The 57,330-nt window shown below is 71.7% G+C and carries 47 protein-coding genes and 2 pseudogenes (2 of these 49 cut by a window edge); 19 read left to right on the top strand and 30 right to left on the bottom strand.

All coding sequences use genetic code 11. The features are described from left to right. The 8 genes from ACZ42A_RS26760 to ACZ42A_RS26725 all read right to left on the bottom strand — a co-directional run. Window positions 1-998, bottom strand: partial view of a sarcosine oxidase subunit alpha family protein gene (locus tag ACZ42A_RS26760; RefSeq protein WP_468529800.1) — the 5' portion only. The gene continues 2,221 nt to the left of window position 1, outside the view; only the first 998 of its 3,219 coding nucleotides appear in the window; the start codon lies at window positions 996-998; its stop codon lies beyond the left edge, outside the window. A 12-nt stretch (window positions 999-1,010) separates the two neighbouring features. After that, window positions 1,011-2,243: a sarcosine oxidase subunit beta family protein gene (locus ACZ42A_RS26755; RefSeq protein ID WP_468529799.1), complete on the bottom strand. Its 1,233-nt coding sequence runs from the start codon at window positions 2,241-2,243 to the stop codon at window positions 1,011-1,013. Between the two features lie 31 nt (window positions 2,244-2,274). Next, complete coding sequence (locus ACZ42A_RS26750) at window positions 2,275-3,135, bottom strand: bifunctional methylenetetrahydrofolate dehydrogenase/methenyltetrahydrofolate cyclohydrolase (protein WP_468529798.1); 861 nt, start codon at window positions 3,133-3,135, stop codon at window positions 2,275-2,277. 13 nt (window positions 3,136-3,148) lie between these two features. Continuing rightward, window positions 3,149-5,587, bottom strand: a complete 2,439-nt coding sequence (locus ACZ42A_RS26745; RefSeq protein ID WP_468529797.1) for a GcvT family protein — start codon at window positions 5,585-5,587, stop codon at window positions 3,149-3,151. 181 nt (window positions 5,588-5,768) lie between these two features. Beyond that, window positions 5,769-6,746, bottom strand: a complete 978-nt coding sequence (locus ACZ42A_RS26740; RefSeq protein WP_468529796.1) for an ABC transporter substrate-binding protein — start codon at window positions 6,744-6,746, stop codon at window positions 5,769-5,771. 12 nt (window positions 6,747-6,758) lie between these two features. Then, a complete protein-coding gene (locus ACZ42A_RS26735; protein ID WP_468529795.1) occupies window positions 6,759-8,759 on the bottom strand; it encodes an ABC transporter permease in 2,001 nt (666 codons plus the stop codon). Beyond that, on the bottom strand, window positions 8,759-9,844 hold the full coding sequence (locus ACZ42A_RS26730; RefSeq protein WP_468529794.1) for a quaternary amine ABC transporter ATP-binding protein: 1,086 nt from the start codon (window positions 9,842-9,844) through the stop codon (window positions 8,759-8,761). Before ACZ42A_RS26730 ends, ACZ42A_RS26735 begins: the two co-directional genes overlap by 1 nt. Window positions 9,845-9,864: 20 nt before the next feature. Then, the gene (locus ACZ42A_RS26725) at window positions 9,865-11,334 is read right to left on the bottom strand and encodes an aldehyde dehydrogenase family protein (protein ID WP_468529793.1); all 1,470 of its coding nucleotides are present in this window, start codon (window positions 11,332-11,334) and stop codon (window positions 9,865-9,867) included. Window positions 11,335-11,550: 216 nt separating this feature from the next. Between ACZ42A_RS26725 and ACZ42A_RS26720 the strand changes: the two are divergent. Then, window positions 11,551-12,231: pseudogene (locus ACZ42A_RS26720) on the top strand (formyltetrahydrofolate deformylase). Between the two features lie 76 nt (window positions 12,232-12,307). Here the strand turns inward: ACZ42A_RS26720 and ACZ42A_RS26715 are convergent. From ACZ42A_RS26715 to betA, 3 genes and pseudogenes are all read right to left on the bottom strand, one after another. After that, a pseudogene (locus tag ACZ42A_RS26715) lies at window positions 12,308-12,817 on the bottom strand (alpha/beta fold hydrolase). 55 nt (window positions 12,818-12,872) lie between these two features. Beyond that, a complete protein-coding gene (locus tag ACZ42A_RS26710) occupies window positions 12,873-13,709 on the bottom strand; it encodes a methylenetetrahydrofolate reductase (protein WP_468529792.1) in 837 nt (278 codons plus the stop codon). 3 nt (window positions 13,710-13,712) lie between these two features. Next, a complete protein-coding gene (gene betA, locus ACZ42A_RS26705; protein WP_468529791.1) occupies window positions 13,713-15,383 on the bottom strand; it encodes a choline dehydrogenase in 1,671 nt (556 codons plus the stop codon). Window positions 15,384-15,585: 202 nt separating this feature from the next. Between betA and ACZ42A_RS26700 the strand changes: the two genes are divergently transcribed. Further along, window positions 15,586-16,332: an IclR family transcriptional regulator gene (locus ACZ42A_RS26700; protein ID WP_468529890.1), complete on the top strand. Its 747-nt coding sequence runs from the start codon at window positions 15,586-15,588 to the stop codon at window positions 16,330-16,332. A 12-nt stretch (window positions 16,333-16,344) separates the two neighbouring features. Here the strand turns inward: ACZ42A_RS26700 and ACZ42A_RS26695 are convergent, their stop codons facing one another. The 8 genes from ACZ42A_RS26695 to ACZ42A_RS26660 all read right to left on the bottom strand — a co-directional run bounded on the left by ACZ42A_RS26695 (window position 16,345) and on the right by ACZ42A_RS26660 (window position 26,823). Further along, window positions 16,345-17,475: an aromatic ring-hydroxylating oxygenase subunit alpha gene (locus tag ACZ42A_RS26695; RefSeq protein WP_468529790.1), complete on the bottom strand. Its 1,131-nt coding sequence runs from the start codon at window positions 17,473-17,475 to the stop codon at window positions 16,345-16,347. Window positions 17,476-17,624: 149 nt separating this feature from the next. Beyond that, window positions 17,625-18,788: an NAD(P)/FAD-dependent oxidoreductase gene (locus ACZ42A_RS26690; protein ID WP_468529789.1), complete on the bottom strand. Its 1,164-nt coding sequence runs from the start codon at window positions 18,786-18,788 to the stop codon at window positions 17,625-17,627. Continuing rightward, entirely contained in the window at window positions 18,785-19,147 is a 363-nt protein-coding gene (locus ACZ42A_RS26685; RefSeq protein WP_141315472.1) for a bifunctional 3-phenylpropionate/cinnamic acid dioxygenase ferredoxin subunit, read from the bottom strand. Before ACZ42A_RS26685 ends, ACZ42A_RS26690 begins: the two co-directional genes overlap by 4 nt. A gap of 216 nt (window positions 19,148-19,363) precedes the next feature. Beyond that, window positions 19,364-19,993, bottom strand: coding sequence for an MBL fold metallo-hydrolase (locus tag ACZ42A_RS26680; RefSeq protein ID WP_468529788.1), 630 nt, complete (start codon window positions 19,991-19,993; stop codon window positions 19,364-19,366). Beyond that, window positions 19,993-21,078, bottom strand: coding sequence for an S-(hydroxymethyl)mycothiol dehydrogenase (locus ACZ42A_RS26675; protein WP_468529787.1), 1,086 nt, complete (start codon window positions 21,076-21,078; stop codon window positions 19,993-19,995). Before ACZ42A_RS26675 ends, ACZ42A_RS26680 begins: the two co-directional genes overlap by 1 nt. A 222-nt stretch (window positions 21,079-21,300) precedes the next feature. Beyond that, complete coding sequence (locus ACZ42A_RS26670; RefSeq protein WP_468529786.1) at window positions 21,301-23,070, bottom strand: BCCT family transporter; 1,770 nt, start codon at window positions 23,068-23,070, stop codon at window positions 21,301-21,303. 296 nt (window positions 23,071-23,366) lie between these two features. After that, window positions 23,367-24,449 (bottom strand): chorismate-binding protein, encoded by a 1,083-nt coding sequence (locus ACZ42A_RS26665; RefSeq protein ID WP_468529785.1) that lies wholly within the window; start codon window positions 24,447-24,449, stop codon window positions 23,367-23,369. Between the two features lie 70 nt (window positions 24,450-24,519). Beyond that, on the bottom strand, window positions 24,520-26,823 hold the full coding sequence (locus tag ACZ42A_RS26660) for an FdhF/YdeP family oxidoreductase (RefSeq protein ID WP_468529784.1): 2,304 nt from the start codon (window positions 26,821-26,823) through the stop codon (window positions 24,520-24,522). Window positions 26,824-27,485: 662 nt separating this feature from the next. Between ACZ42A_RS26660 and ACZ42A_RS26655 the strand changes: the two genes are divergently transcribed. Beyond that, a complete protein-coding gene (locus tag ACZ42A_RS26655) occupies window positions 27,486-28,871 on the top strand; it encodes an MFS transporter (RefSeq protein WP_468529783.1) in 1,386 nt (461 codons plus the stop codon). 59 nt (window positions 28,872-28,930) lie between these two features. On the opposite strand, the gene ACZ42A_RS26650 is transcribed toward ACZ42A_RS26655, so the two are convergent. The 4 genes from ACZ42A_RS26650 to lnt all read right to left on the bottom strand — a co-directional run bounded on the left by ACZ42A_RS26650 (window position 28,931) and on the right by lnt (window position 33,994). Then, complete coding sequence (locus ACZ42A_RS26650) at window positions 28,931-30,901, bottom strand: helix-turn-helix domain-containing protein (RefSeq protein ID WP_468529782.1); 1,971 nt, start codon at window positions 30,899-30,901, stop codon at window positions 28,931-28,933. A gap of 70 nt (window positions 30,902-30,971) precedes the next feature. Continuing rightward, complete coding sequence (locus ACZ42A_RS26645) at window positions 30,972-31,781, bottom strand: 3-hydroxybutyrate dehydrogenase (protein ID WP_468529781.1); 810 nt, start codon at window positions 31,779-31,781, stop codon at window positions 30,972-30,974. A gap of 54 nt (window positions 31,782-31,835) precedes the next feature. Continuing rightward, entirely contained in the window at window positions 31,836-32,315 is a 480-nt protein-coding gene (locus ACZ42A_RS26640; RefSeq protein WP_468529780.1) for an NUDIX hydrolase, read from the bottom strand. A gap of 68 nt (window positions 32,316-32,383) precedes the next feature. After that, the gene (lnt, locus tag ACZ42A_RS26635) at window positions 32,384-33,994 is read right to left on the bottom strand and encodes an apolipoprotein N-acyltransferase (RefSeq protein ID WP_468529779.1); all 1,611 of its coding nucleotides are present in this window, start codon (window positions 33,992-33,994) and stop codon (window positions 32,384-32,386) included. A 267-nt stretch (window positions 33,995-34,261) separates the two neighbouring features. Here lnt and ACZ42A_RS26630 point away from each other — a divergent pair, with 267 nt between their 5' ends. Then, a complete protein-coding gene (locus tag ACZ42A_RS26630) occupies window positions 34,262-35,290 on the top strand; it encodes an O-antigen ligase family protein (protein ID WP_468529778.1) in 1,029 nt (342 codons plus the stop codon). A gap of 24 nt (window positions 35,291-35,314) precedes the next feature. Here the strand turns inward: ACZ42A_RS26630 and ACZ42A_RS26625 are convergent, their stop codons facing one another. Together ACZ42A_RS26625 and ACZ42A_RS26620 are read right to left on the bottom strand one after the other, a co-directional pair. Beyond that, window positions 35,315-35,863 (bottom strand): hypothetical protein, encoded by a 549-nt coding sequence (locus ACZ42A_RS26625; RefSeq protein WP_468529777.1) that lies wholly within the window; start codon window positions 35,861-35,863, stop codon window positions 35,315-35,317. Window positions 35,864-35,966: 103 nt separating this feature from the next. Beyond that, window positions 35,967-36,767 (bottom strand): glutamate racemase, encoded by an 801-nt coding sequence (locus ACZ42A_RS26620; RefSeq protein ID WP_468529776.1) that lies wholly within the window; start codon window positions 36,765-36,767, stop codon window positions 35,967-35,969. Between the two features lie 57 nt (window positions 36,768-36,824). On the opposite strand from ACZ42A_RS26620, the gene ACZ42A_RS26615 reads away from it, so the two are divergent. Beyond that, window positions 36,825-38,000, top strand: coding sequence for a glycosyltransferase (locus ACZ42A_RS26615; RefSeq protein WP_468529775.1), 1,176 nt, complete (start codon window positions 36,825-36,827; stop codon window positions 37,998-38,000). A gap of 14 nt (window positions 38,001-38,014) precedes the next feature. Here the strand turns inward: ACZ42A_RS26615 and ACZ42A_RS26610 are convergent, their stop codons facing one another. Then, window positions 38,015-39,292, bottom strand: a complete 1,278-nt coding sequence (locus ACZ42A_RS26610; RefSeq protein ID WP_468529889.1) for a TerD family protein — start codon at window positions 39,290-39,292, stop codon at window positions 38,015-38,017. Window positions 39,293-39,609: 317 nt separating this feature from the next. On the opposite strand from ACZ42A_RS26610, the gene ACZ42A_RS26605 reads away from it, so the two are divergent. The 4 genes from ACZ42A_RS26605 (at window position 39,610) to ACZ42A_RS26590 (ending at window position 44,272) form a co-directional block, all read left to right on the top strand. Continuing rightward, window positions 39,610-40,050 carry a DUF6643 family protein gene (locus ACZ42A_RS26605; RefSeq protein WP_468529774.1) on the top strand — a complete coding sequence of 147 codons (441 nt, stop codon included), beginning with the start codon at window positions 39,610-39,612 and terminating at the stop codon, window positions 40,048-40,050. Between the two features lie 42 nt (window positions 40,051-40,092). Next, entirely contained in the window at window positions 40,093-40,917 is an 825-nt protein-coding gene (locus ACZ42A_RS26600; RefSeq protein ID WP_468529773.1) for an MOSC domain-containing protein, read from the top strand. 209 nt (window positions 40,918-41,126) lie between these two features. Then, window positions 41,127-41,729 carry an Rv1733c family protein gene (locus ACZ42A_RS26595; RefSeq protein ID WP_468529772.1) on the top strand — a complete coding sequence of 201 codons (603 nt, stop codon included), beginning with the start codon at window positions 41,127-41,129 and terminating at the stop codon, window positions 41,727-41,729. A 107-nt stretch (window positions 41,730-41,836) separates the two neighbouring features. Continuing rightward, window positions 41,837-44,272, top strand: coding sequence for a right-handed parallel beta-helix repeat-containing protein (locus ACZ42A_RS26590; protein ID WP_468529771.1), 2,436 nt, complete (start codon window positions 41,837-41,839; stop codon window positions 44,270-44,272). Between the two features lie 393 nt (window positions 44,273-44,665). On the opposite strand, the gene ACZ42A_RS26585 is transcribed toward ACZ42A_RS26590, so the two are convergent. Then, the gene (locus tag ACZ42A_RS26585; RefSeq protein WP_468529770.1) at window positions 44,666-46,993 is read right to left on the bottom strand and encodes a hypothetical protein; all 2,328 of its coding nucleotides are present in this window, start codon (window positions 46,991-46,993) and stop codon (window positions 44,666-44,668) included. 289 nt (window positions 46,994-47,282) lie between these two features. Between ACZ42A_RS26585 and ACZ42A_RS26580 the strand changes: the two genes are divergently transcribed. Beyond that, window positions 47,283-48,110 carry a DeoR/GlpR family DNA-binding transcription regulator gene (locus tag ACZ42A_RS26580; RefSeq protein WP_468529769.1) on the top strand — a complete coding sequence of 276 codons (828 nt, stop codon included), beginning with the start codon at window positions 47,283-47,285 and terminating at the stop codon, window positions 48,108-48,110. A 50-nt stretch (window positions 48,111-48,160) separates the two neighbouring features. Then, entirely contained in the window at window positions 48,161-48,625 is a 465-nt protein-coding gene (locus tag ACZ42A_RS26575; protein WP_468529768.1) for an SRPBCC family protein, read from the top strand. 34 nt (window positions 48,626-48,659) lie between these two features. Here ACZ42A_RS26575 and cds1 read toward each other — a convergent pair whose 3' ends face one another. Beyond that, window positions 48,660-49,799: an L-cysteine desulfhydrase Cds1 gene (gene cds1, locus ACZ42A_RS26570; protein ID WP_468529767.1), complete on the bottom strand. Its 1,140-nt coding sequence runs from the start codon at window positions 49,797-49,799 to the stop codon at window positions 48,660-48,662. 315 nt (window positions 49,800-50,114) lie between these two features. Between cds1 and ACZ42A_RS26565 the strand changes: the two genes are divergently transcribed. Both ACZ42A_RS26565 and ACZ42A_RS26560 read left to right on the top strand, forming a co-directional pair. Beyond that, the gene (locus ACZ42A_RS26565) at window positions 50,115-50,438 is read left to right on the top strand and encodes a hypothetical protein (protein ID WP_468529766.1); all 324 of its coding nucleotides are present in this window, start codon (window positions 50,115-50,117) and stop codon (window positions 50,436-50,438) included. Between the two features lie 183 nt (window positions 50,439-50,621). Beyond that, window positions 50,622-51,206: an ATP-binding protein gene (locus tag ACZ42A_RS26560; RefSeq protein WP_468529765.1), complete on the top strand. Its 585-nt coding sequence runs from the start codon at window positions 50,622-50,624 to the stop codon at window positions 51,204-51,206. A gap of 51 nt (window positions 51,207-51,257) precedes the next feature. Here the strand turns inward: ACZ42A_RS26560 and ACZ42A_RS26555 are convergent, their stop codons facing one another. After that, window positions 51,258-51,539 carry an SHOCT domain-containing protein gene (locus tag ACZ42A_RS26555; RefSeq protein WP_468529764.1) on the bottom strand — a complete coding sequence of 94 codons (282 nt, stop codon included), beginning with the start codon at window positions 51,537-51,539 and terminating at the stop codon, window positions 51,258-51,260. 297 nt (window positions 51,540-51,836) lie between these two features. On the opposite strand from ACZ42A_RS26555, the gene rox reads away from it, so the two are divergent. The 5 genes from rox (at window position 51,837) to ACZ42A_RS26530 (ending at window position 55,721) form a co-directional block, all read left to right on the top strand. Beyond that, window positions 51,837-53,264: a rifampin monooxygenase gene (rox, locus tag ACZ42A_RS26550; RefSeq protein ID WP_468529888.1), complete on the top strand. Its 1,428-nt coding sequence runs from the start codon at window positions 51,837-51,839 to the stop codon at window positions 53,262-53,264. A 60-nt stretch (window positions 53,265-53,324) separates the two neighbouring features. After that, a complete protein-coding gene (locus ACZ42A_RS26545; protein ID WP_468529763.1) occupies window positions 53,325-53,912 on the top strand; it encodes a TetR/AcrR family transcriptional regulator in 588 nt (195 codons plus the stop codon). Between the two features lie 11 nt (window positions 53,913-53,923). Then, window positions 53,924-54,508, top strand: coding sequence for a DUF4865 family protein (locus tag ACZ42A_RS26540; RefSeq protein WP_468529762.1), 585 nt, complete (start codon window positions 53,924-53,926; stop codon window positions 54,506-54,508). Further along, a complete protein-coding gene (locus tag ACZ42A_RS26535; RefSeq protein WP_468529761.1) occupies window positions 54,505-55,413 on the top strand; it encodes a phosphotriesterase family protein in 909 nt (302 codons plus the stop codon). The genes ACZ42A_RS26540 and ACZ42A_RS26535 overlap by 4 nt, the downstream gene beginning before the upstream one ends. Before the next feature lie 119 nt (window positions 55,414-55,532). Further along, window positions 55,533-55,721, top strand: a complete 189-nt coding sequence (locus ACZ42A_RS26530; protein ID WP_468529760.1) for a DUF1272 domain-containing protein — start codon at window positions 55,533-55,535, stop codon at window positions 55,719-55,721. Between the two features lie 528 nt (window positions 55,722-56,249). Here ACZ42A_RS26530 and ACZ42A_RS26525 read toward each other — a convergent pair. Continuing rightward, window positions 56,250-56,720 carry a nuclear transport factor 2 family protein gene (locus tag ACZ42A_RS26525; protein WP_468529759.1) on the bottom strand — a complete coding sequence of 157 codons (471 nt, stop codon included), beginning with the start codon at window positions 56,718-56,720 and terminating at the stop codon, window positions 56,250-56,252. 125 nt (window positions 56,721-56,845) lie between these two features. Here ACZ42A_RS26525 and ACZ42A_RS26520 point away from each other — a divergent pair, with 125 nt between their 5' ends. Next, window positions 56,846-57,330 carry the 5' portion of a TetR/AcrR family transcriptional regulator gene (locus tag ACZ42A_RS26520; RefSeq protein ID WP_468529758.1) on the top strand. The gene runs 52 nt beyond the window's last position, so only the first 485 of its 537 coding nucleotides appear in the window; the start codon lies at window positions 56,846-56,848; the stop codon falls past the right edge of the window.

The raw sequence follows: 57,330 nt of genomic DNA, 5'->3' as shown, positions 1-57,330 counted from the left end.
ACGGCGAGGAGGTGGTTGTCGTCGTAGTAGCCGAAGACGGTGGTGCGGGGCAGGACGCGGACCTCGGGGGCGGCGTCGAGCTGCTCGGTCACCTCCCGTACCCAGTCGAGGTGTTCGGCCGTGCCGAGGAGGCTGCCGCCGGGTTCCGGCTGGTCGTCGGCGAGGATGACGCGGGCGCCGCTGTTCGCTGCCGCGGCCGCTGCCGCGAGGCCGGCCGGGCCGGCGCCCACGATCAGCAGGTCGCAGTGGGCGTGTACGGCGTCGTAGCGGGCCGGGTCCGGCTCCGTGGCGAGGCGGCCCTGGCCGGGGAGGCTGGTCGCGACCAGGCCGTCGTACAGCTCGACGGTTGTCGCGGGGAGCATCGGCTCGGGGAAGGGTTCCTCGATCTGGATGACCGCGTTGGGTTCTTCGACGCCGGCGGAGAAGATGCCTCGGGGGCGGCCCAGCTTGATGCTGGTGCCGGCCTGCATGACGCCGTTGGCGAGGAGGGCGGAAGCGAGGGTGTCGCCTCGGAAGCCGAGGTATTCGGTGCCGTCGAAGGTGAAGGTGAGGGGGGTGTCGCGGTCGATTCGGCCGCGGGTCGCGTGGCGGAACGGCTGTGTCTCGCCCCCGCCGCCCCTACCCGTCCCATCCTGAAGGGGCTCCGCCCCTTCGACCGCGGCGGGGGCTTCGCCCTCTGGGGCTGCCGCCCCAGACCCCGCTGAAAACACCGGCCTCGGCTCAAGAGTCGCCGGGCGTTCGTCTCCCGTCCTGTACACCGCCAGGATCTGGTTCGTCGACGTGTCCCGTACCGCGTTGAACCAGCGGCGGCAGCCCGCCGCGTGGCTCCAGCGCTCGGCGAAGGGGCCCTTCGGGTTGTCGCGGAAGAACAGGTAGCGGGCCCACTCCTCGTCGGAGAGGGAGGCCGGGTCCTCCGGATACGGGACGTGGGCCTGGCCGCCGTAGTGGAACTCGGCCTCGTCGCGGGGCCCGCACCACGGGCAGGGGATGAGCAGCATGGGTTCGGCTCCCTAGTGGGCCACCGCGGCCGCGCCGTGCTCGTCGACGAGCGCGCCGGTGGTGAAACGGTCGAGCGAGAAGGGGGCGTTGAGGGCGTGCGGGGTGTCGTGGGCGATGGTGTGGGCGTAGACCCAGCCGACGCCGGGGGTGGCCTTGAAGCCGCCCGTTCCCCAGCCGCAGTTGAGGTAGAGGTTGTCGACGGGGCTGAGACCGATGATCGGTGAGGCGTCGGGGCTGACGTCGACGATGCCGCCCCAGGTGCGCAGCACATGGGCGCGGGCGAACACCGGGAACAGCTCCAGGGCCGCCGACATCTGCTCTTGGATGATGTGGAACGCGCCGCGCTGGGTGTACGAGTTGTACGCGTCGATGCCCGCGCCCATTACCAGCTCGCCCTTGTGGGCCTGGCTGACGTACACGTGGACGGCGTTGGACATGACGACCGTCGGGTGCACCGGCTCCAGCAGTTCCGAGACCAGGGCCTGCAACGGGTGGCTCTGGACGGGGAGTTCGATGCCCGCCATGGCGGCGAGGACCGAGGTGTGGCCCGCCGAGCAGAGTGCCACCTTGCCGGCCGCGATGGGGCCGAGGCTGGTCTGGACTCCGACGACGCGGTTGCCGACGACGTCGAGGCCGGTGACCTCGCAGTTCTGGATGATGTCGATGCCGGCGGCGTCCGCCGAGCGGGCCAGGCCCCAGGCGACGTAGTCGTGCTTGGCGATACCCGCGCGAGGCTGGTACGTGGCGCCCAGGACCGGGTAGCGCACGTCCTGCGAGATGTTGACGATCGGGCAGACTTCCTTGACACCCTCGGCGTCGAGCCACTCCGCGTCCACACCGTTGAGGCGGTTCGCCTCCACGCGGCGCACACTGTCGCGGACGTCCTGGAGGCTGTGGGCCAGGTTCAGCACGCCTCGCTGGGAGAACAGGATCGGGTAGTCCAGCTCCTCCGCCAGGCCTTCCCAGAGCTTGAGGGCGTGCTCGTAGATGCCGGCGCTCTCGTCCCACAGGTAGTTGGAGCGGATGATCGTGGTGTTGCGGGCCATGTTGCCGCCCGCGAGCCAGCCCTTCTCCAGGACCGCGACATTGGTGATGCCGTGGTTCTTCGCGAGGTAGTGGGCGGTGGCCAGGCCGTGTCCGCCGCCGCCGACGATCACTACGTCATACGATCGCTTGGGCTCGGGATTACGCCACAGGAAGTCGGGGTGGTCGGGGAGTTCGGCGCCGGGGGTGCGGGGGCTCATCGGACGTCTCCGTCGTGGGGCAGGGACAGGTTCATACGGTGGTCGCGTTCCTCTCGGCGGCCTCGACGACGTTGGCGAGCAACATCGCTCGGGTCATGGGGCCCACACCGCCGGGCATGGGCGCGATCCATCCGGCGACCTGGGCGGCGTCCGGGTGGATGTCGCCGACCAGGCCCTGGTCGGTGCGGGTGATGCCGACGTCCAGGACCACGGCGCCGGGGCGCAGCATGTCCTTGGTGACGAGTCCCGGCGAGCCGGCGGCGGCGATGACGATGTCCGCCTCGCGTACGTGCCAGGCCAGGCCCTTGGTACCGGTGTGGCACAGGGTCACGGTGGCGTTCTCGGAGCGGCGGGTGAGGAGGAGGCCGATCGGGCGGCCTACCGTGATGCCCCGGCCGATCACGCAGACGCGGGCTCCCGCGAGCGGTACGTCGTGGCGGCGGAGCAGTTCGACGATGCCGCGCGGGGTGCACGGCAGCGGTGCCTCGACGCCCAGGGTGAGCCGGCCGAGGTTGACGGGGTGCAGGCCGTCGGCGTCCTTGGCCGGGTCCATGCGTTCCAGTACGGCGCCCGCGTCCAGGTGGCGCGGGAGCGGGAGCTGGACGATGTAGCCGGTGCAGGCCGGGTCGGCGTTGAGCTCGTCGATCGTCTCCTCGACCTGCTGCTGCGACGCGTCGGCCGGCAGGTCCCGGCGGATGGAGGCGATGCCGACCTGGGCGCAGTCGCGGTGCTTGCCGGCGACGTAGGCATGGCTGCCCGGGTCGTCGCCGACCAGGACCGTGCCGAGGCCCGGCGGGCGGCCGTTGGTGGCCGTCAACTTGGCGACCCGCTCCGCGAGTTCGCGGCGGATGTCGGCGGCGGTCGCCTTGCCGTCGAGTGTCTGCGCAGTCATCGTCTTCCCTCGGTCAGCCACGGAGGCGGGACATGGTGGGGTCGAACAGGGGCTCCTCGGCGACGACGGCCTCGATGCGCTGGTCGAAGTAGCCGATCTGCAGGAGCGTGCCGGGGGTGGTCAGCTCGGCCGGGAGCCAGGCGTAGGCAATGCCCTTGTCGATGGTGTAGCCGTAGGCGGCGCTGGTGACGTAGCCGACCGCTCGGTCACCGTCGTACACCGGCTCCTTGCCCAGGACGACCGCATGCGGGTCGTCGATGGTGAGGCAGGTCAGCCTGCGCCGTACGTTCTCCTTGCGGCGCTCCAGTGCGGCCTTGCCGATGAAGTCGTCCTTGTCGAGCTTGACGGCGAAGCCGACGCCCGCCTCGTAGGGGTCGTGCTCGTAGGTCATGTCGGTGCCGAAGGAGCGGTACCCCTTCTCCAGGCGGAGGCTGTTGAAGGCGCCGCGGCCGGCGATGACGCCGCCGAGGGGCCCCGCCGCCTGCCACAGGGTGTCCCACAGCTTCTGGCCCTGGTCGGCGGTGGTGTACAGCTCCCAGCCGAGTTCACCGACGTACGACAGCCGCATCGCGGTCACCGGGACGCTGCCGATGTAGGCGCGCTTGGCGCGGAAGTACTTCAGGCCGTCGTTGGAGAAGTCCTCGTCCGTCAGGGGCTGCAGGACCTTGCGGGCCAGCGGGCCCCACAGGCCGATGCAGCAGGTGCCCGGCGTGATGTCGCGGATCTGGACCGTGCCGTCGGCGGGGAGGTGGCGGCTGAACCAGTCGAGGTCGAGGTTGCCGTTGGCGCCGACCTGGAAGAGGTCGCGGGCGAGGCGGGCGACGGTGATGTCGCTGCGGATGCCGCCGTCGTGGTCGAGGAGCAGGGTGTATGTCACCGAGCCGACGGACTTGGCGACCTTGCCGGTGCACAGCCGCTCCAGGAACTCGGCGGAGCCGGGGCCGCTCACCTCCAGGCGCTTGAGGGCCGTCATGTCGTACATCGCGACGGTCTCGCGGGTGGCCTGCGCCTCGGCGCCGACGATGGGCGACCAGAACTGGGCGGCCCAGTCGTTGGGGGTGGGGATGGAACGGCCCTCGACCAGCTTCGCGTTGGCCTCGTACCACTGCGGGCGCTCCCAGCCGTTCGCCTCCAGGAAGAAGGCGCCGTGCTCCTGCTGGCGGGCGTGGAAGGGGCTGGTGCGGATCGGGCGCGGGTCGCCGGACGGCTGGAGGGGGTGGAGGATGTCGTAGACCTCGACGAAGTTCTGGCAGTCGCGGGCCAGGACGTACTCCGGGGACAGCTGGTGCGGCTCGAAGCGGTTGACGTCGCACTCGTGCAGGTCGAAGGACGAGCAGTGGCCGTCGACCAGCCATTCGGCCATCGCCCGGCCGACGCCCGCGGAGTGGGTGACCCACACGGCCTCGGCGACCCAGAAGCCCTTGACGTCCGGGGACTCGCCCAGCAGGGGGAAGTTGTCGGTGGTGAAGGAGAACAGTCCGTTGATGCCCTCCTCGACCTTCGCCTCCTTGGTGGCGGGGAGGAGGGACTGGGTCTCGGTCCAGGCGTCCTCGAAGTCCTCCTCGGTGAACTTCAGGACCGAGGGCATCTCGTCGGCCTCGTCCACGGAGAGGATGTCGTCGGCGGAGATCGGCATCGGGCGGTGGCCGTAGTAGCCGATGCCCAGGCCGTCGAAGCGGTCGCGGTAGTAGAGGTCGGCGTCCTGGTGGCGCAGGATCGGGCGGACCGCCTCCTCGGTCTGGCCGGCGAGCGCCGGGATCGGGCCGGTCCAGGCGAGCTGGTGGGCGAGCGGCGTGAGCGGGAGGTTCATGCCGACCATGCGGGCGATCTTCGGGCCCCAGATGCCGGCGCAGCACACGACGATGTCGGCTTCCAGATCGCCCTGGTCGGTGCGGACACCCGTCACCTCGCCGTCGGCCTGCAGCACGTCGAGGACCTCGTGGCGGGCCAGGAAGCGCACGCCGCGCTCGGTGGCCCGGCGGATCTGGGCCTCGACGGCGAGGACGGCCTTGGCGAGGCCGTCGGTCGGGACGAGGAGGCCGCCGAGGACCTTGTCGCGGTCGACCAGCGGGTGCTGTTCCACGCACTCGTCGGCGGTCAGGATCCGGGACTCGATGCCCCAGGCGGTGATCCAGCCGTGGCGGCGGTGCAGTTCCGCGAGGCGCTCCGGCGTGGTCGCCACTTCGAGGCCGCCGACCTGGAGGAAGCAGGGCTTGCCGTCGACGTCGAGGGAGCAGAACTTCTCGACCGTGTAGCGGGCCAGCTCGGTCATGGTCTTCGAGGAGTTGGTCTGGAAGACCAGGCCGGGGGCGTGCGAGGTCGAACCCCCGGTGGCCGGGAGCGGCCCCTGGTCGACCACGGTCACCTCGGTCCAGCCCCGCGCCGAGATCTCGTCCGCGAGCGCCGCGCCGACGACTCCCGCTCCGATGATGACCACACGCGGTCCCGCCATCGCCGCACCTCCGATTGAGTTGCTTTGTGCGCAACGTGATTCAGGTTGCGCAACTCAATGTGCCTGCCGTGCAGGTGGGTGTCAAGAGGTCCGGTGACGTCGGAGAACGGCTCGGAAAACAGGAATGCCCGGTGGGCGGTGCGCGTCCGTACGCACCACCCACCGGGCATCCGTGAAGGGCCTACTTGATCCAGGCCTCCACCTTGTCGCGGTTGGCCTCGACCCACTTCTCGGCCGCCGCCTCGGGGGTCATCTTGTCCACCGCGATGTACTTGGCCACGATGTTCTGGTCGTCGTTGGTCCAGGTGAAGTTCTTCACCAGGTCATAGGCCGGGCTGCCCGACTCGGCGAACTTCTTGCTGACGATCTTGTCCAGCTTGTACACGGGGTAGTCGCAGTCGACCTTCTCCGCGTCGGCGTCGCAGCCCGCCTTGTACTCGGGGAGCTTGACCTTCTTCAGCGGCACCTCGGATATGAACCACTGCGGCTCGTAGAAGTAGCCGATCACCCATTCCTTGTTCTTCTCCGCCTTGCGGAAGGCCTGGATGAGGGCGGTCTCGCTGCCGGCGTACACCACCTTGTAGTTCAGCTTCAGGTTCTTGACCAAGGCCTCGTCGTTGGTGACGAACGACGGGTCGCCGTCGAGGAGTTGGCCCTTGCCGCCGGACTCGGAGGTCTTGAACTCGGCCGCGTACTTGTTGAGGTTGTTCCAGTCGAGGATGTCCGGGTGCTCCTTGGCCAGCCACGGCGGCACGTACCAGCCGATGAGGCCTTCGTTGCCGGTCGGGCCGGCGTCGACGGCGGTCTTCTGGTCGGTGATGTACTTCTTCTTCAGGTCGTCGTGGCCCCAGTTCTCGACGACGGCGTCGACCTCGCCCGTCCCGAAGCCCTGCCAGGCGATCTCTTCCTTGAGGTCCTTCTTGGTGACCTTGCAGCCGAGGTCGTGCTCCGCGACGTAGGCGATGACCGCCGCGTTGGCCTCGTACCCCACCCACGGGTTGACCGCGAGGTTGAAGGTGCCGCACGTGCCGGAGCTGCCCGAGCCGCCGGCGTCCGAGGAGCTGTCACCGACCTTCGCACCGCCGCAGGCGGTGAGGGTGAGGCCGAGGACCGCTATGCCGACCGCGCCGACTCTCCACTGTCTTGCTTGCCTTGCCATGGTCAGTGCTCCTTACGCGCTGGTACGGCGCGCCGCTGCCTGAGTGATCCGGTCGAACATGACTCCGAGAAGGACGATGGCCAGCCCCGCGGCGAGCCCCTTCCCGTACAGCTGTCCCTGCGAGAAACCGGCCACGACGTCGTAGCCGAGGGCGCCCGCGCCTACGAGGCCGCCCACCACAACCATCGACAGCACATAGATCAGGCCCTGGTTGGTGGCGAGAGTCAGGGCGCCGCGTGCCATCGGCAGTTGGACCTTGGTGATGATCTGCCAGGTGTTGCACCCGGCGGAGGTGGCCGCCTCCACGGTGGTGGCGGGCACGTTCCGTACGCCGTCCGCGATGATCTTCATGGCAACGGGGGCCGCGTAGACGACGGCGGCGACGATCGCCGTGAAGCGGGTCGCCCCGAACAACGCGAGGAACGGTACGAGGTAGACGAACGGCGGCATGACCTGGGCCGCGTCCAGGGAAGGGCGCAGGACCCGGTCCACGAGCGCGCTGCGTCCCATCCACACCCCGAAGACGATGCCGAGCAGCATCACCAGCACCGTGGCGACGACGGTCGACGCCAGCGTCGTCATGCTGTCCGACCACACCCCGGTGCCGACCAGCAGGCCCACGCACACGGCCGTGGTGAGACCGGCGCGCCGGCCGCCGAGGACGACGCCCAGCGCGATCAGGGCGGCGCCGACGAGCCACCACGGGGAGTCGGTGAGCAGGGTCTGGAACGGGTTGAGCAGACCGTTGGTGAGGGCGTCGCGGAAGGCGTTGGTGATGCCCGACAGGTTGTCCTGCGCCCAGGTGGTCACGGTGTCGGCGCTGCGCGAGATGGCACTGCCGGTGCCGCCCTCGCCGGGGAACTCCGCCGCCCATACATAGGTGTGGGACAGGTAGATCAGGACCGCCGTGACGGCCGCACCTGCGCCCAGCAGCGGACGCCGCCATGCCTGGAAACGGTTCTTCGAACGCCGGGCCGCCTCCTCGCGTCCGCTCGCCGCGGTGGTGACGCGGTCCAGCACGATGGCCATGACGACGATGGCCAGACCCGCGTTGAAGGCGGTGCCGACATCGAGGGACTGCAGCGCCTGGACGACCGTCTTGCCGAGGCCGGGCGCGTCGATGAGGGCGGCGATGGTCACCATGGCGAGGGCGGCCATGATGGTCTGGTTCACGCCCATCACCACGGTCCGCTTGGACATCGGCAGCAGCACCTTCGTCAGGGTCTGCCGTCGGGTGGCGCCCAGGGAGTCGGCCGCCTCGACCGTGGTCTTCGGTACGGAGCGGATGGCGTGCGCGGTGATGCGGATCGCGGGCGGTGCCGCGTAGATCAGCGTGGCGATGGTGGCGGAGGCCGGGCCGATGAGGAAGAACAGGGTCAGCGGGGCCAGATAGACGAAGGTCGGCATCGTCTGCATGAAGTCCAGGAAGGGCGTGACGATCCGGTTGAACCGGTCGGACAGCCCCGCCCACACGCCCAGCGGGATCGCGAACAGCAGTGCCACGAAGACGGCGGAGACGGTGAGCGCCAGGGTGTCCATGCTCTCCTGCCACAGGCCCTGCAGGCCCAGGAAGGTGAAGCCGGCCACCGCCAGCAGCGCGACCCGCCAGTTGCCCACGGCCCAGGAGACATAGCCGGCGATGCCGACGACACCGAGCCAGCCGATCTGCGGGACGGGGCGGTCGGCGGACGGCTGTGAGATCAGCTCCTGTACGAAGGTCACCAGGGTGTCGATGACCAGGCGGATCTCGTTGAAGAAGTACAGGAAGAGGGGGTTGGAGTTGCGGTTCGCGCCGATCGAGTCGTTGACGTCGTTGAACCACCGGTGCAGATCGGTGAGATCGGCCGCTGCCAGGGCGAGGGTCTGCTTGCCGCGCAGTACGGCGAACAGCACCAGCCAGACGACCAGGATGGCGCCGACCACCATGGACCGGCTGACCTTGCGCCTCTCTTTGACAGGAGCGGCCGGCTCGACTGTCCGCGTCTTCTCGGGTTTCTCGATGGCGACGGTCATCACGCGCCGCCTTCCTGCCCGGCGACCACCGCGAGGATCTCCTCGTCGCCGACGATGCCGAGGAGCTTGCCGTCCTCGACGACCTTGACCGGCCTGTCGGCCGCGAGCACCGCCCGGGTGGCCTCCTTCACCACGACGTCCGGGCCCAGCTCGGGACCGTCCAGAGCGTCGCCGTCCGCCGGCGGGCGCATGATCCACCGCAGCGTCAGTACGTCGCCGCGCGGCACGTCCTTGACGAACTCGCGTACGTAGTCGTCCGCCGGGGCGCCCACCAGCTCATCGCCGGTGCCGCACTGGACCATCTTGCCGTCGCGCATGATGAGGATGCGGTCGCCCAGCTTCAGGGCCTCGGAGAGGTCGTGGGTGATGAACACCATCGTCTTGCCGACCTCGTGGTGCAGACGGATGACCTCGTTCTGCATGTCACGGCGGATCAGCGGGTCGAGCGCCGAGAACGGCTCGTCGAAGAAGAGCACGTCGGGATCACCGGCCAGCGCACGGGCCAGGCCCACACGCTGCTGCATACCGCCGGACAGCTGGTCGGGGTAGGAGTTCTCGTAGCCCGCGAGGCCGACCAGCTCGACGACCTCCTGGGCCCGCCTGGTGCGCTCGGCCCTGCCCATGCCCCGGATCTCCAGACCGAACGCCACGTTGTCCACGACGCGGCGGTGGGGCAGCAGACCGAAGTGCTGGAAGACCATGGAGAACTTGCGGCGCCGCAGATCGCGCAGGCGCTTGTCGTCCGCCTGACGGATGTCCTCGCCCTCGAAGACGACCTCACCGGCGGTGGGTTCGATCAGCCGGGTCAGACATCGCACCAGCGTGGACTTGCCCGAACCGGACAGGCCCATCACGACGAAGACCTCGCCGGGCGAGACGTCGAAGTGGACGTCGCGTACGGCCGCGGTGCATCCGGTGCGATCCATGAGTTCGCGTCGGGTGAGCCCGCACAGCTCCTCGGAGTCCGGCACCTGGTCGGCCTTCGGCCCGAACACCTTCCACAGCCGGCGCACGGAGATGACCGGGGTGGAGCCCGAGTCCTGGGGCGTGCCGCGCCGCTGCGGCACCTCGGTCTGTGTGGTCACGTTCGACCTTCTTTCGGCGTTCAGCCGCGGAACCAGTGCTGCGGCCGGGGTTGGATGTTCTGCCAGATGTGTTTGGGCTCGCGGTACTCGTTCAGGCCGGTCGGTCCCAGCTCCCGGCCCACGCCCGAGTGTCCGAAGCCACCCCATTCCGCTTGCGGCACATAGGGGTGGTAGTCGTTGATCCACACCGTGCCGTGGCGCAACCGCCGGGCGACCCGCTGGGCCTTGCCGGCGTCCTGCGTCCACACGGCTCCGGCGAGTCCGTACGCGGTGTCGTTGGCGATGCGTACGGCGTCGTCCTCGTCGGTGAAGCGCTCGACCGTGAGGACGGGCCCGAAGGACTCCTCGTGCACGACGCGCATGTCCTGCCGGCACTCGTCGAGCACGGTCGGCGGGTAGTAGTGGCCGTTCGCCAGCGCGGGGTCGTCGGGCCGTGCGCCGCCGCAGCGCAGTACGGCGCCTTCGGCGAGGCCGGCCGCGACGTACGCCTCGACCTTCTCCAAGTGCTGTGCGGAGATCAGCGCTCCGGTCTCGGCCTCGGGGTCGAAGGGGCCGCCGAGGCGGATCCGCCGGGCCCGGCGGACGACCTCGTCGACGAAGCGGTCGTGCAGGGAGTCCTCGACGATCAGCCGGGCTCCGGCCGAGCAGACCTGCCCCGAGTGCAGGAAGACGGCCGTGAGGGCGAAGTCCACGGCCGTCTCGAAATCGGCGTCGGCGAAGACGACGTTGGGGTTCTTGCCGCCGAGCTCCAGCGCGACCTTCTTCACGGTCGCGGCGGCGGTGGCCATGATGCGCTTGCCTGTCTCCAGGCCGCCGGTGAAGGAGACCATGTCGACGGCCGGGTCCTCGGAGAGCGGTGCGCCCACCTCGGGTCCCGTGCCCAGGACGAGATTGGCGGCGCCGGCCGGGAGCCCTGCCTCCTCCAGTGCCTTCATCAGCAGGATCGAGGTGGAGGGGGTGAGTTCGCTGGGCTTGAGGACGATCGTGTTTCCGGCGAGGAGCGCCGGGGCTACCTTCCAACTGGCCTGCAACAGCGGGTAGTTCCAGGGGGTGATGAGCCCGCACACGCCGACCGGCTCGTACCCGACGCGGCTGACGGCGTCATCGCGGCCGGTGTCGATCACTCGGCCGGCGTCGGTGGCCGCGAGGCCGCCGTAGTAGCGGAAGCAGGAGACGGCATCGGCGATGTCGTACTCGCTCTCCACCAGCCGCTTGCCGGTGTCCAGGGACTCGGCGCGGGCGAACTCCTTGGCGTCGCGCTCGATGAGGTCGGCCGCGCGCAGCAGCAGCGCGCCGCGCTCCCGCTCGGAGGTGCTCGGCCAGGGCCCCTCGTCGAAGGCGCGGCGGGCCGCGGCGATCGCCGCCTCGGTGTCGGGGCGTGTCGCCTCCGAGACGGTCGCCGCGAGCGTGCCGTCTGCGGGACATCGGATCTCCCGGTGTCCACCGGCCACCGGGTCCCGCCATTCGCCATCCACGTACAGGTCTGCCACGCGCCGAGCCTTTCAACCGAAATTCGTTGCGCATCGTGCACCCGATTGCTTGTGGTGGAACACCCTGGCGAATGTCCAGACAGACGTCAAGAGGTTGGCCGATGACGATTTGACCATGCGATCACTTACCCGGCCGCCCTTGACCGCAAGCGACACCGCGCCGACCTTGTTGCGCATTGCCCACCATGTTGTGTATTACGCACCGACGGAGGCCGCATATGCCCCCGACCGCAACCTGGCCGTGAGTACGTCCTCCCTGGAAAGCCAGCAGTTCGACGACCGACTCCAGGGCCGCTTCTTCATGAGGGTCCATTTCGACGTTTCCGATCCGAACGCCGGTCTGGAACAACTGCGTTACCGGTTCGGTCCGGTGGCCCAGGCCTACGGCATCTCCTGGAGCCTGCGCGACGCCGCCACGCCGACCCGGACGCTGATCATGGTGTCCAAGTTCGGCCACTGCCTGAACGACCTGCTCTTCCGCCGGCGCACCGGCGCCCTCAACATCGAGATCCCCGCGATCGTCTCCAACCACCGGGACTTCGAAGGGCTCGCGGAGACGTACGGCATCCCCTTCCACCACGTCCCGGTGACCAGGGACACCACCATCAACATCCACCACTCTTCCTCCCGAGTTGCAAGGGCGCGCGCCCCTACGAGCAGGCCCGTCGGCGCGGAGTGAAGCTCGTCGGCGCGACGGCGCACTATGTGACGCCGGACCTGGACGAGGGCCAGATCATCGAGCAGGACGTGGTCAGGGTGGACCACTCCCTCGACCACCCCGGCGACCTGGTCACGGTCGGGCGGGACGTGGAGGCACAGGTGCTCGCGCACGCGGCGAAGTGGCACAGCGAGAGCCGCGTGATGGTGGACGGCAACCGCACGGTGGTCTTCCGCTGAGCAGCACGCACCAGGGACGGGACCAGGTTCCGGTCCCGCCCTTGTCGTATACGGCTACGGGCGCGCTGTGCCCCGGTCACGACTCCTGCCGGAGGAAGGCGATGAGCGCGGCCGTGAACTCCGCAGGAGCGTCCTCCTGGACGCGGTGGCCCGCGCCGGGGATCGGTTCGAACCAGGCGCCGGGGACGAGAGCGGCGAGCTCGCGTCCCTTCGCCACCGGGATCCAGATGTCGTCCTCGCCCCAGCAGGCAAGCGCGGGAATGCCGATGTCGCCGTATCGGCCCCGGATCTCGTCGGTATGGCGCTGGTCGGCCTGGGCGATCTGCCGGTGGAAGGCCACCTGGCCGGGTCCGTCCATCAGCCACGAAGGCGCCGCAGTCGTGGGCGACCACGAGCGGTTCCTCCAGTCCCCAGTGACTTGGAAGCTCGGTGAAGACGCGGCCCTGGGCGGCCAGGGACACATCCTGTCCCGCGGCCTTCCCGGAGGTTCCGTAGCCCGGCATGTCCCAGACGAACACCGATGGTGGCGGGTGAGCGAGCGGGCGACGGCACGCCAGACGTACGACGAGAAGGGCGTGCCGTGCAGCAGGACGACCGGCGGCAGGCCGCCAGTCGGTGTCCGCTGCCATCCTTCTCCCGGTTCAGCCGCCCAGCCGGTCCAGCAGCGCGCGGCGCCACCGCTCCGTTTCGGCGATCTGGTTGAACGTGAACAGATGCAGACCGGCCACCCCCGCCGAGGGTGCGGTGAGGGCCTCCTCCGTGCGGGACAGCAGCCGCTCGGGGGCATACCCCCCGGGGGCCGCGAAACGCACGAACCACGAAGCGTGCTTCGTCAGGAAGCGCGTCGACTCCCCCACCCCGATCTTCGTGGCCATCGCCAGCAGCTTCGCCCGCTGCACGGGCCCGGCGACACCGACGTACAGAGGCAGGGTGACGTCCCGGCGCCGTACACGCACGATCCATTCCCTCAGCACCCGTGGGTCGAAGCAGAGGTTGCTCACGAGGTACGTAGCGTGCTCGCGCTTGTCCCACATCGCCTGGATGGTGACGTCGTCGTGGATGAGGGGATGGCTCTCGGGGTAGCCGGTGACGCCGACGTGAGCGAAGGGCCTGCCCAGCTCGCTCAGCCGGCGTAGCACCGGCAGTGCTCCGTCGTAGGTGCCGGCCGGCGGGTCCGCGTCGCCCGCCGGCACGAAGACGTCGTCCACGCCGACCTCGCGGAGACGGTCGACGACCTCCTTCACATGCCCGTCGTCCCGCAGCAGCCGTGCCGGCACGTGCGGGACGACCCGGTAGCCGTGCGCGGCAAGCCGAGCGGCGAGGTCGAGGGTCGGTTCCAGGCCCTTGACCGGCGACGCGGTCACGGTGACGACGACGTCGCGCGGGACATGGGAGAGGACCTTGTCCTCGGTCGCCTTCGCGGGCAGTACCTCATAGCGGACGCTGTGCAGCAGCGCCCGGAGCCCTGCGGTGCCCAACGTCTACCCCGTCTGCTTCTGGGCGTCGCGGTGGCGGTAGTACGCAGCCTTCGACGGCTCCAGCGGCTGCTTGCCGAGGATCAGGTCGGCGGCCTTCTCGGCGATCATCATCACCGGGGCGTAGATGTTGCCGTTGGTGACGTAGGGCATCACCGACGCGTCCACCACCCGCAGGCCCTCCACGCCGTGCACCCGCATGCTCGTCGGGTCGACGACGGACATCTCGTCTGTGCCCATCTTGCAGGTGCAGGACGGGTGCAGGGCGGTCTCGCCCTCCTTCGCCACCCAGGCGAGGATCTCCTCGTCCGTCTCCACCGACGGTCCCGGTGAGACCTCTCCGCCGTTGTACGGGGCGAGTGCGGGCTGGTTGAGGAGCTTGCGGGCGACGCGGATCGCCTCGACCCACTCGCGGCGGTCCTGCTCGGTGGAGAGGTAGTTGAAGCGCAGGGCCGGGTGCTCGCGCGGGTCCTTGCTCTTGATCTTCACCGAGCCGATGGCGTCGGAGTACATGGGTCCGACGTGCACCTGGTAGCCGTGGTCGCCGGCGGGTGACGAGCCGTCGTAGCGGACCGCGACCGGCAGGAAGTGGAACATCAGGTTGGGGTAGTCGACGTCCTCGTTGCTGCGGGCGAAGCCGCCTGCCTCGAAGTGGTTGGTGGCCGCCGGGCCCTTCCTGAACAGCCACTGCAGGCCGATGAAGGGGGCGCGCCACTTCGCCATGTACGGCTGCATGGAGACGGGCTGCTTGCAGGCGTACTGGACGTAGACCTCCAGGTGGTCCTGCATGTTCTCGCCGACGCCCGGGAGGTCGTGGACGACGTCGATGCCGAGGGCGCGCAGTTCCTCGGCGTTGCCGACGCCGGAGAGCTGGAGCAGCTGCGGGGAGTTGATGGCGCCGCCGCAGAGGATGACTTCCCTGGCGCGGACCTGCTGGCGCGCTCCCCGGCCGCGCTGGAACTCGACGCCGACGGCGCGCTTGCCCTCGAAGAGGACGCGGGTGACGAGGGCGCGGGTCTTGACGGTGAGGTTCGGCCGCTTCATTGCGGGCTTGAGGTACGCCTTCGAGGCCGACAGGCGACGTCCGCGATGGACATTTCGGTCGAACTTGGCGAAACCCTCTTGTCGATAGCCGTTGACGTCCTCAGTCGGCGCATAGCCCGCCTCCTGTGTCGCTTTGAGGAAGGCACCGAAGAGGGGGTTGGTCGCCGGGCCGCGCTCCAGGACGAGGGGGCCGTCGTGGCCGCGGAACTCGTCGTCCGGGTCGGCCGCCAGACAGTTCTCCATCCGCCGGAAGTACGGCAGACAGTGGGCGTAGTCCCAGGTCTCCATACCCGGGTCTGCCGCCCAGCGCTCGTAGTCCATGGGGTTGCCGCGCTGGAAGATCATGCCGTTGATGCTGCTGGAGCCGCCCAGCACCTTGCCGCGCGCGTGGTAGATGCGCCGGCCGCCCATGTGGGGCTCGGGCTCGGACTCGTACTTCCAGTCGTAGAACCGGCTGCCGATCGGGTAGGTCAGCGCCGCGGGCATGTGGATGAACACATCCCACGGGTAGTCCGACCGGCCCGCCTCCAGGACCAGCACCCGGTTGGCCGGGTCGGCGGAGAGTCTGTTCGCCAGCGCACTGCCGGCCGAACCGCCTCCGACGATGACGAAGTCGTACTGCACAGGAGCCATGGTGCCTCGTCTCGCTCGCGCCGTAGATATGCGAGGCATGCTAAACCCGGTCGCGTCATGCGCACCAGGTTGCGGAACGCGCAACTTCCAACATCTTGGTTTCAGTCCTGTTACTTGCAGGGGCGTTGTTTACTACGCGTATAGTTTTACTGTGAGCAACTACAGCCCTGATACAGAAACGTCGAATTCGCAGGCAGGCGGCGTGCAGTCGGTCGACCGCGCCATCAGCGTCCTGGAGATCCTCGCCCAGCGTGGCGAGGCGGGCGTCAGCGAGGTGGCTGGTGAGATCGATGTGCACAAGTCCACCGCCTTCCGCCTGCTCGGCGCCCTGGAGGCGCGCGGTCTGGTGGAGCAGGCCGGCGAGCGCGGCAAGTACCGGCTCGGCTTCGGCATCGTCCGTCTGGCAGGCGCGGTCACCGGCCGTATCGACATCACCCAGCAGGGCCGCCCGGTCTGCGAACGCCTCGCCGAGGAGATCGGCGAAACGGTGAACATCGCCGTCATGCAGGAGCACTACGCGATCAACCTGTACCAGGTGCGCGGCCCGGGCGCGGTCACCGCGCACAACTGGGTCGGCCAGCTCACCCCGCTCCACGCCACGTCGAGCGGCAAGATCCTGCTGGCCCACATGCCCGCGAAGGAGCGCGCCGCGCTGCTGTCGGCCGCCGGCATGAAGAAGGTCACCCCGCACACCATCACCGCGAAGACGAAGCTGGAGAAGAACCTCGCCGAGGCGCGGGAGCGGGGGTACGCCTTCACCCTGGAGGAGCTGGAGATCGGTCTGCACGCCATGGCCGCGCCGGTCCGCAACCGGGACGGCGAGGTCATCGCGGCGCTGAGCGCGTCCGGGCCCTCCTACCGGTTCACCGAGGAGCGCCTGCACGAGCTCGCCCCGGTGCTGCTCAAGGGCGCCGAGGAGATCAGCCACCGGATGGGCTACCTGGGCTGAGTCACCGCCGGATCACCCCTGAGGGGTGCCCAGGCGCTCGTTCACCCAGTCGTGGAATGCGCCGATGTGGTGCTCGCTGGGCACCAGCACGCCACCCTTGGCGTACATGCGGGAGCTCATTCCGGGCTGCGTGCGCTCGCAGGCGTCGAAATCCTGCTGATTGACCCGGTGGAAGAGTTCCACGGAACGGCTGACGTCCTTGCCGCTCTCGACGACGTGCGGGAGGTAGAGCCAGTCGCACTCGACGATCGTGCGGTCCACGGACACCGGGTACATCCGGTGGAAGATCACGTGGTCGGGCACGAGATTGATGAACACCTGGGGCTTGACGGTGATCGCGTAGTAGCGGCGGTCCTGGTCCTCGGCGACGCCCGGGATGCGGTCCAGGCCCTCGGAGCCGTCGACGGTGAAGCCCTGGACGTCCTCGCCGAACTCGGCACCGTGGCCGACGTAGTACTGGGCGGCGTAACCGTCCGCGAACTCAGGAAGCACCTCGGTGAGTTCGGGGTGGATCGTGGCGCAGTGGTAGCACTCCATGAAGTTCTCGATGATGAGCTTCCAGTTCGCCTTTACGTCGTAGACGATCCGCCGGCCGACGGAGAGGTTCTCGATGTCGTAGCGTTCGATCGACTCGACGTCGCCGAGGCGGGCGACGACCTCACCGATGACGTCCTCCTCGAAGGAGGGCGGGTTCTCCGCGAGGCACACCCAGACATAGCCGAGCCACTCGCGCACGGCCACGCTCACCAGGCCGTACTCGGTACGGCCCACGTCGGGCATCTTGGTGAGGTTGGGCGCCGCGACGAGCTTGCCGTTCAGGTCGTACGTCCAGGCGTGGTACGGGCACTGGAAGGCCCGCTTGACCTCGCCGGTCTCCTCGGTGCAGAGCTTGGCGCCCCGGTGCCGGCACACATTGAAGTACGCGCGGATGCTGTTGTCCCGCGCCCGGGTCACGAGGATGCTCTCGCGGCCCACGTCGACGGTGCGGAAGGCACCGGGCTTCGCCAGCTCGGAGGCGCGCGCCACGCAGAACCACATGGTCTCGAATATGCGCTCCTGCTCCTGGGCGAAGATCCCCGGATCCGTGTAGGAGGAGCCGGGAAGAGTGGCGATCAGGCTGTCCGGCAGGCTGGTCGAGGTCACGGTGTACTCCTCGGGAGAACGTCGTGGAGGGGTCATTCACGCGCCGGGAAGAGCGACTCCGGACGGCGTTGTGCATGGGGCAACGCTGCGTGCTATACGCAACCGCAGCATGGGATGCCGCTGGGGCGGTGTCAAGATGCGGGGCGGCGTCAGGATGCGGTGGCGGCGAGTTGCTTGCGCCAGCGCGTGAACAGCCGCGGCTGGTTCATCCCGAGTACCGCGACCGGGTCCCCGGCCCGCCGGTAGACGGCCAGGACGTCGCGGTCGTCCGCGGCGCCGGCCTCGATGGTGACGCTGTCCGCGCCGGCCGCGTGACCGGCGAACTGGATCTTCACGCCGTACTGGTCGGACCAGAAGTACGGCGGCCGGGGCACACCCGGTTCGACCGCACCGCCCGCCAGCAGCGTGGCGATCGCGGCGTCGGGGCGCTCGCGCGCACCGGTCCAGTGCTCGACGCGGCGATGGTGGCCCGCGCGCGGGTCGTACCAGTTGGCGCAGTCGCCGACCGCGACCACGCCGGCCAGGCTGGTCCGGCCGTCCGCGCCGCACTTGACGCCGTTGTCGAGGGCGATGCCGGAGCCTTCCAGCCACTCGACGTTCGGGCGGGCGCCCACGCCGACGACGACGATGTCGGCGGGGATGCTGCGGCCGTCCTCCAGCAGGACGGCGTCGACGCGGGTCTCCCCGCTCAGCCCCTTGACGCCCACGCCGCACTCCAGCCGTACGCCGTGGTCGGCGTGGAGGGCGGAGACGACGGCGCCCATGGTCTCGCCGAGCGGTCCGGCGAGCGGTGTCGGGGCCGTCTCCACGACGGTCACGTCGAGTCCGAGGGCGTATGCGGTGGAGGCGACCTCGGCTCCGATGAAGCCTCCGCCGATCACCACCAGGCGTCCGCCGCGGGCCAGTTCGTCCCGCAGAGCGCGGGCGTCGTCCAGAGTGCGCAGCGTGTGCACTCCGGCCAGGCCCTCGGCCCCTGGGAGGGTGCGCGCCGCGGCGCCGGTCGCGATGACGACCCCGTCGGCCGGCACCTCCCGTCCGTCGCCGAGCCGGACGGCACGCCGCGCGTGGTCGAGTCCGGCGGCGCGGACGCCGAGCAGCCACTCCGCCCCGAGGTCCTCGTCGTCCGTCTCCAGGGCGAGTTCGGCCTCACCGAGAGTGCCGGACAGGAACTCCTTGGACAGCGGGGGCCTGTCGTACGGGCGGTGGAGCTCGTCTCCGATGAGGACGAGCCGCCCGTCGTAGCCCTGCTTCCGCAGCGAGCGCGCCGCCGACAGGCCCGCCAGTGAGGCGCCGACCACGGCGACGGTCCTCACGCGGGACCCCCGGCGAGCCGGGCCGAGATGCAGGGCGGCAGGTTGGGCGCGTCGGTGGACAGCCGGACGTAGATCATGCCGTCCTCGACGACGACCTCGTGCGTCCGCACCGGGAGCTTGGCCGGCGGGGCGTCCACCGCACCGGTCCTCAGGTCGAACTTCGAAGCATGCAGCGGGCATTCCACCTCGCAGCCCTCCAGCCAGCCGTCGGCGAGCGACGCGTCCTGGTGGGTGCACGTGTCGTCGATGGCGAAGAGCTCGCCGTCGTCGGTGTGGAACACCGAGACCGGCGGATCGATGTCGAGCCGGTGGGCCTCGCCTCGGGGTAGATCCTCGAGACGGCACGCGGGAATCATCATGACACCTCGGTGCGTATAACGAAACGGATTGCGGTAAGCGCAACATCAGTCTGAGGTCGTCCTGAACCCCTGTCAAGGCATTCAGAGCCGCTCTGAGCCTTGGGCTTTGGTTGCGCCATATAGAACTCAACTCACATAGAACAACAACAGCCCGCCACATCGGCTCGCGAATGGCCGCGAGCCGAGGGCGGGCGTGTCGAGGGTCGCCGGTGGGCGTCAGAAGCCGCGGTCGATCCACTCCTGGAGGTGCGGGGCCTCGGCGGCGACGGTGGTCGTCTCCCCGTGCCCAGTGTGCACGACGGTCTCTCCCGGCAGCGTCAGCAGCCGGTCCCGGATCGACTCGACGATGGTCGGGAAGTGGCTGTACGACCGCCCCGTCGCCCCCGGCCCGCCCGCGAAGAGCGTGTCGCCGCTGAAGAGCGCCGTCAGGGCCGGCGCGTGCAGGCAGACCGCACCCGGGGCGTGCCCGGGGGTGTGCAGCACGGTCAGCTCGACACCGGCCACCGTGAGGCCCTGGCCGTCGGTCAGTTCGGCGTCCGGCACCCGGTCGGGGTGGGTCTGCTTCCACAGCGGCAGGTCGTCCGGGTGGAGGAGGACGGGGGCACCCGTGCGCGCCGCGAGTTCGGGCGCGGCGTCGATGTGGTCGTTGTGCGCGTGGGTGCACACGATCGCAGTGAGGCGCCGGTCGCCGACGGCCCGGGCGATGGCCTCGGCGTCATGGGCGGCGTCGATGACGATCGCCTCGTGGTCGTCGCCGACGATCCACACGTTGTTGTCGACGTCCCAGGTGCCGCCGTCCAGCGAGAACGTGCCCGAGGTGACGAGGTGTTCGATGCGGGCGGCCATCAGAGGACCACCACCGAGCGCAGCACGTCGCCGTGGTGCATCCGCTCGAAGGCCTTCTCGACCTCGTCCAGCGTGATGGTCTCCGTGACGAAGGCGTCCAGGTCCAGCCGGCCCTGAAGATAGAGGTCGATGAGCATCGGGAAGTCGCGGCTCGGCAGGCAGTCGCCGTACCAGGAAGACTTCAGGGACCCACCACGGCCGAAGACGTCCAGCAGCGGCAGTTCCAGCTTCATCTCCGGGGTCGGTACGCCGACCAGGACGACCGTGCCGGCGAGGTCGCGGGCATAGAAGGCCTGCTTGTACGTCTCCGGGCGGCCCACCGCCTCGATCACCACGTCGGCACCGAAACCGCCGGTCAGCGCGCGGATCGCCTCGACGGCGTCGGCGTTCCTGGAGTTGACGGTGTGGGTCGCGCCGAGCTTCTCGGCCGTCTCCAGCTTGCGGTCGTCGATGTCCACCGCGATGACCTTGGCCGCGCCCGCCAGGTTCGCCCCGGCGATCGCCGCGGCCCCGACACCGCCGCAGCCGATGACGGCGACCGAGTCACCCCGGCCGACACTCCCGGTGTTGATGGCCGCGCCGATGCCCGCCATCACGCCACACCCCAGCAGACCGGCGGCGGCCGCCGACGCGGTGGCGTCGACCTTGGTGCACTGCCCGGCCGCGACCAGCGTCTTCTCCGCAAAGGCGCCGATACCCAGCGCCGGCGAGAGCTCGGTGCCGTCCAGCAGGGTCATCTTCTGCTTGGCGTTGTGCGTGTTGAAGCAGTACCACGGCCGTCCGCGCAGACAGGCCCGGCACTGACCGCACACCGCACGCCAGTTGAGGATGACGAAATCTCCGGGCGCGACATCGGTGACGCCCTCCCCCACCGACTCCACGACACCCGCGGCCTCGTGGCCCAGCAGGAACGGGAAGTCGTCGTTGATGCCGCCCTCACGATAGTGCAGATCGGTGTGGCAGACCCCGCAGGCCTCGATCTTCACCAGCGCCTCACCCGGACCCGGGTCGGGCACGATGATCGTCTCCAGGCTGACGGGGGCGCCCTTGCCCCGCGCGACGACAGCACGGACCTGGTGCGTCATGGCCACTCCTCGACTGGTCGAGACTTGAATCAGATGTTGCTCATTACGGCACACATCTCACGTGTCGCAACACAGCATCGTTGAGCGCCGACCCGGGGTCAAGGAGCGCGACGAGGGTTCTCCCGGCTGGCCGGGATCCCCGCACGGCAGCGCGAACGCCCGGCGGGGTCGTGACCGCACAGGGCGGTTCCACGATCCCGCCGGGCGCGGGTGCCGCCGCTCTCAGAGAGCGGAGGCGGAGGTGGACTGCGTGGCTTGCGTGGACTGCTCGGACGGCTGGGACTGCGCGGATTCCGTGCCGCCGGTGGACGTGCAGGGACCGATGCGGAGTTCGAAGTCGCCGTCGTACTTCTCGTGGCCGGCGATGACGGCCGTCTCGATGGCTTCCTTGCCCTTGCTCCTGCGGATGATGAGCGGGTCCTGGCGCAGATCGCGGGTGAGCGCGATACACAGACCGATCATCACCAGGGTGAAGGGTGCCGCGGCGAGAATGGTGAGGTTCTGCAGCCCGGTGAGCGCGTCACCCTTGCCGCCGCCGATGAGCAGCATGATCGCGGCGACCGCTCCGGTCAGCACGCCCCAGAAGACGACGATGCCCCGGGTCGGTTCCAGGGATCCGCGCTGCGAGAGCGTCCCCATCACGATCGAGGCGGCGTCCGCGCCGGAGACGAAGAAGATCCCGACGAGGATCATCACGACCACGCTGGTCACCGTGGCGATCGGGTACTGCTGGAGCACGTCGAAGAGCTGCCCCTGGGCGGTCGAGGCGTCGCTGAGGCGCTTCTCGTCCTGCAGGTGCATCGCCGAGCCTCCGAAGATCGCGAACCACAGCAGGCTGACGGTGCTGGGCACGAGGATGACTCCGCCCACGAACTGCCGGATGGTCCGGCCGCGGCTGATGCGCGCGATGAACATGCCGACGAAGGGCGTCCAGGAGATCCACCAGGCCCAGTAGAAGACCGTCCAGCCGGCCAGCCAGTCGGCGACTCCCTCACCGCTCGACGCCTCGGTACGCCCCGCCATCTGGGTCAGGTCGCCGAGGTAGGCGCCGATGGAGGTGGGCAGCAGGTCGAGGATGAAGATGGTCGGCCCGACGAGGAACACGAAGACCGCCAGGGTCACCGCCAGCACCATGTTGATGTTGGACAGCCACTGGATGCCCTTGGCGATCCCGGACACCGCCGAGGCGACGAACGCCACGGTCAGCACCGCGATCACGGCGACCAGCAGGCCGGTGCCGGCGGATCCCAGCCAACCCAGTCCGGTGAGTCCGCTGCCGATCTGCAGGGCGCCCAGCCCCAGGGAGGCCGCGGAGCCGAACAGGGTGGCGAAGATGGCGAGGATGTCGATGACCCGGCCGCCCCAGCCGTTCGCCCGCTTCTCACCGATCAGCGGGGTGAACACGGCACTGATCAGCTGTCGGCGTCCACGCCGGAAGGTGCTGTAGGCGATGGCCAGGCCCACGACCGCGTACATCGCCCACGGGTGGAGCGTCCAGTGGAAGAGCGTGGTGGCCATGGCGGTCTCCATGGCCTCGTTGGCGTCGGCCGGGTCGGTGCCCGGCGGTGGCGTGACGAAGTGGGACAGCGGTTCGCTCACGCCGTAGAACATCAGACCGATACCCATGCCCGCACTGAACATCATCGCGATCCACGAGACCGTGCGGAACTCGGGCTGCTCACCCTCCTTGCCCAGCGTGATCCGCCCGTACTTGCTCATCGCCAGCCAGAGGGCGAAGACGACGAAGCCGGAGGCGGCGAGGACGAAGGCCCAGCCGCCGTTTCTGATGGTCCCGTCCAGCAGCTTCCCCGACACGCTCTCCAGCGTGTCGGTCGCGGTGGCTCCCCATACGACGAAGGCGAGGGTGAGGGCCGCGGCGACTCCGAAGACGATCAGGTCGGTCCGAGGGCCGGCGGATGTCGCCGGGCTCCCTGGCAGATCCGCTTCGACGGGATGGCTGCGGCTACCATCCCTCTCGCGGGTTTTGTTCATCAGCTCGTCCTTTCCACAGACGGCAGTGGAGTCTTTGTCGCGGACGACGACGGGGGAACTCGTCGGTGATTCCGCCTGACCCGGCATGCCGGAGCGGATGGGAGAACGACGAGAGATGGGGAGGCGGAGCGGCCGCCATGGCGCGTCGTTGCGAATAATGCATCGGCCTTCACTATGGGCAACAACCCTCTGGGCCTCGGGGAGGGCTGTCAAGGGGTCGGACGTGCTGAGTTGTCCGACCGCAACCGACCCGTCACGCGGATGGCCGCGCGCGGCGACGCCGACCGGCCGAACCGTCAGATGCCCGCGCGGAAGGGCCTGCGCACACCGCGCCGGTACGCACCCGACGCCACCGTGAGCAGCCGCCGCGCTTTCAGCCGGGTCTCGGCCCACTCACGCTCGGGATCGGAGTCCCAGGTGATCCCGGCCCCGGTACCGAAGCGCAGTAACGGACCGCCAGGAGCGGTGCGGTCGATCCAGAACGTGCGGATGCCCACGGCGAGTTGACCCGTGCCGCGGTCGGCGTCGACCCAGCCCACGCCGCCGCAGTACGGGCCGCGGGGCGCCGTCTCCAGCGCCGCGATGATGCGCAGCGCGCTGGCTTTGGGGGCTCCCGTGACGGACCCGGGTGGGAAGGTGCCGACGAGCAGCTCCGGCCATCCGGCGTGTTCGGCGAGCTCGCCCCGCACGGTGGACACCAGGTGCACCAGGCCGGGGTGTGCCTCGACGGCACACAGGTCGGGGACGGTCACGGAGCCGATGGCGCAGACCCGTCCCAGGTCGTTGCGGACCAGGTCCACGATCATGACGTTCTCGGCGTGGTCCTTGTCGAGGAGGTCCTCGGCGGTGCGCCCGGTGCCCTTGATGGGGCCGGACTCGACCGTACGGCTGTCCCGGCGGAGGTAGAGCTCGGGCGAGGCCGTGGCGATCTCCACACCGTGTGCGGGGAGGCGCACGGTGCCGGCATACGGCGCGGGGTTGCCGCGCGCCAGCAAGGCGGTGAGGGCGTCGACGTCGGCGCGCTCCGGGTCGGGCAGCGGCGCGGACAGGACACGGCACAGGTTGGCCTGGTACACCTCGCCGGCCGCGATGTGCTCGCGGATGCGCCGGACCCCGGCGGTGAAGGCGGCCCGGTCGAGGGAGGACGTCCAGGCGTCCCGGTCCGGCCCGCGCCACGCGCCGGGCTCGACGGCGGGCACGGGCGCCCGGCGCACGTCACCGAAGCGCGCGCAGACCAGGCGCCCCTCGAAATCGGCGACCACGGCCCAGAACCCGGTGGAGTCCAGGGCCGCGGGATCGCTGGTCACGTCCCGGAGGTCGGTGGCGAGGAGTCCACCGAAGCGGGCCAGCGGGGCGAGGTCGTACGGGCTTCCACTCATCGGTCACCACCTCTCCGGACGGGAATGGACGAACGGCGCGGCGGTTCCCACCCACCGGTCGGCCACTGGGCTACGCGTCGGCGGACACGGGTTCCAACCGGACGACGATGGACTTCGACGTGGGTGTGTTGCTGATGGCCGCCGTGGAGTCCAGGGGTACGAGGACGTTGGTCTCCGGGAAATAGGCGGCGCAGCAGCCCCGGGGGGTCGGGTACGGCACCACTCGGAAGGCATGCGCCCGGCGCTCCACGCCGTCCCCGTACTCGCTGACAAGGTCGACGAGGTCCCCGTCGGCCAGACCTCGCTCGGTGAGGTCGTCGGGGTGCACAAACAGGACCCGTCGGCCCTGGTGGATGCCGCGGTAGCGGTCGTCCAAGCCGTAGATGGTCGTGTTGTACTGGTCGTGGGAGCGCAGCGTCTGCAGCAGCAGCCGGCCCGGCGGGACCTTCGGGCTCTCCAGCGGATTGACGGTGAAATTGGCCAGGCCCGTCGCGGTCGTGAACCGGCGTTCGTCGCGGGGCGGGTGGGGCAGCGCGAAGCCGCCCGGCCGCCGCACCCGCGTGTTGAAGTCCTCGAAGCCGGGGATCACGCGCTCGATGCGGTCACGGATTCGGTCGTAGTCCGCCTCGAAGTCCTCCCACGGCACCTGCGGGCCTGCGTCCCCGAGGGCGGCCCTCGCCATCCGGCAGATGATCGCGACCTCGCTCAGCAGGTGCTCGGACGCGGGCGCGAGCCGCCCCCGCGAGAGGTGCACCATGCCCATGGAGTCCTCCACCGTGACCAGCTGGGGCCCGCTCGGCCGCAGGTCCGCTTCGGTGCGGCCGAGGCACGGCAGGATGAGGGCCTGCTCCCCGGTGATGACATGGGAGCGGTTGAGCTTCGTCGAGATCTGGACCGTGAGGCGGCAGTTGCGCAACGCCCGCTCGGTCAAGTCGGTGTCGGGGGCCGCGGCGACGAAGTTGCCGCCCAACGCGACGAAGACTTTTACGTCCCCGTCGCGCATGGCGCGGATGCTGTCGACCGCGTCGTGACCGTGGTGCCGCGGGGGCGTGAAGGCGAACTCCGCGCCGAGCCGGTCCAGGAAGGCGCCGTCCGGCTTCTCGTAGATGCCCATCGTGCGGTCGCCCTGCACGTTGGAGTGGCCGCGCACCGGGCACAGACCGGCGCCGGGGCGGCCGATGTTGCCGCGCAGCAGAAGGAAGTTGACGACGTCCCGGATGGTGGGCACGGAGTGCTGGTGCTGGGTGAGCCCCATCGCCCAGCAGACGACGATCTTCTCGGCGGCCAGCACCTGCCGGAACGCGGCCCGGATCTCCTCCTCGGGCAGCCCGGTGGCCTGAAGGATCTCGTCCCACGACACCTTGCGGGCGTGCTCGGCGAACTCCTCGAAGCCATGCGTGTACCGCTCGATGAAGGACCTGTCCAGGCAGCTGCCGGGCGCCTCGTCCTCCGCCTCCAGCAGCATGCGGTTGAAGGCCTGGAAGAGCGCCTGGTCTCCGCCCAGCCTGATCTGCAGGAACCGGTCCGCCAGCTTCGTACCGCCGCCGATGACACCGGAGGGCTTCTGAGGGTTCTTGAACCGGAGCAGCCCGGCCTCGGGCAGGGGGTTGACCGCGATCACGCGAGCACCCCGCCGCTTGGCCTCCTCCAGCGCGGAGAGCATCCGGGGGTGGTTGGTGCCGGGGTTCTGGCCGACCACGAGGATGAGATCGGCCTCGTACAGGTCCTCCAGGCTGACGCTCCCCTTGCCGATGCCGATGGTCTCCGTCAGCGCCGAACCGCTGGACTCGTGGCACATATTGGAGCAGTCCGGCAGATTGTTGGTGCCGAAGCCCCGCACGAACAGCTGATAGAGGAACGCGGCCTCGTTGCTCGCCCGTCCGGAGGTGTAGAAGGCGGCCTCGTCGGGATGGTCGAGCGCGCCGAGTTCGCGGGCGATCACGGCGAACGCGTCGTCCCAGGAGATCGGCCGGTAGCGGTCGGCACCGGCCGGGCGGTACATCGGGTGGGTGAGGCGTCCTTGCTGCCCGAGCCAGTAGTCGCTGCGCGGGAGCAGATCCTCCAGGGTGTGCTCGGCGAAGAAGCCCGGGGTGACCCGGCGTACGGTGGCCTCCTCGGCCACGGCCTTGGCCCCGTTCTCGCAGAACTCCGCCTTGTGCCGGTGTTCCGGTTCGGGCCAGGCGCAGCCGGGACAGTCGAAGCCCTCCTTCTGATTGACCCGCAGCAGGGTGAGCAGGCTGCGGCGGGCCCCCATCTGTTCGCCGGCGTGCCGCAGCGAGGAGGTGACCGCGGGGATGCCGGCGGCGTACTCCTTGGGAGGGCCGATCCGCAGACGGGCGTCGCCGGGGTCCTCAGCAGGTGGCTTGCGAGTCATCTGTAGCGCTACTCCGCGGTGTAGGGACGGCAGAGCCATACCATGGCCATGGTTGCGCATCACACAACAGTAGCGTGATACGCAACATGAACAGGGAAGCCCCGCAGCGGCCTCCTGTCAAGACCGAGGCCGCACCAAGCTCCGACGGAGGCTCGGTCTGCACATACCGGTGTTGACGACCCGTACCGACCGTGCAGGTCCTCCGCGATCGTGCGCCGTCGCCTGAACAGTGGGCCCGGAGGGATGGACCGCGACCCCGCGTCAGACCAGGAGCGACGAGGGCCACGCGCATCAGCCTTCGCCGGAACCAAAGAACAGGTCATACGGCCAAGCGCCTGCACCCCCAATTCAACGCAGCCCAGTCAGCACCAAGTCAGCACGGGACAGGTGAAGACGGGTGATGACGTGGGCTTTCAGTCAGCACCGAACCAGCACGGGGCTCAGCACTCCGCCGTCAAATCATGCTGAATTGCGCATGACGGACACCCCTCATCCCGACCCCTTCCGAGTCGCCGAAGCGCCCTTCGACGAGCCAGCATGGGGACCGCGCGCATAGCTCGCCTCCGAACTATGGTGTCCCACCACATACGCCTCTGACCTGCCGGTTCCTACGGTGTGGCGACACGCAAAACGTCCCCGTCGAACGTCAGGAAGTGGTGCCGATGTCGTCGCCCGCGACCGCTCCCCCAGCCCCGTCCAACCTCAAGCGCATCGTCGCCGCCAGCCTCATCGGCACCACCATCGAGTGGTACGACTTCTTCCTGTACGGCTCCGCGGCCGCGCTCGTCTTCAACCAGTTGTTCTTCCCGGAGTCCGACCCGCTGGTCGGCACGCTGCTGTCGTTCCTGACGTACGCGGTGGGATTCGCGGCGCGCCCGCTGGGTGCGCTGGTGTTCGGGCATTACGGCGACCGGCTCGGGCGCAAGAAGCTGCTGGTGCTGAGTCTGCTGATGATGGGCGGGGCGACCTTCGCGATCGGACTGCTGCCGACGCACGCGACGATCGGGACCGCCGCGCCGGTGCTGCTGACCGTGCTCCGGCTGGTGCAGGGGTTCGCGCTCGGCGGTGAGTGGGGCGGGGCCGTGCTGCTGGTGTCGGAGCACGGGGACGCGCGGCGGCGCGGGTTCTGGGCCTCGTGGCCGCAGACGGGCGCGCCGGCCGGGCAGTTGCTCGCCACCGGTGTGCTGTCGCTGCTGACGGCCCTGCTGTCGGACAGCGCGTTCACCACGTGGGGCTGGCGGATCCCGTTCCTGCTCTCCGGTGTGCTGGTGATCGTCGGGCTGTGGATCCGGCTGTCCGTCGACGAGTCGCCCGTGTTCCGGCAGGCGCTGGCGCAGGCCGAGGCGCGCAAGGCGGAGCGGGCGACGGACGCCGAGAAGCTGCCGCTGGTGTCCGTGCTGCGGCACCACTGGCGGGACGTGCTCGTCGCGATGGGCGCGCGCATGGCGGAGAACATCAGCTACTACGTCATCACCGCCTTCATCCTCGTCTACGCCACCACCGCGGCCGACGTCTCCAAGCAGACCGCGCTCAACGCGGTGCTGATCGCCTCCGCCGTGCACTTCGCGGTCATTCCGCTCTGGGGCGCGCTCTCGGACCGGGTCGGGCGACGTCCCGTCTATCTGGTGGGCGCGGCCGGGGTCGGGCTGTGGATGTTCCCGTTCTTCGCGCTCGTGGACACCGGCGACTTCGGCAGCCTGCTCCTCGCGGTGACCGTGGGGCTGGTGCTGCACGGCGCGATGTACGCCCCTCAGGCCGCCTTCTTCTCCGAGATGTTCGCGACCCGGATGCGCTACTCGGGTGCCTCCATCGGCGCCCAGTTCTCCTCGGTCGCGGCCGGGGCGCCCGCTCCGCTGATCGCCACCGCCCTGCTGAACGAGACCGGCAGCTCCACGTGGATCGCCCTGTACGTGATCGCCGCCGCGCTCCTCACGATCGTCGCCGTGGGGGTGGCCAAGGAGACCCGCCACCGCGACCTGGCCGACATCGAGCCCACCGCGGGTGCCCCGTCCGAGAAGGCGCGGGCCCAGGACGCGCACACCGTCTGAGCAGCGCCGACCGACCGCGGTCCTCGTACGCGTACGCCTCGTACGCACGGGGGCCGCGGTCAGTGGCGTTCCGGTGCCGACAGCCGGTGCAGGCGCAGGGCGAGCTGGATTTCCAGCGCGCGCGATGGCGTCTGCCAGTCGTCGCCCAGCAGGCGGCCGACGCGTTCCAGGCGCTGGGCGACGGTGTTGACGTGCACGTGCAGCTCGTCCTTGGTCCGGGCGGGGCTCATGCCGCAGGCGAAGTAGGCGTCGAGGGTGCGCAGCAGTTCGGTGCCGCGTCTCTCGTCGTACGCGACCACCTGGCCGATGGTGCGGTCGACGAAGCCGGTCACGTCCCGGTCGCCGGCCAGCAGCAGGCCGAGGAAGCCGAAGTCGTCGGCGGCCGCGCCGTCTCCGCTGCGGCCGAGCAGGCGCAGGGCGTCGAGGCAGCGGCGGGCCTCCGCGTACGCCCCGGCCACGCCGTCCGGGTGGGCGGCGAGGTCCCGCACCGGCGGGGAGGCGCCGACGGTGACCGCCTCGTGGACGGCCGTGCCGAGGTGGCGGGCGGTGCGCCGGGCCAGCTCGGTGGCGCTGTCGCCGGGGGCGAGGGGCAGCAGCAGGACGGTGCCGCCGTCGCGGGCGGCGGCCAGTCCCTGCCGGGTCGCGGCGAGGTGGGAGGCGGCCGACCACAGGCGGCGCCGGGCGGCGGCCTCCTGGTCGGCGTCGGCGGCGGGGCCGTCGAGCCGGGCGGCCAGCAGGACGTGGGTGGCGTCGAGGTCGGCGTGCAGCCGGGCGGCGCGCTCGCGCAGCAGCCGCGGGTCGCGGTCGCGGACGTCCAGCAGGTCGTCCAGGAGTTCGCCCCGCACCCGCTGTTCGGCCTCGGCGGCGGAGCGGCGGGCGAGGAGCAGCAGGGAGGTGACCATCGCGGCGCGCTCCAGAGTGCGCTGGTCGACCGGGTCGAGGCCGGGATGGCCGCGCAGCACCAGCGCGCCGAGGAGTTCGCCGCCGGCGGCGACGGCCGCGATCCAGTCGTCCTCGTGCCGCACCGCGTGTCCTTCGGCGCGGGACTCGTCCAGAGCGCGAGCCGGGGCGTTCGCGGCCTCGGTGAACTCGACCGTGCCGTCGAGGACTTCGGAGACCGCGGCGGCCACGTCGTGCACCCCGCCGCCGCGCAGCACGAGTTCGGCGAGGCGGTCGTGCACCTCGGAGGCGCGTTCGATGACGGCGCTGCGGTCCTGGATGATCTCGTTGGCGCGTTCCAGTCCCGCGAGGGCCGAGCGGGTCTCGGTCAGCAGGTTGGCGGTGTCGATGGCGGCCGCGGCCAGCGCGGCGAAGGAGCCGAGCAGCGCTATCTGCTCGCGTTCGAAGACCCGGGCGCGGCGGTCGGCGGCGAAGAGCACTCCGATGACATGGTGGCCCAGCATCAGCGGGACGCCGAGGATGGCCACCAGTCCCTCGTCGCGCACGCCCGCGTCGATGGTGGTGGTGTGCTGGAAGCGGTCGTCCTGGAAGTAGTCGTCGGTGACGTACGGCCGGGCCGTCTGGGCGACGAGGCCGCCCAGCCCCTCCCCCATGCCGAGCCGCAGCTGCTGGAAGCGGGCCGCGACCGAGCCCTCGGTGACCCGCATGTAGGTGTCGCCGCGGGCCGGGTCGTTGAGGCTGAGATAGGCGACGTCGGTGCCGAGCAGGGAGCGGGCTCGCTGCACGATCGCCTGGAGGACGGCGTCCAGGTCGCGCAGTCCGGCGAGGTCGTGAGCGGTCTCGAACAGCGCCGACAGCTCGGCCTCGCGGCGGCGCCGCCCCTCCAGCTCCGCGCGCACCCGCAGCGCGAGCAGCTTGGCGCGCTCCAGCGCGGCGATCCGCTCGCCCGGCCTGCCCTCGGCGCGGGCGAGCAGCACCGGCTGTTCGTAGGCGTCGGCGGAGGCGCCGCGCGCCAGCAGCTCCAGGAACGGCGCCTCGACACCGGCGCCCGGCATCTCGGCACCGGCGCCCGGCATCTCGACACCGGCGCCCGGCGCCTCCGGAGCGGACTGCACGTGATCACGGGACATGCTCACAGGATTCACCATGACGCGGGCGCCCCGGCAGCCCTGTGGACAACTCCGGATCGCACCGCGGGGCTCAGTGCGCCGTCCAGCCGCCGTCGAGGACCAGCGAGGTGCCGGTGACGAACGACGCCTGCGGCGCGCACAGGTACGCCACCGCCTCCGCGACCTCCTCCGGTTCGATGAGCCGCTTCACGGCGGTGTCCTGGAGCAGCACCTCGGACAGGACGCGCTCCCGCGGGATGCCGTGCGCCCGGGCCTGGTCGGCGAGCTGCCGCTCGACCAGAGGGGTGCGGACGTAACCCGGGTTCACGCAGTTCGACGTGACGCCGTGCGACGCGCCTTCGAGGGCGGCGGTCTTGGAGAGGCCCTCCAGGCCGTGCTTGGCGGCCACGTACGCCGACTTGTACGGCGAGGCACGCAGCCCGTGCACGGAGGAGATGTTCACGATCCGGCCCCAGCCCTGCCCGTACATGTGCGGCAGGGCACCGCGGATCAGCCGGAACGGCGCCTCCAGCATCACGGTGAGGACGGTGTGGAAGACGTCGGGCGGGAACTCCTCCAGGGGCCGCACGAGTTGCAGTCCGGCGTTGTTGACGAGGACGTCGGTGCCCGCGGCGACCTGTTCGGCGGCGTCCAGGTCGGTGAGATCGAGGACATGCGGTTCGACGGTCCCGGCCAGGCCCGCGGCCTGTTCGGTGAGCGCCGCCAGTCCGGCGTCGTCCCGGTCGACCGCTCTGACCTTGGCTCCGGCGGCCGCGAGCCGCAGCGCACAGGCGCGGCCGATGCCGCCGGCGGCGCCGGTGACGAGGGCGGTGCGGCCGCCCAGGTCGAGCGAGGGGGCGGAGGGCCCGGGCGGGCCGGGCAGGTCACGGGGCGGGGTCATGTCTCGACCCTAGGCAGCGCCCGTCCCCCGCCCCATGTGGTCACCCACCACACTTCATTCCGAGGTCATAGGCTCGAACCACGTGGGTGCGTCCGACAGAGCCTGCTTGATCCGCAACAGCCCGAACTCGTTGAGCTCCGGCAGCGCGTCCACCTCGAACCAGCCGACCTCCAGCGACTCGTCGTCGTTGACCCGGGCCTCACCGCCGACCGCACGGCAGCGCAGGGTGATGTCCATGTACTGACACGTGTCCCCGTTGCCGTAGGTGACCGGGTCCAGCGCCTGGACGAGGACGACCCGCTCGGGGACGCAGTGCACACCGGTCTCCTCGTAGACCTCCCGCACCGCGCAGACCGCGGGCTGCTCGCCGGGGTCCGGGATGCCGCCGATCACCGACCACTTGCGGGTGTCGGTGCGGCGGTTGAGCAGCACTCTGCCGTCGTCGTCGAAGACGATCGCGGTGACTCCGGGGAGCCACAGCAGCTGGTGTCCGGCGGAGGCCCGCAGGTCGCGGATGAAGTCAGGAGTAGCCATGGGCCCGACCCTAACGGGCCATGCCATGGACCCCCGGCCGACTTCCGGGGCGTACGGCGGTCGTACGGCTACACGTCACCCGCGCGTCGCCCGCGCGCGGCCACGGCGACGGCCCAGCCGAGGCCGCCCGCGGCGACCAGCAGCAGGGCGATCTCCGGCAGGATGCCGAGCCGGGTGGCGGGGGTCTCGGAGGAGCGCAGCGGCACCTCCTGGACCAGGGAGTCGGCGACGAACATGCCGGTCTTCTGGGTGATCGTGCCGTCCGGCAGGATGATCGCGCTGACGCCGCTGGTGACCGGCACGGTGACGGTCCGGCTGTGCTCGACCGCGCGGATCCGCGACATGGCGAGCTGCTGGTAGGTCATCTCACTGCGGTCGAAGGTGGCGTTATTGCTCGGCACGGAGATCATCTGCGCGCCGTTCGTGACGGTGTCCCGCACGGCCCAGTCGAAGGCGGCCTCATAGCAGGTGGCGAGGCCGACCTTGGTGCCGTCGAGGGTGAAGACGCCCGGCTCGCCGCCCCGGCTGAAGTCCTGGCGGACCATGCTGGTCCAGTTCTCGTTGATCGCGTCGAGCAGCGAGCGCAGCGGCAGATACTCGCCGAACGGCTGGATCTGCCGCTTGTCGTAGGTGTCGACGGGCCCCTGCTCGGGGTCCCAGAGGATCTGCTCGTTCAGCAGCCTGCCGTCGCGTTCGACGACGCCGCCGACGGAGATGGGCGCGCCGATGGCCTTCGCGGCGCCGTCGATCACCGCGCGGGCGTCGGCGTTGGCGAAGGGGTCGATGTCGGAGGAGTTCTCGGGCCAGAGCACGAAGTCCGGCTGGGCGGCCTTCCCGGCCTTCACCTCGGCGGCCAGCCGCTCCGTCTCGCGCGCGTGGTAGTCGAGTACGGCCCGCCGCTGGGCGTTGAAGTCGAGGCCCGCGCGGGGCACGTTTCCCTGGATGACGGCGACCGTGGCGGTGCCGTTCTCGGCCTTGTCGCTCACCAGGGGCAGGGCGGCGAGGGCCGCGAGCGGTGGCAGGGCCAGGCTGAGCAGCGCCGTCACCGCGGCGGACCGCCGGACCGCGCGATCGCGGCGGGCGTCCACCGCGAGGCGGACCACCTCGTGGAGACCGAAACCGCACAGGACGACCGCGAAACCGAGCACGGGAGTGCCGCCGACGGCGGCGAGCGGCAGGAAGACGCCGTCGGCCTGGCCGAAGGCGATCTTGCCCCAGGGGAAGCCGTGGAACGGCACACGCGCGCGTGCCGCCTCACCCGCGATCCACACCGCCGCCGCCCACACCGGCCACGCGGGCAGCCGTGACACCGCGGCGACACCCGCGCCGACCAGGGCGACGAACAGCGCCTCGATCGCGACCAGGGCGAGCCAGGGCCCGGGCCCGACCTCCACGCCGGTCCACACCAGCAGCGGCAGCAGGAAGCCGAGGCCGAAGAGATAGCCGAGGCCGAGACCCGCCTTCACGCCGCGGCCGCGCAGCACCCAGCCGAAGGCGGCGAAGGCCGGCAGGGCCAGCCACCACAGGGTGCGGGGCGGAAAACTGACGTAGAGCAGCACTCCGGAGAGCGCCGCGGTGGCGGCCGGGACGAGGCGCGGCAGCCACGCGCCGCGCGAGGCGGGCGAGGTTCGCGGCTGGACGGCGTCCGACTCGCCCACGGTGGTTGCGGTGACGGTCACTCCGGGAGTCTACGGCGGGCTCCCCCGGCGCCGACAGCGCGGTCCACGGGGCCCGGGGTGCGCCGCACGCTGCCGCGACGGGCCCCGCGCAGACCGCTGCCGCATCGTTTCCGCACATCTCCCCCCGACTCATCCACAAACCGCCCATCAGCCGTTACGGTGTGCCGGAGCCTTGAGCCGCCCGGCGGGGACGCGGGCGGCGACGGGGTCCGTCACAGGTCGGGGGACCGGTTTCGGGGGACGGGTGGGGTCGTGGGGTCCACGGGGATGACGTCTGTGGCCGGGCAGGACGCGGACGGCGAGAGACGAAACGTTTCTGATGCGGCGGGCGTGGCCGTGCTCGGGGCCTGCGCCGCCTGGTCCCTGATCACGGCGGCGGCGCACGGCGGTCGGCCCGAGGGCGTGCTGCTGGCGGTGCTCGCCGTGGCGGCCGGACACGCCGCCGGGCGGATCTGCGGATCGCTGCTGCCGGTCGCCGCACCCTGCGCCGGGGCCCTGGCCGGCCTCGGTCTGACCCTCGCCATACCGCACCTCGCCCCGGGACCGCAGCCCGGTGCCCCGCTCGGACACGCCGGGGCCACCGCGGCACTGCTGGCGCTGGCCACCGGGGCGGCCTGCTGCGCCGCCTGGTCGGCCCGCGCCGCCCTGCTGCGGCTGGCGCTCGGCGCGCTGGCCGCCGGCATGGCGGTGACCGCGGCCGTCCGGGGCTCGACGGCCGGGGCCGTCGTCTGTACGGCGGTACTGCTGGCCTCGCTCGCCGCCGGCCGGATCCGGCACCGGGGGCCGGCCGTCGCGGGGCTGGCGCTGGTCGCGGTCCTGGTGACCGGCGCGGCCTGGGCGGTCGCCGGGCGGGTGCTGCCGTCCGGGCTGTCCACGTCCCTGGAGGGTCCGCTGACCCGGCACCGGGTCGAGCTGTGGCGGGACGCGCTCGCCCTCGCGCGTGGGGACGCCGCGCTCGGCGTGGGGCCGGGGCGGTTCGGGGAGCGGAGCCAGGCCGTGGCCGCGTCACCGCTGTCCGACGGCAAGCCGCACTCCGCGCCGTTGCAGCAGGCGGCGGAGCAAGGCTTGATCGGGGCGCTCCTGCTGGCGGCGGTGTTCTGCTGGATGCTCTACACGCTGTGGCGCACCGCGCGCCCCACGCCGGTCGCGCTGACCGCGGGCGCCGCGCTCACCGCGCTGGCGGCGATCTCCGCGGTCGGCAACGCCCTGAGCTTCACCGCGGTGTCGGCGGGCGCGGGCCTGCTGGCGGGGCTGGCCACGGCGCGGCCGCAGGCCGAGGAGCGGGGGCAGCCGTGATCCGGCCGCCCGGAACCGTTCAGGTCAGCGGGCCGGTCCCGGCGCGCGAGGGATCAGGCGGTCCCTGATCACCCGTACGGCCGACTCCGCGTCGTCCACCGTGACCGTGAGGGTGTGCCCGTCCCACAGCCGAAGGATCACGCCCTCGCCGCGCCGTACGACGACGGCGGTGCCCTTCTCTGGGCGCCAGCGATAGCCCCAGCCGCCCCATTGGCGTGGGGTGACATGCGGCTCGAAGTCCGCGCCCACCACCTGGGAGAGGGGGATGCGGCGGCGCGGCACGCCGATGTGGCCGCAGCGGATCTCCAGGCACTCCTCGTCCACCCGCAGCGCGACGTGCACGAAGGCCAGGGTTCCGAAGAGGACCAGCAGCCCGGCGGCGATACAGCCGACGCAGGCCATCACCAGTGCGGCGATGCCGTCCGCCCACGGGGTGTAGTCGACGGCCAGCTCGATGCCGAGCGCCAGGCAGGCCGCGCCGACGAGCGCCAGCAGCCACTGGACCCGGTTGGTGGCCCGGCCGGTCCAGACATCGGGGTGCGCGGAGCGGGCATCGCGGGGATGGTCCCTCATGCTCTCGAGGTTACTCAGGTTTCGCTGCGCGGGTAGCCCGTCGCACAGCGTGACTGGTCTGCCCGGGCCCCTCCCCGCGCTCCCCTCGGGCGCCTGCGCGCGGTCAGCGCGGGTCGGCCACCGGCGCGGGCACGGCCTGCGTGAGCAGCCGTCCCTCCTCGTAGGCCAGCGCGGGCTCGGGCAGCGCGCCCTCGCGTCCGCTGAGCAGCACCGTCACCTCGCCGCGGGCCGCGGTCGCGGGCTCCGGGCGGGTGCCGATCCGGCGCAGCGCCTGCGCGGCGACGGCGCCGGCCGAGCCGTGCAGGACCAGCGGCGGACGCCCCGGCTGCTGTACGGCCGCGCGGATGCGTTCGGCGACCAGCTCGTAATGGGTGCAGCCCAGGACGACGGTCGTTACATCGTCCGGCGTCAGCTCGGCCGCCGCCGCGACGGCGGCGTCGATCGCCGCCTCGTCCGCGTGCTCCACGGCCTCGGCGAGCCCCCAGCACGGCACCTCGGTGACCGGCACCCCGTCGGCGAAATCGCGGATGAGTCCCCGCTGGTAGGGGCTGCCGGTGGTGGCGGGCGTGGCCCAGATCGCGACCGGGCCGCCGCCGGCCGCGGCGGGCTTGATCGCGGGTACGGTGCCGATCACCGGGATGCCGGGCTCCAGGCGGGCGCGCAGCGTGGACAGCGCGTGCACGCTGGCGGTGTTGCAGCCGATGATCAGGGCGTCGGGCCGGTGCGCGGCGGCGGCCTCGGCGACGGCCACGGCACGTGCGGTGAGGTCCTCCGTCGTGCGCGGTCCCCAGGGCATGCCGTCGGGGTCCAGGGAGAGCACCAGATCGGCGTCGGGGCGGAGGCGCCGTACCGCAGCGGTCGCCGCCAACAGCCCGATTCCTGAGTCCATGAGCGCGATCTTCACCCGGCCACGATAGTCGATGTGCCCTCGCCGCCCGCTCCGGTGGGGCACACTGCGCGGGTGAGCGCCCTCGCATGGACTGCCGCCGGTTCCCTCGCCGCCTGGCTGTGGCTGCTGCTCGGCCAGGGCTTCTTCTGGCGTACGGACGTCAGACTGCCGCCCCGCCGCGACCCCGACGACTGGCCGTCCGTCTGTGTGGTCGTACCGGCCCGCGACGAGGCCGAGGTGCTGCCGGTGAGCCTGCCGTCGCTGCTCGGGCAGGACTATCCGGGGCGCGCGGAGGTGTTCCTCGTCGACGACGGCAGTACGGACGGCACCGGGGAGTTGGCGCGGGAGCTCGCGCGGCGGCGGGGCGGGCTGCCGCTGACCGTGGTCTCGCCGGGCGAGCCGCCCGCGGGCTGGACCGGCAAGCTGTGGGCGGTGCGCCACGGCATCGGGGAGGCACGCGCGCGTGCCCCCGAATATCTGCTGCTGACGGACGCCGACATCGCGCACGCCCCGGACAGTCTGCGCACGCTGGTGGCCGCGGCCCGCACCGGGGGCTTCGACGTGGTCTCGCAGATGGCCCGGCTGCGGGTGGAGAGTTTCTGGGAGCGGCTCGTCGTACCCGCCTTCGTCTATTTCTTCGCGCAGCTCTACCCCTTCCGGTGGATCGGCCGGCGGGGCGCGCGGACGGCGGCCGCGGCGGGCGGCTGTGTGCTGCTGCGCACCGAGACCGCCGAGCGGGCGCGGATCCCGGACGCCATCCGGCACGCCGTCATCGACGACGTGGCTCTCGCGCGGGCGGTGCGCGCCGGCGGGGGCCGGCTCTGGCTGGGGCTGGCCGACCGGGTGGACAGCGTGCGCCCGTATCCGCGGCTGCACGACCTGTGGCGGATGGTCTCGCGCAGCGCCTATGCCCAGTTGCGGCACAACCCGCTGCTGCTGCTCGGCACGGTCGCCGGACTGGCCGTCGTCTATCTCGTGCCGCCGGTGGCCCTGGCCGCCGGACCGCTCGGCGGCGATACGGCGGCGGGGGCGCTCGGTGCCGCGGCGTGGCTGGTGATGGCGGGGACGTACGTGCCGATGCTCCGTTACTACCGGCAGCCCCTGTGGCTCGCGCCCCTGCTGCCGTTCACCGCCTTCCTCTATCTCCTGATGACGGTCGACTCGGCGGTGCAGCACTACCGGGGGCGCGGCGCGGCCTGGAAGGGCCGCACCTACGCGCGCCCGGACGCCGTGCCCGACGAGAGCTGATCACTCCCTCTCGCTCACTTGCGTCCGGGCGTCCAGTTCATGCCCCATCCGTAGGCGCGGTCGACGGTCCGCTGCGGGCTGACCCCGTGCTCGGGGATCAGGTAGCGGGCCTCGCGCTGGACGATGAGGTCGCCGCCGGTGTTGGTGATCAGCGCCAGCGCGCACACCGGCGAGGGGATCGTGCACTCGTCCAGGGAGAAGTCGACGGGAGCGCCGTACTGTGGCTGCAGGGTGATCGTGGCGTGCAGGTCGGCGAAGGAGCGGGCGCCCTCGTAGATGGTGACGAAGACGAGGATGCGCCGGAAGGCGTCCTTGTAGTCGAGGTTGACGGTCAGGTTCTCGCCGGTCGCCACGGCGCCGGTGCGGTCGTCGCCGTCGAGGTGGATGTACGGCGGCTGGTGCAGCGAGCCGAAGGCGTTGCCGAGGGCCTGGACGACGCCCTTGCTGCCGTCGGCGAGTTCGTACAGGGCGCACAGGTCGAGGTCCAGGTCGGAGTGCATGGCGACGGCCCGGCCGAGCTTGCTGCCCCACCCCGAGAACTGCTTGCGCACCTCCCAGTTGAGGTTCACCCGCAGCGCGCCCGAGGTGCCGCCCTGCTTGGTGAGCGACACCGTCGGGGAGGCCTTGGTGAGCGTGACCTTGGTGAGCCGGACGGGCGCGGCGGCAGGCGCGGCGGGCGGAGGCGGGGTGACCGGCGCCGTCACCGGCGGCACCGCCTGGGCCGGTGCGGCCGGAGCCGTCTGGGCGGGTGCCGCGGGAGGCGCCGCGTGCTGCGGTTCGTCGACGGTGATGCCGAAGTCCGTGGCCAGCCCCTCCAGGCCGCTGCTGTAGCCCTGGCCGACCGCGCGGAACTTCCAGGCGCCCTGGCGGCGGTAGAACTCGCCGAGCACGAACGCGGTTTCGACCGATGCGTCCGTACTGTCGAAGCGGGCGACGAGATTGCCCTGGGCGGCGTCCTTGACCTCGATGGACAGCTCCGGCACCTGGCCGAAGGTGCCGCCGTCGGCGGAGGCGGCGAGCACCACCGTCTCCACGGCGGGCTCCACGCGCGCGAGGTCGACGAGCAGCGTGTCGGTCATCCGGCCGCCCGTGTCCCGCTTGCCCTCGTGGCGGACCGCGCCGGAGGAGTGCGCGGGCTGGTTGTAGAACACGAAGTCGCTGTCGGAGCGGACCTTTCCGCCGACCAGCAGCAGCGCCGAGGCGTCGGCGTCGGGGACGCCCGGTCCGCCGCGCCAGCCCACCTCGACCCGCAGGGCCGTCGTCGGCACCGGCGTATTCGATCCTTTCGGCATGGACATGTCCGCCCCCCTCACTCCGCACCCTCACGGGTTCTCCCGGGTTCTCTGCACACCCAACCTATTGCCCCGGACAGCGAAGTCCCACAGAGAGTGTGAGATGGCATGGCGGACCCCTTTCGGAGCCGTAGGAAGATCAGAGGCCAACCGCCGGTAACCCGCTCGGAACTGAGCCTTTACACGATCCGGCCGCCGCGCGGCGCCCCTTTTTCCCGTGTTCGCTCGCATTGGCGATCCGGCGTCACCCCAGACACGGAAAACAACCCCATTATCGGTCTCCCCAACCAGCACATCGTGGGCTTAACTTATGTGCCATGACCTCCCCCCGCTCCACTTATGGTGGCGGCTACTACTCCGCCTCCTTCCCGGACACCCCGATCTACGACTCCCTCGTGGCCGAGCGGGGCACCCCGCAGATCGCCCCGATCCGGGTCCCCGCCGCCTACGACACGCCGGCCGCCTCGCTGCCCGCGCTGCCGTCGGCCCTGCCCGCCCTCCCGGCGGCCCCCTCCCAGCCCGCCTACGGCTACCCGCAGCCGCAGCAGCCCGCGCCGCTGCAGCAGGCGGCACCGACGGCGTACATCCCGCAGCAGGCCTCCGCGCCCCGCGGCTACCCGGGTCCGCAGGTTCCCCAGCAGCCGCGCCCGGCCGCCGCGCCCGGCACGGGGTACGAGGCGATGCGCCCCGCGGCGCCCCGCCCCGCGCCCGCTCCCTACCAGGACCCGTACAACAACCAGCAGTACCGCGGCTACTGACCGTCTCCCCGGGCTGTCGCTGTCACCTGGCACGATGGCCCCATGGGGAACGCGGAACTGCAATCGATTCACGTCCATCCGGTCAAGGCGTTCCGGGGCCTGTCGCTTCGGGAAGCCCTCGTGGAGCCCTGGGGGCTGGCCGGAGACCGACGCTGGGTGCTGATCGACGACGGGGGAAAGGTCGTCACGCAACGCCAGCAACCGCGCCTCGCGCTGGCCGCCGCCGAGCTATTGCCCGGCGGCGGCCTTCGGCTGTCCGCGCCCGGCCTCGACCCGCTGACGGTGTCCGTCCCCGAGCCGATGGGCACGGTGCCGGTGGAGATCTGGCGGGACAAGGTGGACGGCGTCCCGGCCGACGCCGCCGCGCACGCCTGGTGCAGCGCCTACCTGGGAATCGACGTCCGTCTGGTGCACATGGACGATCCCGCCGTCCGCCGCCCCGTCGACCCGGAGTACGCGCGGCCCGGCGAGACGGTGAGCTTCGCCGACGGCTATCCGCTGCTGCTCACCTCGGTGGCCTCCCTCGACGCCCTCAACTCGCTGATCGCCGAGGGCGACCACGCCGCGGAGGGCCCGCTCCCGATGAACCGCTTCCGGCCGAACCTGGTCGTGGCGGGCACCGCTCCCTGGGCGGAGGACGACTGGTCCCGGATCGCCGTCGGGGACGTGGAGTTCCGCGTCGCCAAGCCCTGCGGACGGTGTGTCGTGACCACGACCGACCAGACCAGCGCGGAACGCGGCCGGGAACCCCTGCTCACCCTGGGCCGGCACCGCCGCGTCGGCGGCAAGCTGGTCTTCGGCCAGAATCTGGTGCCCCTCTCCCCCGGCACCGTCCGGGTCGGCGACCCCGTTCGAGTGCTCGCTTAGCGGGGACGGCCGCGGGCGGCGGGATGTCGTGGCGACGAGATCCCGCCAACTCGCCGACGCACGGGAACCGCGGTGCGCGGCCCGCACGTTGGGGTTTCGTGAGAAGTTCATGAGGACCCGGCCGGCGGTGATGTCACGCTCTCCTCGACCGGTTCCTCGGGTGGACGGCTCCGCCGGGGACGGTCACGGAGCGGGAAGGGGGTGCGGGAGTGCGAGCCCTGCGCGGACTCTGGCGCTGGCGGCACAATCCGCTGTGCCGCGCGACCGATCTGGCCGAGGCCTGGCTCGCCCTGACGGCGCTGCTCCTGATGCTCCTCGTCGCTCCCCTGCTCGGCACCCTCGTCGCCTCCTCCACCCAGGAGGCCCTCCAGCGCTCCGTCCGTGAACAGCGCCTGGCCCGCCACCAGGTGACGGCCACCGTGATCCGCAGACTGGAGCGCGGCCCGCTGGAGGCCGACCCCGAGACCGCCACCCGCGACACCCGCACCCGGGTCCTCGCCGACTGGACCGCACCGGACGGCAGCGCGCACCAGGGCACGGTCCTGGCGCAGCTCAAGTCAGCGGAACCCGGCGACCGGTTCAGACTGTGGACCGATCCCCAGGGCCACCTGGTGACCCGCCCCCTCGACCCCGCCACCGCCACCACACACGCCGTCCTCGCCGGGCTCGGCGCGGCCCTGCTCACCGCGGGCCTGGTCGAGGGCGGCAGACGGATGGTCCTGTGGCGCATGGTGCGCCGCCGGTACGCCCGTCTGGACCGGGCCTGGGAGCAGGCCGGACCGGACTGGGGCAGGACCGGCGCCGGCAGCTGACCGCCTTCCGGCTCCGGTCAACCCACCGTCCGCGCGCACGCTACGGTGGACCGGCCGAACTCTTCGGCATCGACCCGCGTACGACGAGGTGGGGGCACAACAACGCCATGGCACAGGGCACGGTCCAGGTGACGCACACCGGCACGTCGCGGTGGCGGCGCCGCACGGGTGAGTACGCATCGCTCGCCGCCGCCCTGGAGGCCGCGGCCGACGGTGATGTGCTCACCGTCGCCCCCGGTACCTACCGGGAGAACCTCGTCGTCCGCCGCGCGGTGACGTTGCGCGGCCCGGAGGGCTCCCCCGGCTCGGTGCGGATCGCGCCCGTCGACGGGGTGCCGCTGACCGTGCGGGCCTCCGCGGTGGTGCAGGACCTGCATGTGGAGGGCCAGGACGCGGCGGCGCCCGCGCTGTTGGTGGAGGAGGGCGCGCCGGAGCTGGTCGACGTCCGGATCGTCACCCGGTCCGCGGCGGGCATCGAGGTGCGCGGCGGTGCCCGCCCGACCGTGCGGCGCTGCACCGTCGACAACCCGGCCGGCATCGGCATCGCCGTGGTGGACGGCGGGGGCGGGGTGTTCGAGGAGTGCGAGGTGGTCGCGGCCGGGCAGGCGGGTGTCGCGGTGCGCGGCGGCGGCCACCCCCGCCTGGAGCGCTGCCGGGTGCACCACGCCGCCGGCTCGGGCCTGACCGCCACCGGTGACAACTCGGCGCTGGAAGCGGTGGGTTGCGAGGTGTACGAGGTGCGCGGCAGCGGGGTGCAGATCTCCGGCCGTGCCACCGCCCACCTCACCGACTGCGATGTGCACCGCACCACCGCGGACGGTGTCACCCTCGACACCGACGCCGTGCTCACCCTGGCCGACTGCCGGATCCACGACATCCCGGAGAACGCGGTCGACCTGCGCTCCCGCTCGGTGCTGACGCTGACCCGCACCACCGTGCGGCAGTTCGGGCGCAACGGGCTGTCCGTGTGGGACCCGGGCACCCGCGTGGACGCCAACCAGTGCGAGATCTTCGACAGCACCGGCGACTATCCGGCGGTGTGGGTCAGCGACGGCGCGACGGCGGTGCTGGACTCCTGCCGGGTGCACGACGTGCCGGACGCGCTGTTCGTCCTCGACCGGGGCTCCCGCGCGGACGTCGTCGACAGCGATCTGTCCCAGGTCCGCAACACTGCCGTGTCGGTGAGCGACGGCGCGACGGCGCAGCTCGACGACTGCCGGATCCGGGACGCGGCGACGGGCGCCTGGTTCCGCGACCACGGCAGCGGCGGCACCCTCAGCAACTGCACGCTGGACGGCACCCAGACGGGCGTGATCGTCACCAAGGGCGCCGACCCGGTGATCGAGCGGTGCACGGTCGACTCGCCCGCGGAGGCGGGCTTCTACGTCTCGGCGGGCGGCCGCGGCAGCTTCCTGAACTGCCGGGTCACGGGCAGCGGCGGCTACGGCTTCCATGTGCTCGACGGTTGTCGTACGACGCTCAGGAAGTGCCGTACGGAGCGCTGCGCGCGCGGCGGGTACGAGTTCGCGGACGGCGGTCCGGACGCGGGCGCGGGACCGGTCGTCGAGGACTGCACCAGCGACGAGAGCGCGAGCCTGCGGTCCCCGGCGACGCGGGAGCCGGCCGTGCAGACGGCGGGCCGGACGCCGGGGCTGCTGAGCGCGATCCCCGGGCAGCGGCCCACCGAGCCGGAGCCCGCCCCGCCCGTCGCCGAACGGCCGGAGCCGTCGGCCCGGACCTCCAAGGCCGTGCTCGGCGAACTCGACGCCCTGGTCGGCCTGGAGAGCGTCAAGCGCGAGGTGCGGGCGCTGACCGACATGATCGAGGTGGGCCGGCGTCGGCAGCAGGCCGGTCTGAAGGCGGCCTCGGTCAAGCGGCATCTGGTCTTCACCGGTTCCCCCGGCACCGGCAAGACCACGGTCGCCCGGCTCTACGGCGAGATCCTGGCCTCGCTCGGCGTCCTGGAGAAGGGCCATCTGGTCGAGGTGTCCCGCGTCGACCTGGTCGGCGAGCACATCGGCTCCACGGCGATCCGCACCCAGGAGGCCTTCGAACGGGCCCGCGGCGGCGTGCTGTTCATCGACGAGGCGTACGCGCTGTCCCCGGAGGACGCGGGCCGGGACTTCGGCAAGGAGGCCATCGACACGCTGGTGAAGCTGATGGAGGACCACCGCGACGCGGTCGTGGTGATCGTCGCCGGGTACACGGCCGAGATGGAGCGCTTCCTGTCGGTCAACCCGGGTGTCGCCTCCCGCTTCTCCCGCACCATCACCTTCAGCGACTACGGCCCCGAGGAGCTGCTGCGGATCGTGGAGCAGCAGGCCGAGGAGCACGAGTACCGGCTGGCGCCGGGCGCCGCCGAGGCCCTGCTGAAGTACTTCACGGCGATCCCGAAGGGCCCTGCGTTCGGCAACGGCCGCACCGCGCGGCAGACGTTCGAGGCGATGGTGGAGCGGCACGCGAGCCGGGTCGCCCAGCTCGACGAACCGAGCACGGACGATCTGACCCTGCTGTACGCGGAGGACCTGCCAGACCTGGCGTGAGGCCTCCGGCCCGGACGGCAGTGAGAAGCCCCGGGCCGACCGGGGTGAGAGGTCTCGGGCCCGGCCCGGATGAGAGGCCGTGGGGCCAGCCCGGACGAGAGGCCCCGGGGCCGGGGATCGGAGTGCGGACTCCTGGGTCCGGCCGCGCGTGGAGGCCTCGGCCCGGCCCGGATGAAAGGCCTCGGGCCAGGCCCGGATGAGAGGCCTTGGGCACGGCCCGGATGAGATGCCTTGGGGCAGGAAACCGGAGGACCGGAGTGCAGACGCCTGGGCCCGGCGGCACGTTGAGGCCTCGGCCCGGCCCGGACGAGAGGCACCGGGGGCGGGGATCGGAGTGCGGACGCGTGGGTCCGGCCGCGCGTGGAGGCCTCGGCCCCGCCCGTGGTGAACGCCTCAGTCCTCGCCCAACGGCCGCTGGCCCGGCACCCCAGGCCGCAGCCGGGCCAGCAGCCGCTCGCGTTCCTCGGCGAAGGCCGGGTCCGCCTGGTAGTCGGAGTGGCCGAGGACGGGTGCGGGCAGCGGATGGTCGTCGGTCCGGCCGTGCGCGAGCGGGTCCTTCAGCGGAGGGCGGTCGACTTCGGGGCCGCCGTCGGCGGGCACCCGGACCGGGCCGCCGATGGGGTCGGTGAGCCGGTACAGGTTGCGCCAGCAGTCGACCTCGTGGTGCAGGGCGCTCAGCGCGGCCGGCCCGAAGTGGGCGGGGAACCAACGGCCGTACAGCCGCTCCAGCGGGGAGCCGTACGTCAGCAGGGCGACCCGCTTGCGGGTGGCCGGGGACAGCTGCCAGGCCGTCGCGGCGGCGAGCACGCTGCCCTGGGAGTGGCCGGAGAGGACCAGCCGGCCGCCGGTGACGCGGGTCCAGGTGTCGATCCGCCAGGTCAGGTCGGGGACCGCCCGCTCCGCGTAGCAGGGCGGGGCGAAGGGGTGGGCGGCGCGCGGCCAGAAGGTGCCGACGTCCCAGAGGATGCCGATGGTGCGCCGCGCGGAGGCGTCCTTGTAGGCGCGCCGGCCCCAGGTGACGAACAGTATGAAGCCGAGTCCGATTAGCCAGGAGCCCAGCGCCTGCGCGGTCTCGGCGGCGCCCTGGACGAATCCGTAGGCGTCGCGGGTGGCGCGGCTCGGGGTCTGTCCGGTGGTGAGGGCGCCCACCAGGGCCCCGGCACCCAGGAGCAGGGTCGAGGCGGAGACGACGGCGACCAGGAGGGGGCCGCGGTCGGTGAGGGTGGCCATCGCGCGGACGCGGGCGATCCGGCGGGTGCGGTCCGGCTCCTGGCGCTCGCCGGGGTAGTCGCGGGCCACGTCCGCGCGCTCGGCGCGGGCCAGCTTCAGGGTGCGCCGGGCCAGTACGCCGCAGAGCACCAGCACCACGACCAGCAGCGGCGGGATCACGGAGGCCTGCCAGGTCAGCAGGACCGGCGGGCCGGGGACGGCGGCGTGGGTGCCGTCCAGCCAGTCGGCGACCCGCTGGGACACCCCGCCGGACATCACCCCGCCCAGGGCGCAGGCCAGCATGGCGACGGCGGGCCCGCCGAGTCCCCGCAGGGCGGCACGGGCGTCGGGCCGGGTGCGGTGCAGCAGCTGCGCGACCACGGCGAGGGCGATCACCAGCAGGCCCTGGACCAGGGCGATGGCGCCGAAGGCCGCGTCGCCCGGCAGCCGGCCGGAGGACTCCCACCCCGGGCGCTCCCACCCGGCGTAGCCCAGGGCGAGGGCGAGCAGCACGAGCGCGGCGAGCGGCAGGCCGCGGACGAGAGGCGCGTCGGTTCCCTGGTCGAGGCGGCGCTCGCTGCGGCCGCGTTGGCAGACCACGGCCACGGCGAGGACCGCGACGGTGAGCAGGGCGGCCGCGAGCAGCCACCCGGCCGCGTCCAGGACGGCCGGGCCGCCGGGGGCGCGGTCGTGCCGGGCGGCGGGGCCAATGGTCGCGGCGGCCACCGTGAGCAGGCCGGCGGCGGTGTGCGCGGCGCGCAGCCGGGCGACCAGGCGCCGCCCGTACCAGAAGCCGGGCCGGGCCAGCGCGGTCGGAGCGTTGTCCTCGTCGGTCCGGGGGGTGGGGGTGAGGGGCAGCTGGGACTCGTAGGCGTTCCAGGTGCGCAGGGAGAGGTACCAGAGGAGACCGACGAGGGCGACGGGCAGGAGCGCGGCGAGGGCGAGCCGGCGGCCGGGGCGGCTCCACCAGCCGCCGTCGGAGACGGTGGGCGACAGGAAGCCGAGCCAGGAGTGCCGCTGTGCGCACGCGGGGGTGCCCGCGCACTGCCAGGCCGCGAGGTCAAGGGCGACCTCGCAGGCCGCCGCGACGAGGAGCACGGTCAGGGTGAGTCCGGTGAGCCGCACCAGCAGTCCGTACAGCCGGATCGCGCGGCGGCGGCCGTGGGCGGCGGGGCGCATCCAGTGGGCGAGGTTGACCACCATGAACGGCAGTAACAGCAGCCACAGGGCGCGGGCGCCGTTGCCGGAGGTCAGGTTGCACCAGACGTAGGCCTCGGGCACCGGGCGGCCGTCGGTTCCGGCGTTCCGTGCGGGGTCCTCGACGTCGGCGGTGCGGCGGAAGACGGCGGCCGTGTCGTCGCCGCCGACCCGTGTCGTGCGCGGATCGTCCAGCATCCGCTCCGGGGTGGTGCCGCCCACCCCGTGGACCAGCAGTTCCAGGGCGGCTCCGGACGGCCCGGCGGGGCCGGTGGCGGCCGTTTCGTTCACAGCACGTTCTTGAGCGTGTTCCACTGTCGCACTTCCCCCGTGACGCACCATCGGCCTCTGTCGTCCGCGCGGGCACCAGGATGTCCGCCGGACGGGCGGCGTACACCCATCGTCACGGAATCTCCCCGATCCGGGTCACGGATGAGCGACGGATGAGACACAAGTGACATGCGCGCGTCGGACAGCCGATGGCGCGACCCGCCCCGGCCCGTGCGAGGATGGGACGCCCACGCACCGGGGCCGCGGGATAAGTCCTCGTCGGAGGGTGTGCGGGGGCGTGTCGGAGGCTTGAGGCGAAAGGACCGGAGCGTACGTGAGCGAGAATCAGAACCTCCTCGCGGAGCAGCGGCGCGCCCTGATCCTGGACGAGGTCCGGCGCCGCGGCGGCGTCCGCGTGAACGAGCTGACCCGCAAGCTCGGCGTGTCGGACATGACGATCCGCCGGGACCTGGACGCGCTGGCCCGGCAGGGCGTGCTGGAGAAGGTGCACGGCGGCGCGGTGCCGGTGGCGGAGGCGAGCACGCACGAGCCCGGGTTCGAGGCCAAGTCGGGGCTGGAGCTGTCCGCCAAGGAGGACATCGCGCGGGCCGCGGCCGAGCTGGTCCCGCCGGGCGCCGCGATCGCGCTGTCGGGCGGTACGACGACGTACGCGCTGGCGCACCGGTTGCTGGACGTGCCCGACCTCACGGTCGTGACCAACTCGGTGCGGGTGGCCGATGTCTTCCACGTGGCGCAGCGCACCTCCGGGCAGCGCACGGGCGCGGCGACGGTGGTACTGACCGGCGGGGTGCGCACCCCGTCCGACTCGCTGGTGGGGCCGGTGGCCGACCAGGCGATCGCCACGCTCCACTTCGATCTGCTGTTCCTCGGGGTGCACGGGATATCGGTCGAGGCCGGTCTGTCGACGCCGAATCTCGCGGAGGCCGAGACCAACCGGCGCCTGGTGCAGTCGGCGCGCCGGGTGGTGGTGGTCGCCGACCACACCAAGTGGGGCACGGTGGGCCTGAGTTCGTTCGCGACGCTGGACCAGGTCGACACCTTGGTGACGGACGCCGGGCTGCCCGCGGAGGCGCGCGCGGAGATCTCCGAGTATCTGCGGCTGGTGGTGGCGGGCGAGCCCGACGAGGGTGCAGACAGCTGACGCGATGTCAGCTAGGGTGACGCTCCCGTCGAGAGAGGGGTGGCGTCACCATGGCCCGTCGACTGCGCCCGGTGGGGCTGGACTTCGTCGAGAGCGCGCCCGTACGGCTGGTCTTCGCGCGGGAGATCTCCGCGCCGCCCGACGCCGTTTTCTCTGCCCTCGCCGAGGACGTGGCCGGCTGGCCCGCGTGGTTCTCGGCGGTGACGCTCGCCCGGCCGACGGACGATGGGCGCGAGGTCCGGCTCCGGGGCGGGACCCGGTTCGAGGAGACGGTTCTCGCGGCGAAGCGGCCCGAGCTGTACGCCTACCGCGTGGACGTCACCAACGCGCCGGGGGTCCACGCGCTGGCCGAGGAGTGGCGGCTGACTCCGGCCGACGGCGGCACGCGTGTGCGGTGGACGTTCGCCGCCGAGGGCAACGTGGTGTTCCGGGCGGCGCTCCGGCTGGCCCGGCCCGGTCTGGGCCGCGCCTTCCGGGACGCGGTCGTCGCACTGGACCGGCGGCTCGCCGCCTAGGCCGTGTCCGCCGCCTGAACCGGCGGCTCGCCGTCTAGTCGGGCCAGACGCCCGTCGCCAGCAGCGAGTCGATCGCCGCGGTGTACGGGGCGATCTCCAGGCCCTGGTCGGCGAGCCAGGCGTCGGAGTAGTACTTGTCGAGGTAGCGGTCGCCCGGGTCGCACAGCAGGGTGACCACGCTGCCGGTACGGCCCTCGGCGACCATCTCGGCGACGATCTTCAGCGCGCTCCACAGCCCGGTGCCCGTCGAACCGCCCGCCTTGCGGCCGATGGCCTGCTCCAGGGCGCGCACGGCGGCGACGCTCGCCGCGTCGGGGACCTTCATCATGCGGTCGACGGCGCCGGGCACGAAGCTCGGCTCCATCCGGGGGCGGCCGATGCCCTCGATCCGGGAGCCGCAGTCGCAGGTCACGTCCGGGTCGCCGGTGGTCCAGCCCTCGAAGAAGCAGGAGTTCTCCGGGTCGGCGACGCACACGCGCGTGTCGTACTGCATGTAGTGGACGTAGCGGGCGATGGTCGCGGAGGTGCCGCCGGTGCCGGCCGTGGCGACGATCCACGCGGGCTCCGGGAAACGCTCCAGGCGCAGCTGGCGGAAGATGGACTCGGCGATGTTGTTGTTGCCGCGCCAGTCCGTGGCCCGCTCCGCATAGGTGAACTGGTCCATGTAGTGGCCGCCGGTCTCGGCCGCGAGGCGGGCGGACTCCTCGTACATGGTGCGCGGGTCGTCCACGAAGTGGCAGCGGCCGCCGTGGAACTCGATCAGGCGGATCTTTTCGGCGCTCGTCGTACGCGGCATGACGGCGACGAACGGCACGCCGATCAGCTTGGCGAAGTAGGCCTCGGAGACCGCCGTGGAGCCGCTCGAGGCCTCGATGACCGGGCGGTCGGGGCGGATCCAGCCGTTGCACAGGCCGTAGAGGAAGAGCGAGCGGGCGAGGCGGTGCTTGAGGCTGCCGGTGGGGTGGGTCGACTCGTCCTTCAGATACAGGTCGATGCCCCAGTGCTCCGGCAGCGGAAAGCGGAGCAGATGCGTGTCGGCGGAGCGGTTGGCGTCCGCCTGCACCTTGCGGACGGCGTCTTTCAGCCAGTCGCGGTAGGCGGTGTCGGTCCGGTCGACGTCGAGGGTGTCGAGGGTGACACCGACGGAGGGCTGCTGAGGGGTGCGGGTGCTCACGACGGGGCTCCTTAGGCTGCGCGCCGACGGCGCCTCGCGCGGCCGACACCCCGATGATAGACACCTTCCGCACGCCTTCTCACCTGCATAAACGCATCTTTGAAGGGCTCAAAGGCGGGCTGCGGGAACAGGGGTGCGAAGGGGGCGGGCGGGTGTCGCACGGGGGCGCATTCGGGCGAGTGCTCCGGGTGGCCGGTGCGCCCGGCACATGCGCACTGGTGCTCGATGCGCGGCCGGGGCAGACTGCACCGGGGGCGGGGTGTGCCGTCCCGGTCGGGGCCCACGCGCGAGACGCGACAAGGGGGCGTAACGGGCATGGCGGAGCCGGAGTTCACGGCCACGGGCGTGCGGATCGGCAAGGGGCTGCGCTCGCTCACCCGGGCCGGCAAGGTCCGGATCAGCGGCGGCCGGCTGGAGTTGCTGACCAGCTACGGCAGTGAGATCGACAGCGCGCCGGTACAGGCGGTGCGGGCGTCGAGGCCGTGGTTCGGCTCCGAGGACCGGGCACTCGCCGACCTCAACGGCAAGCGGTACCTGCTGACCCTGGGCGAGCACGACCCGGCTCCGGGCGAGCCGGGGCCGCCCGCGGCACGCCGGTTCATCGAGGCGGTACGCCGGGCGGCGGGGCGCGGCGACTGAGATGTCCGCGAGTTGCGCCACCGCACCCCCTGGGTCACGCTGTTCTCACGTCACTCTGGGTTTACCGGCGATAACGCTGCGAACCAGCCCGCCGGGCACGACAGCAGGCGGCCGTTTCACGCAGGCTCTCTGCTGGATCCGAACTCCGTGTTCTTCCGGACCTCACGTCGGGGAGTCGCAGCCGTGATCAGTCACCCAAGCAGACACTGCACGGTGGAGCTCCAAGCCCTGCCGTCGCGGATCGGCCAGGTCCGCAGAATCGTTTCTGCGCAGTTGCGCTACTGGCATCTGGACGCCTTGATAGACCGGGCCGCGCTCGGTGTGACGGAGTTGCTCACCAACGTCCACCGCCACGCCCAGCCCGACAAGATGTGCACCGTGGAGATCGAGCTGCTGCTCGACCGGCTGAAGGTCTCGGTGCGCGACCACGATCCCCGCCTCCCGGTGGTGGAGGACGCCGAGTCGCTGGCCACCCGCGGGCGCGGGCTGGCGATGGTGGCGGCGGTCAGCGACAGCTGGGGCGCGCTGCCGGACGGCGAGCAGGGGAAGGTCGTCTGGTTCACGCTGCCGACGCCGTCCCCCACCCGGAAGGCGCCCCCACGCCCGCCGCGCCGTACGGACACGGAGACGTCCCCGCGCCCGCCGCGCCGTACGGACACGGAGGCACCCGCGCGCCGCTTCGCGGACGCCGAACCCGTCGGCCACGCCGAGCCCGCCGACGCGCGGCGGCCCGCGCACGCTCCCGCCCGGTCCGCCGTTCCCGGCTGACCGGGCGGTGAGGGGGCGTGCCGCCGGGCCGCTCCTCCCCCGGCGGCGCGGTCACGCCGCGCCGCCGCCCGTACGTCCGAACTGCTCGTCGAGGACGGACAGCCGGCGCCAGTACTCCTCCTCGTCGATCTCGCCGGAGGCGAAGCGGCGGCCGAGGACGGCGATGGGCGAGGTGTGGTCGACGGCCGCCGGCCGCCATGGGCCGCCGCGTCCGCGCCACACGGTGCGGCGCAGCAGCGTGATTCCGCCGATCACGACGGCCGCCCAGATCAGCGGAAAGAGCAGGATCCAGGCGCCGGGGCCGCCGTCGCCGAGGTGTGCGAGGGTCTGCATGGCGAGTCATCTCCCGAGTCGGTGCGTCGTCGGTTCATCAGTGATCCGGTGATCCGGTGATGACTCGAGCCTGGCTCGCGGGAGGGGTCCGGGGCGTCGTACGGCCGACGACATTCGGCGTACCTCGCCGGGAGTACGCGCGTACGCCGCAGGCGGAGGCCGGACAAGACGAAGGCAAGGAGTTCACCCACTCCTTGCCACTCTCAACGTATAGCGCACAGGGGGGCTTGCGGCAAGGCCCCGATCATCCCGCAGAATCACCGGCCGAGGCCGGAACCTGGGGAAACGGGTGTGGTGATGATCGACGTGATCGTGGTCGGCGGTGGGCCGACCGGGCTGATGCTGGCGAGCGAGCTACGGCTGCACGACGTGCGCGTGGTGGTGCTGGAGAAGTTGACGGAGCCGGCCCCGCAGTCCCGCGGGCGCGGTCTGCACGCGCGCAGTGTGGAGATGATGGACCAGCGGGGGCTGCTGGACCGGTTTGTCGCGGTCAGTGAGAAGTTCCAGGTCGGCGGTCTCTTCGGCGGTATCGCCAAGCCGTGGCCGGAACGGCTGGACACCGCGCATCCGTACGGCCTCGCCACCCCGCAGCCGGTCACCGAGCGGCTGCTCGACGAGCGTGCCCTCGAACTCGGTGCCGAGATCCGGCGCGGCTGCGAAGTGGCCGGGCTGAGCCAGGACAAGGACGGGGTGACCGTCGAGCTGACGGACGGCACGCGCCTGCGCTCGCGTTATCTCGTGGGGTGCGACGGCGGCCGCAGTACGGTGCGCAAGCGGCTCGGCGTCGGCTTCCCCGGCGAGCCCGCCAAGGTCGAGACGCTCCTGGGTGACATGGAGTTGACCGAGGATCCGGCGGCGGTCGCCGCCGTCGTGGCGGAAGTCCGCAAGACCCAGCTGCGGTTCGGCGTCATCCCCGAAGGGGACGGGGTGTACCGCCTGATCGTGCCCGCCGAAGGGGTGGCCGAGGACCGTGCGACCGCGCCGACCCTCGAGGAGTTCAAGCAGCGGCTGCGGGCCGTCGCGGGCACCGACTTCGGCGCGCACTCGCCGCGCTGGCTCTCCCGGTTCGGCGACGCCACCCGGCAGGCCGAGCGCTACCGGGTCGGCCGGGTGCTGCTGGCCGGCGACGCCGCGCACATCCACCCGCCGACCGGCGGGCAGGGGCTCAACCTCGGCATCCAGGACGCGTTCAACCTCGGCTGGAAGCTCGCCGCCGAGGTGAACGGCTGGGCGCCGGAGGGGCTGCTGGACAGCTACCACGCCGAACGCCACCCCGTGGGCGCGGCCGTGCTGGAGAACACCCGCGCGCAGATCACGCTGCTGGGCACCGATCCGGGGACGGTCGCGCTGCGGGAGCTGTTCTCGAAGCTGCTGGACTTCGAGGAGGCGAACCGGTACGTGACCGAGATGATCACCGCGGTCGGCGTCCGCTACGACCTGGGCGAGGGCCACGAACTGCTGGGCCGGCGGCTGCGGGACGTGCAGCTGAAGCAGGGACGTCTCTACGAGCTGATGCGCGGCGGCCGCGGATTGCTGCTCGACCAGACCGGCCGGCTCTCGGTGGCGGACTGGGCGGACCGGGTCGACCACGTCGTCGACGTCGGCGAGGAACTGGACGTGCCGGCGGTCCTGCTGCGGCCGGACGGCCACGTGGCGTGGGTGGGTGAGGATCAGACGGATCTGCTCAGCCGGTTGACCAGGTGGTTCGGCGCGCCCGTCGGCTGAACCCGCGGGCCCTGGCCGGGGGGACTGCCCGGCCGGGGCTCGACTTCTGTAACTACTGGTATGTACAGTCGGTGTATGAGCACCTCGGAGCGACTGATCGAGTCCACCCGTGAGCTGCTGTGGGAGCGCGGTTACGTGGGCACGAGCCCCAAGGCGATCCTGGAGCGGGCGGGCGCCGGGCAGGGCAGTATGTACCACCACTTCAAGGGCAAGCCGGATCTCGCGCTGGCCGCGATCCGGCGGACGGCCGAGGAGATGCGGGCCACCGCCGAGGGCGTGCTCGGCGGGCCGGGGACGCCGTACGAGCGGATCGCGGCGTATCTGCGCCGTGAGCGCGATGTGCTGCGCGGCTGCCCGATCGGACGGCTGACCATGGACCCGGACGTCATCGCCAGCGCCGAACTGCGCGCGCCCGTCGACGAGACGCTGGACTGGCTGCGCGAACGGCTGGCAGGGCTCGTCGAGGAGGGGCAGGAGCGGGGGGAGTTCGCGCCCGGTCTGGACGGCGAGGAGATCGCCGCCGCGATCGTGGCCACGGTCCAGGGCGGTTACGTCCTCGCCCGCGCCTCCGGCCTGCCGTCCGCCTTCGACACGGGGGTGCGCGGCCTGCTCGCCCTGCTCGCGCCGCCCGCCGAACGCACCGCCTGAGGAGGCATCCATTGCACGCCATGCAGTACGAGATCACGCTGCCCGCCGACTACGACATGGACGTCGTCCGCGCGCGTGTGGCCCGTCTCGGGCATCTCCTCGACGACTGGGAGGGGCTGGGCTTCAAGGCGTATCTGATGCGGGAGCGCGGGATGGACGGCTCGCCGGTCAACCAGTACGCGCCGTTCTATCTGTGGAACACCGTGCGCGGTATGAACTCCTTCCTCTGGGGCGGCGGTTTCCAGGGGCTGAGTGACGACTTCGGGCGGCCCGCCGTACGACAGTGGTCGGGCCTTTCCTACGAGGAGGGCGGCGCCGCGGGTGCGCCCGCGCGGGTCGCGGTCCGTGAGCGCCGGCCGGTGCCGGAGGGCGTCGTGCTCGGCGAGGTCGCCGGGGAGGCGGTGCGCGAGGCCGGACGGCTCGCGGCCCGGGACGGTGCGGTGTGTGCGGCGGCGGCCGTGGACACCGGCCGCTGGGAGCTGGTCCTCTTCTCGCTCTGGGCGGACGACGCCCCCGGGGCGGACGGCGAGGTGTTCCGGGTGCTGCACCTGTCGGCGCCCGGGCGGGCGCGGCTGCCGCGGGGCCGGCAGTGGTGAGCCGGGTCCGCACGGTGCTCGGGGACGTCCTCCCCGGGCGGCTGGGCGTCTGCGACGCGCACGACCATCTGTTCCTGACCAGCCCTCAACTCCCGGGCCAAGAGCTGCGGGACGTGTCGGCCGCCCGCGCGGAGCTGGCCGCGTTCCGCGCGGTGGGCGGCGGCAGCGTGGTGCAGTGGACGCCGTACGGCATGGGGCGGCGGGCCGGTGAGCTGCCGGGGCTGTCCCGGGAGACCGGGGTGCAGGTGGTGGCGGCGACGGGACTGCACCAGGCCGCGCACTACGACGACGCCACGCTGGACGGGCTGCGCGAACGGCTCGCGGAGGTCTTCGTCGCCGAACTCACCGAGGGCATCGGCGGGTCCGGCGTACGGGCGGGGCTGATCAAGGTGGCGGGCGGTTTCCACGCCCTCGACGCGCACGCCCGCTGGACCATGGCCGCGGCGGCCGAGGCGCACCACGCGACCGGCGCGCCCGTCGCCGTCCATCTGGAGCTCGGCACGGGAGCGCTGGACGTACTGGACCTGCTGTGCGGCGAGTTGGGTGTGCCGCCGCACCGGGTGATCCTCGGGCACCTCAACCGCTCCCCCGACCCGGTCGCGCACCGCGAGGCCGCCGAGTCGGGGGCCTATCTGGCCTTCGACGGCCCGTCCCGGGCCCATCACGCCACGGACTGGCGGATGCCGGACGCCCTGCGGCGGCTCGCCAACGCCGGGTTCGCCGACCGGCTGCTGCTCGGCGGCGACACCACGACCTCCGCCGCCCGCTCGGTGCACGGCGGGCCCGGCATGCCGTATCTGCTGCGCCGGGTGCGGCAGCGGCTGGAGGTCGCGCTGGGCGCGGACCTGGTGGCTCGCGTCCTCACGGAGAACCCGGGCCGGGCATTCGCCGTGGACTGGCCCTGAGTGCCGTATGGCCCGATTCGGTTGATCTTTGTCCCGCCGGCGCGTTCAACGGCCCGGCCCGCGCCCGCAGGATGGGCATCCACGGGCCGCGGGGCCCGCAGTCGAAAGGGGAACGGACGATGGCCCTCGAGATGCGCGATCGCTGCGAGCGCTGTGAGACGGCGGTCCTGCCGCCGGACGGACCGGCCCTCATCTGCTCGTACGAGTGCACCTTCTGCGCTCCCTGCGGCACCGCCCTGCGGGGCATCTGCCCCAACTGCGGCGGCGAGCTGGTCGCCCGGCCGCGCCGGGCCGCAGTCGGTGCCTAGGCGACGGAGATACCCACCGACGGCCGGAGTTTCGCCGTCGCGGCCAAGGCTCGGTATGCCGCCGGATGCGTACGACCCGAAGCTGGATGTGGACTTCACCCAGCTGACGAGGAGAACGTGACGAGCGAGGGCTTCGGTCAGGCCGCCTGACCAGATCCAGGGTTGCGGCCGTGGAGGCCGGCATCGCGGGCGGGCGCAGCGGGAGGTTGGCGACGTCGGGGAAGAAGCGTCGGGAGCAGGAAGAAGCCGATTCCAGGGGCGGGCGTCAGGGCGGCCCGGGTCGGCTTCAGGGGGAGCAGTCCCAGTGCGGTGCGGCGCCGGCGGGCGGGGACGGCGGCGCCGGCCTGTCATGGACAGCCCCAGCGCGATCACGAGGGAGCTACGGAAGCGCTGGTGTCGCACGCCGAGACCAATGCCGGCGCTCCACCTGCCCCCGTCGGCCCCGCGGGTCACGCCGTGCCGTCGATCTCACCGGACTGCACCTCGTCGACCGCCTTTTGCCCAGGGCGCTGATGGGGGGTGGGGGGTTTACAGCCCGAGGTCGGACAGGCCCGGGTGGTCGTCGGGTCGGCGGCCCAGCGGCCAGTGGTACTTGCGCTCCTCCTCGGCGATCGGCAAGTCGTTGATGCTCGCGTGGCGCACGCGCATGAGGCCGTTGTCGTCGAACTCCCAGTTCTCGTTGCCGTAGGCCCGGAACCACTGGCCGGAGTCGTCGTGGTACTCGTAGGCGAACCGCACCGCGATGCGGTTCTCGCCGAACGCCCACAGCTCCTTGATGAGGCGGTAGTCCAGCTCCCGGTTCCACTTGCGGGTCAGGAACTTCACGATCCCGTCGCGGCCGGTGACGAACTCCGCGCGGTTGCGCCAGCGCGAGTCGGGCGTGTAGGCGAGGGCGACCTTCTCGGGGTCGCGGGTGTTCCAGCCGTCTTCGGCCTGGCGGACCTTGCTGATCGCCGTTTCCCGGGTGAACGGCGGGAACGGGGGGCGCTGCTCGGACATGACGCACTCCTTCGTCGGGGAAGTCCCACGGCCGTGAGAACGGTCGTTCTCGCGATGTCCCCATACGCTAGGAGAACGATGGTTCTCACGCAAGGGAAGGAATCCGGGACTCCTCGGGCGTCACGTTGCGGCGCCTCTATCAGCTGTTCCCCTCCAAGGGCGACCTCGTCGAGGCCTACCTGGCCCGCAGGGATGCCCGCTGGCTCCAAAGCCTTGCGACGTACGTCGACACGGCCGCGGAAGCTCCACAGGAGCGGCTGCTCGCCGTCTTCGACTGGCTGGAAGACTGGTTCGCCCAGGCCGACTTCCACGGGTGCGCCTTCGTCAGCTCCTTCGGCGAGCTGGGCGGCACATCACCCCGGGTCGCTGCCGCGGCCCGGCACCACAAGGACGCCTTCCACGCCTACCTGCGGAAACTGGCGACAGCTGCGGGAGCGACAGCGCTGACCGGCACCCAGATCGCTCTGCCGGCCGAGGGAGCCATGACCACCGCCGCCATCTCGGGCACACCCGCACCGGCCCGCCAAGCCAAGCAGGCGGCGGGGCTTCTGCTGACGCACGACACGCGGGGCGGGACGCCGCCGGCTCAGCTGGGCGGAGTGGGGGCCGC

The organism is Streptomyces sp. NPDC030838 (assembly GCF_055572035.1).
Note: the sequence above shows the minus strand (reverse complement) of the source record. Positions and strands in the feature narration are given on the sequence as shown.

What these genes read in the sequence shown, in the direction of transcription:
- ACZ42A_RS26755 (WP_468529799.1), bottom strand. Translation starts at nt 2,243, where the DNA reads ATGAGCCCCCGCACCCCCGGCGCCGAACTCCCCGACCACCCCGACTTC.
- ACZ42A_RS26750 (WP_468529798.1), bottom strand. Translation starts at nt 3,135, where the DNA reads ATGACTGCGCAGACACTCGACGGCAAGGCGACCGCCGCCGACATCCGC.
- ACZ42A_RS26745 (WP_468529797.1), bottom strand. Translation starts at nt 5,587, where the DNA reads ATGGCGGGACCGCGTGTGGTCATCATCGGAGCGGGAGTCGTCGGCGCG.
- ACZ42A_RS26740 (WP_468529796.1), bottom strand. Translation starts at nt 6,746, where the DNA reads ATGGCAAGGCAAGCAAGACAGTGGAGAGTCGGCGCGGTCGGCATAGCG.
- ACZ42A_RS26735 (WP_468529795.1), bottom strand. Translation starts at nt 8,759, where the DNA reads ATGACCGTCGCCATCGAGAAACCCGAGAAGACGCGGACAGTCGAGCCG.
- betA (WP_468529791.1), bottom strand. Translation starts at nt 15,383, where the DNA reads ATGGCTCCTGTGCAGTACGACTTCGTCATCGTCGGAGGCGGTTCGGCC.
- ACZ42A_RS26685 (WP_141315472.1), bottom strand. Translation starts at nt 19,147, where the DNA reads ATGATGATTCCCGCGTGCCGTCTCGAGGATCTACCCCGAGGCGAGGCC.
- ACZ42A_RS26680 (WP_468529788.1), bottom strand. Translation starts at nt 19,993, where the DNA reads ATGGCCGCCCGCATCGAACACCTCGTCACCTCGGGCACGTTCTCGCTG.
- ACZ42A_RS26675 (WP_468529787.1), bottom strand. Translation starts at nt 21,078, where the DNA reads ATGACGCACCAGGTCCGTGCTGTCGTCGCGCGGGGCAAGGGCGCCCCC.
- ACZ42A_RS26670 (WP_468529786.1), bottom strand. Translation starts at nt 23,070, where the DNA reads ATGAACAAAACCCGCGAGAGGGATGGTAGCCGCAGCCATCCCGTCGAA.
- ACZ42A_RS26665 (WP_468529785.1), bottom strand. Translation starts at nt 24,449, where the DNA reads ATGAGTGGAAGCCCGTACGACCTCGCCCCGCTGGCCCGCTTCGGTGGA.
- ACZ42A_RS26660 (WP_468529784.1), bottom strand. Translation starts at nt 26,823, where the DNA reads ATGACTCGCAAGCCACCTGCTGAGGACCCCGGCGACGCCCGTCTGCGG.
- ACZ42A_RS26655 (WP_468529783.1), top strand. Translation starts at nt 27,486, where the DNA reads ATGTCGTCGCCCGCGACCGCTCCCCCAGCCCCGTCCAACCTCAAGCGC.
- ACZ42A_RS26650 (WP_468529782.1), bottom strand. Translation starts at nt 30,901, where the DNA reads ATGTCCCGTGATCACGTGCAGTCCGCTCCGGAGGCGCCGGGCGCCGGT.
- ACZ42A_RS26645 (WP_468529781.1), bottom strand. Translation starts at nt 31,781, where the DNA reads ATGACCCCGCCCCGTGACCTGCCCGGCCCGCCCGGGCCCTCCGCCCCC.
- ACZ42A_RS26640 (WP_468529780.1), bottom strand. Translation starts at nt 32,315, where the DNA reads ATGGCTACTCCTGACTTCATCCGCGACCTGCGGGCCTCCGCCGGACAC.
- ACZ42A_RS26630 (WP_468529778.1), top strand. Translation starts at nt 34,262, where the DNA reads ATGACGTCTGTGGCCGGGCAGGACGCGGACGGCGAGAGACGAAACGTT.
- ACZ42A_RS26625 (WP_468529777.1), bottom strand. Translation starts at nt 35,863, where the DNA reads ATGAGGGACCATCCCCGCGATGCCCGCTCCGCGCACCCCGATGTCTGG.
- ACZ42A_RS26610 (WP_468529889.1), bottom strand. Translation starts at nt 39,292, where the DNA reads ATGCCGAAAGGATCGAATACGCCGGTGCCGACGACGGCCCTGCGGGTC.
- ACZ42A_RS26605 (WP_468529774.1), top strand. Translation starts at nt 39,610, where the DNA reads ATGACCTCCCCCCGCTCCACTTATGGTGGCGGCTACTACTCCGCCTCC.
- ACZ42A_RS26600 (WP_468529773.1), top strand. Translation starts at nt 40,093, where the DNA reads ATGGGGAACGCGGAACTGCAATCGATTCACGTCCATCCGGTCAAGGCG.
- ACZ42A_RS26590 (WP_468529771.1), top strand. Translation starts at nt 41,837, where the DNA reads ATGGCACAGGGCACGGTCCAGGTGACGCACACCGGCACGTCGCGGTGG.
- ACZ42A_RS26575 (WP_468529768.1), top strand. Translation starts at nt 48,161, where the DNA reads ATGGCCCGTCGACTGCGCCCGGTGGGGCTGGACTTCGTCGAGAGCGCG.
- ACZ42A_RS26565 (WP_468529766.1), top strand. Translation starts at nt 50,115, where the DNA reads ATGGCGGAGCCGGAGTTCACGGCCACGGGCGTGCGGATCGGCAAGGGG.
- ACZ42A_RS26555 (WP_468529764.1), bottom strand. Translation starts at nt 51,539, where the DNA reads ATGCAGACCCTCGCACACCTCGGCGACGGCGGCCCCGGCGCCTGGATC.
- rox (WP_468529888.1), top strand. Translation starts at nt 51,837, where the DNA reads ATGATCGACGTGATCGTGGTCGGCGGTGGGCCGACCGGGCTGATGCTG.
- ACZ42A_RS26545 (WP_468529763.1), top strand. Translation starts at nt 53,325, where the DNA reads ATGTACAGTCGGTGTATGAGCACCTCGGAGCGACTGATCGAGTCCACC.
- ACZ42A_RS26530 (WP_468529760.1), top strand. Translation starts at nt 55,533, where the DNA reads ATGGCCCTCGAGATGCGCGATCGCTGCGAGCGCTGTGAGACGGCGGTC.
- ACZ42A_RS26525 (WP_468529759.1), bottom strand. Translation starts at nt 56,720, where the DNA reads ATGTCCGAGCAGCGCCCCCCGTTCCCGCCGTTCACCCGGGAAACGGCG.